Annotated in this window: 50 protein-coding genes (1 of these 50 running past the window's edge); 12 read left to right on the forward strand and 38 right to left on the reverse strand. The window is 27.9% G+C overall.

Translation table 11 applies throughout. The annotated features are described in order from the left end of the window. Positions 1-524: 524 nt before the first annotated feature. From QOZ93_RS10415 to QOZ93_RS10475, 13 genes are all read right to left on the reverse strand, one after another. Positions 525-1,598 carry a uroporphyrinogen decarboxylase family protein gene (locus QOZ93_RS10415; RefSeq protein WP_307356290.1) on the reverse strand — a complete coding sequence of 358 codons (1,074 nt, stop codon included), beginning with the start codon at positions 1,596-1,598 and terminating at the stop codon, positions 525-527. Between the two features lie 324 nt (positions 1,599-1,922). Continuing rightward, entirely contained in the window at positions 1,923-2,867 is a 945-nt protein-coding gene (locus tag QOZ93_RS10420; protein WP_307356292.1) for a magnesium transporter CorA family protein, read from the reverse strand. A gap of 228 nt (positions 2,868-3,095) precedes the next feature. Next, entirely contained in the window at positions 3,096-3,722 is a 627-nt protein-coding gene (locus tag QOZ93_RS10425; protein WP_307356293.1) for a UDP-galactopyranose mutase, read from the reverse strand. A gap of 112 nt (positions 3,723-3,834) precedes the next feature. After that, positions 3,835-3,996: a hypothetical protein gene (locus tag QOZ93_RS10430; RefSeq protein ID WP_307356295.1), complete on the reverse strand. Its 162-nt coding sequence runs from the start codon at positions 3,994-3,996 to the stop codon at positions 3,835-3,837. Between the two features lie 64 nt (positions 3,997-4,060). Then, positions 4,061-5,014, reverse strand: coding sequence for a zinc-binding metallopeptidase family protein (locus tag QOZ93_RS10435; RefSeq protein ID WP_307356297.1), 954 nt, complete (start codon positions 5,012-5,014; stop codon positions 4,061-4,063). A 26-nt stretch (positions 5,015-5,040) separates the two neighbouring features. Continuing rightward, positions 5,041-6,042, reverse strand: a complete 1,002-nt coding sequence (locus QOZ93_RS10440; protein WP_307356298.1) for a M42 family metallopeptidase — start codon at positions 6,040-6,042, stop codon at positions 5,041-5,043. Beyond that, positions 6,033-7,076 (reverse strand): M42 family metallopeptidase, encoded by a 1,044-nt coding sequence (locus QOZ93_RS10445; protein ID WP_307356299.1) that lies wholly within the window; start codon positions 7,074-7,076, stop codon positions 6,033-6,035. The genes QOZ93_RS10440 and QOZ93_RS10445 overlap by 10 nt, the downstream gene beginning before the upstream one ends. A gap of 155 nt (positions 7,077-7,231) precedes the next feature. Next, the gene (locus QOZ93_RS10450) at positions 7,232-7,558 is read right to left on the reverse strand and encodes a hypothetical protein (protein WP_307356301.1); all 327 of its coding nucleotides are present in this window, start codon (positions 7,556-7,558) and stop codon (positions 7,232-7,234) included. A gap of 82 nt (positions 7,559-7,640) precedes the next feature. After that, complete coding sequence (locus QOZ93_RS10455; RefSeq protein WP_340344134.1) at positions 7,641-8,627, reverse strand: ABC transporter ATP-binding protein; 987 nt, start codon at positions 8,625-8,627, stop codon at positions 7,641-7,643. Between the two features lie 8 nt (positions 8,628-8,635). Further along, positions 8,636-9,604 (reverse strand): ABC transporter ATP-binding protein, encoded by a 969-nt coding sequence (locus QOZ93_RS10460; protein ID WP_307356305.1) that lies wholly within the window; start codon positions 9,602-9,604, stop codon positions 8,636-8,638. Between the two features lie 16 nt (positions 9,605-9,620). Further along, complete coding sequence (gene opp4C, locus QOZ93_RS10465) at positions 9,621-10,463, reverse strand: oligopeptide ABC transporter permease (RefSeq protein WP_307356307.1); 843 nt, start codon at positions 10,461-10,463, stop codon at positions 9,621-9,623. A gap of 22 nt (positions 10,464-10,485) precedes the next feature. Next, positions 10,486-11,451 carry an ABC transporter permease gene (locus QOZ93_RS10470; RefSeq protein WP_307356310.1) on the reverse strand — a complete coding sequence of 322 codons (966 nt, stop codon included), beginning with the start codon at positions 11,449-11,451 and terminating at the stop codon, positions 10,486-10,488. 113 nt (positions 11,452-11,564) lie between these two features. Further along, complete coding sequence (locus QOZ93_RS10475) at positions 11,565-13,244, reverse strand: peptide-binding protein (RefSeq protein ID WP_307356311.1); 1,680 nt, start codon at positions 13,242-13,244, stop codon at positions 11,565-11,567. Between the two features lie 270 nt (positions 13,245-13,514). On the opposite strand from QOZ93_RS10475, the gene QOZ93_RS10480 reads away from it, so the two are divergent. From QOZ93_RS10480 to QOZ93_RS10490, 3 genes are all read left to right on the forward strand, one after another. Continuing rightward, complete coding sequence (locus tag QOZ93_RS10480) at positions 13,515-14,558, forward strand: endonuclease/exonuclease/phosphatase family protein (RefSeq protein WP_307356312.1); 1,044 nt, start codon at positions 13,515-13,517, stop codon at positions 14,556-14,558. 88 nt (positions 14,559-14,646) lie between these two features. Continuing rightward, positions 14,647-15,717, forward strand: a complete 1,071-nt coding sequence (locus QOZ93_RS10485) for an exonuclease/endonuclease/phosphatase family protein (RefSeq protein ID WP_307356313.1) — start codon at positions 14,647-14,649, stop codon at positions 15,715-15,717. Positions 15,718-15,882: 165 nt separating this feature from the next. Continuing rightward, positions 15,883-16,617 (forward strand): PP-loop family protein, encoded by a 735-nt coding sequence (locus QOZ93_RS10490; RefSeq protein WP_307356314.1) that lies wholly within the window; start codon positions 15,883-15,885, stop codon positions 16,615-16,617. A gap of 126 nt (positions 16,618-16,743) precedes the next feature. Here QOZ93_RS10490 and QOZ93_RS10495 read toward each other — a convergent pair whose 3' ends face one another. From QOZ93_RS10495 to QOZ93_RS10565, 15 genes are all read right to left on the reverse strand, one after another. Beyond that, entirely contained in the window at positions 16,744-18,330 is a 1,587-nt protein-coding gene (locus tag QOZ93_RS10495; RefSeq protein WP_307356316.1) for a hypothetical protein, read from the reverse strand. A gap of 451 nt (positions 18,331-18,781) precedes the next feature. Next, entirely contained in the window at positions 18,782-20,365 is a 1,584-nt protein-coding gene (locus QOZ93_RS10500) for a hypothetical protein (RefSeq protein WP_307356317.1), read from the reverse strand. A gap of 277 nt (positions 20,366-20,642) precedes the next feature. Then, positions 20,643-22,226 (reverse strand): hypothetical protein, encoded by a 1,584-nt coding sequence (locus tag QOZ93_RS10505; protein WP_307356319.1) that lies wholly within the window; start codon positions 22,224-22,226, stop codon positions 20,643-20,645. Between the two features lie 119 nt (positions 22,227-22,345). Continuing rightward, a complete protein-coding gene (locus QOZ93_RS10510; RefSeq protein ID WP_111940174.1) occupies positions 22,346-22,900 on the reverse strand; it encodes a CD3072 family TudS-related putative desulfidase in 555 nt (184 codons plus the stop codon). A 10-nt stretch (positions 22,901-22,910) separates the two neighbouring features. Beyond that, entirely contained in the window at positions 22,911-24,269 is a 1,359-nt protein-coding gene (locus QOZ93_RS10515) for an ABC transporter substrate-binding protein (RefSeq protein ID WP_307356322.1), read from the reverse strand. A 39-nt stretch (positions 24,270-24,308) separates the two neighbouring features. After that, a complete protein-coding gene (locus tag QOZ93_RS10520) occupies positions 24,309-25,133 on the reverse strand; it encodes a carbohydrate ABC transporter permease (RefSeq protein ID WP_307356325.1) in 825 nt (274 codons plus the stop codon). 13 nt (positions 25,134-25,146) lie between these two features. Beyond that, a complete protein-coding gene (locus tag QOZ93_RS10525) occupies positions 25,147-26,016 on the reverse strand; it encodes a carbohydrate ABC transporter permease (protein ID WP_307356327.1) in 870 nt (289 codons plus the stop codon). A gap of 4 nt (positions 26,017-26,020) precedes the next feature. Next, positions 26,021-27,088, reverse strand: coding sequence for an ABC transporter ATP-binding protein (locus QOZ93_RS10530; protein WP_307356329.1), 1,068 nt, complete (start codon positions 27,086-27,088; stop codon positions 26,021-26,023). A 172-nt stretch (positions 27,089-27,260) separates the two neighbouring features. Continuing rightward, positions 27,261-27,572: a nitrous oxide-stimulated promoter family protein gene (locus QOZ93_RS10535; RefSeq protein WP_111940164.1), complete on the reverse strand. Its 312-nt coding sequence runs from the start codon at positions 27,570-27,572 to the stop codon at positions 27,261-27,263. Positions 27,573-27,658: 86 nt separating this feature from the next. Next, complete coding sequence (locus QOZ93_RS10540; RefSeq protein WP_111940162.1) at positions 27,659-28,294, reverse strand: lactate utilization protein; 636 nt, start codon at positions 28,292-28,294, stop codon at positions 27,659-27,661. 263 nt (positions 28,295-28,557) lie between these two features. After that, positions 28,558-29,874, reverse strand: a complete 1,317-nt coding sequence (locus tag QOZ93_RS10545) for an amidohydrolase (RefSeq protein ID WP_307356333.1) — start codon at positions 29,872-29,874, stop codon at positions 28,558-28,560. Positions 29,875-29,907: 33 nt separating this feature from the next. Then, positions 29,908-31,017 (reverse strand): M20/M25/M40 family metallo-hydrolase, encoded by a 1,110-nt coding sequence (locus QOZ93_RS10550; protein WP_307356335.1) that lies wholly within the window; start codon positions 31,015-31,017, stop codon positions 29,908-29,910. Continuing rightward, positions 31,004-31,717, reverse strand: a complete 714-nt coding sequence (locus QOZ93_RS10555; protein WP_307356336.1) for a hypothetical protein — start codon at positions 31,715-31,717, stop codon at positions 31,004-31,006. Before QOZ93_RS10555 ends, QOZ93_RS10550 begins: the two co-directional genes overlap by 14 nt. Positions 31,718-31,741: 24 nt before the next feature. Beyond that, positions 31,742-32,437 carry a DUF5058 family protein gene (locus QOZ93_RS10560; protein ID WP_307356337.1) on the reverse strand — a complete coding sequence of 232 codons (696 nt, stop codon included), beginning with the start codon at positions 32,435-32,437 and terminating at the stop codon, positions 31,742-31,744. 154 nt (positions 32,438-32,591) lie between these two features. Continuing rightward, on the reverse strand, positions 32,592-33,881 hold the full coding sequence (locus QOZ93_RS10565; protein WP_307356339.1) for a hypothetical protein: 1,290 nt from the start codon (positions 33,879-33,881) through the stop codon (positions 32,592-32,594). A gap of 274 nt (positions 33,882-34,155) precedes the next feature. Here QOZ93_RS10565 and QOZ93_RS10570 point away from each other — a divergent pair, with 274 nt between their 5' ends. Both QOZ93_RS10570 and arcA read left to right on the forward strand, forming a co-directional pair. Further along, positions 34,156-35,082, forward strand: a complete 927-nt coding sequence (locus QOZ93_RS10570; protein ID WP_307356341.1) for a DMT family transporter — start codon at positions 34,156-34,158, stop codon at positions 35,080-35,082. 474 nt (positions 35,083-35,556) lie between these two features. After that, on the forward strand, positions 35,557-36,792 hold the full coding sequence (gene arcA / locus QOZ93_RS10575; protein ID WP_307356342.1) for an arginine deiminase: 1,236 nt from the start codon (positions 35,557-35,559) through the stop codon (positions 36,790-36,792). A 62-nt stretch (positions 36,793-36,854) separates the two neighbouring features. On the opposite strand, the gene QOZ93_RS10580 is transcribed toward arcA, so the two are convergent. Both QOZ93_RS10580 and QOZ93_RS10585 read right to left on the reverse strand, forming a co-directional pair. Beyond that, entirely contained in the window at positions 36,855-38,096 is a 1,242-nt protein-coding gene (locus QOZ93_RS10580) for a sensor histidine kinase (protein WP_307356344.1), read from the reverse strand. Between the two features lie 15 nt (positions 38,097-38,111). Next, complete coding sequence (locus tag QOZ93_RS10585; RefSeq protein WP_307356347.1) at positions 38,112-38,828, reverse strand: response regulator transcription factor; 717 nt, start codon at positions 38,826-38,828, stop codon at positions 38,112-38,114. Positions 38,829-39,088: 260 nt separating this feature from the next. Between QOZ93_RS10585 and QOZ93_RS10590 the strand changes: the two genes are divergently transcribed. After that, on the forward strand, positions 39,089-40,507 hold the full coding sequence (locus QOZ93_RS10590; RefSeq protein ID WP_307356374.1) for a sodium:solute symporter family protein: 1,419 nt from the start codon (positions 39,089-39,091) through the stop codon (positions 40,505-40,507). 116 nt (positions 40,508-40,623) lie between these two features. On the opposite strand, the gene QOZ93_RS10595 is transcribed toward QOZ93_RS10590, so the two are convergent. The 5 genes from QOZ93_RS10595 to QOZ93_RS10615 all read right to left on the reverse strand — a co-directional run bounded on the left by QOZ93_RS10595 (position 40,624) and on the right by QOZ93_RS10615 (position 46,190). Beyond that, entirely contained in the window at positions 40,624-41,007 is a 384-nt protein-coding gene (locus QOZ93_RS10595) for a hypothetical protein (protein ID WP_307356349.1), read from the reverse strand. A 3-nt stretch (positions 41,008-41,010) separates the two neighbouring features. After that, positions 41,011-41,463, reverse strand: a complete 453-nt coding sequence (locus QOZ93_RS10600; RefSeq protein ID WP_307356350.1) for a helix-turn-helix transcriptional regulator — start codon at positions 41,461-41,463, stop codon at positions 41,011-41,013. 151 nt (positions 41,464-41,614) lie between these two features. Next, entirely contained in the window at positions 41,615-44,203 is a 2,589-nt protein-coding gene (locus tag QOZ93_RS10605) for an ABC transporter permease (protein WP_307356352.1), read from the reverse strand. Beyond that, the gene (locus tag QOZ93_RS10610) at positions 44,196-44,882 is read right to left on the reverse strand and encodes an ABC transporter ATP-binding protein (RefSeq protein WP_307356353.1); all 687 of its coding nucleotides are present in this window, start codon (positions 44,880-44,882) and stop codon (positions 44,196-44,198) included. Before QOZ93_RS10610 ends, QOZ93_RS10605 begins: the two co-directional genes overlap by 8 nt. A 246-nt stretch (positions 44,883-45,128) precedes the next feature. Then, positions 45,129-46,190, reverse strand: a complete 1,062-nt coding sequence (locus QOZ93_RS10615; protein ID WP_307356355.1) for a uroporphyrinogen decarboxylase family protein — start codon at positions 46,188-46,190, stop codon at positions 45,129-45,131. 223 nt (positions 46,191-46,413) lie between these two features. Here QOZ93_RS10615 and QOZ93_RS10620 point away from each other — a divergent pair, with 223 nt between their 5' ends. Together QOZ93_RS10620 and QOZ93_RS10625 are read left to right on the forward strand one after the other, a co-directional pair. Beyond that, entirely contained in the window at positions 46,414-46,593 is a 180-nt protein-coding gene (locus tag QOZ93_RS10620) for a YjfB family protein (protein ID WP_307356356.1), read from the forward strand. Between the two features lie 282 nt (positions 46,594-46,875). After that, positions 46,876-47,739, forward strand: a complete 864-nt coding sequence (locus tag QOZ93_RS10625) for a DL-endopeptidase inhibitor IseA family protein (protein WP_307356357.1) — start codon at positions 46,876-46,878, stop codon at positions 47,737-47,739. 206 nt (positions 47,740-47,945) lie between these two features. Here the strand turns inward: QOZ93_RS10625 and QOZ93_RS10630 are convergent, their stop codons facing one another. Both QOZ93_RS10630 and adhE read right to left on the reverse strand, forming a co-directional pair. Next, positions 47,946-49,271 (reverse strand): MFS transporter, encoded by a 1,326-nt coding sequence (locus tag QOZ93_RS10630; protein WP_307356358.1) that lies wholly within the window; start codon positions 49,269-49,271, stop codon positions 47,946-47,948. Positions 49,272-49,678: 407 nt separating this feature from the next. Continuing rightward, positions 49,679-52,237, reverse strand: a complete 2,559-nt coding sequence (gene adhE / locus QOZ93_RS10635) for a bifunctional acetaldehyde-CoA/alcohol dehydrogenase (RefSeq protein ID WP_307356361.1) — start codon at positions 52,235-52,237, stop codon at positions 49,679-49,681. 272 nt (positions 52,238-52,509) lie between these two features. Between adhE and QOZ93_RS10640 the strand changes: the two genes are divergently transcribed. The 4 genes from QOZ93_RS10640 (at position 52,510) to QOZ93_RS10655 (ending at position 57,026) form a co-directional block, all read left to right on the forward strand. Beyond that, the gene (locus QOZ93_RS10640) at positions 52,510-53,163 is read left to right on the forward strand and encodes a DUF2971 domain-containing protein (protein ID WP_111940131.1); all 654 of its coding nucleotides are present in this window, start codon (positions 52,510-52,512) and stop codon (positions 53,161-53,163) included. Between the two features lie 170 nt (positions 53,164-53,333). Then, positions 53,334-54,533: an iron-containing alcohol dehydrogenase gene (locus tag QOZ93_RS10645; RefSeq protein WP_307356364.1), complete on the forward strand. Its 1,200-nt coding sequence runs from the start codon at positions 53,334-53,336 to the stop codon at positions 54,531-54,533. A gap of 261 nt (positions 54,534-54,794) precedes the next feature. Then, positions 54,795-55,652 (forward strand): DegV family protein, encoded by an 858-nt coding sequence (locus QOZ93_RS10650; RefSeq protein WP_111940127.1) that lies wholly within the window; start codon positions 54,795-54,797, stop codon positions 55,650-55,652. Positions 55,653-56,141: 489 nt separating this feature from the next. After that, complete coding sequence (locus tag QOZ93_RS10655; RefSeq protein ID WP_307356366.1) at positions 56,142-57,026, forward strand: diacylglycerol/lipid kinase family protein; 885 nt, start codon at positions 56,142-56,144, stop codon at positions 57,024-57,026. 111 nt (positions 57,027-57,137) lie between these two features. On the opposite strand, the gene QOZ93_RS10660 is transcribed toward QOZ93_RS10655, so the two are convergent. Beyond that, a protein-coding gene (locus QOZ93_RS10660) for a carbon starvation CstA family protein (RefSeq protein WP_111940123.1) crosses the window boundary here: on the reverse strand, positions 57,138-57,671 show its end. The gene runs 888 nt beyond the window's last position; 534 of the gene's 1,422 nt are visible here — the last part of the coding sequence; the start codon falls outside the window, past its right edge; it ends in the stop codon at positions 57,138-57,140.

A 57,671-nucleotide genomic window follows, 5' to 3' on the forward strand; every position in this document is an offset into this window, starting at 1 on the left:
TGTTCTGACTTAAGCATTACTTGCTAAGCATTTAATTTTTATTTCAAAAGAATACGAGTTGTTTATCATACTCTGTTTAATTTTCAAAGATCATTTCCTCGTTTCGAGGACGTTTTTTATTTTATCAAACTTGAAATGTTTTGTCAACATTTTTTTTAATTTTCCAAGTTATTTTTTACAACTTGGAAACTTCGTTTGAATCACTGCACCGCAGCGACAAGGAATATGATATCATATTTTAGATGCCTTGCCTTTAGTTCAAAGTCGAATTATGTAAATTATTCGATTATAAATCCGAATTACTTATTTTTTTAGCTTTTTCCGCTACATGATACGCTAGGTGCAGTATATATCATATTATTACTAAAAAATCTTCTTTATTAGTAAGCTTATAACTTATAAGTTCATTTAAGATACCTATAAGTTATAAATCTTACCTTTTCTAGGCAAACATTAACCTAATAATTTTACTCCAAGTATGACACTTATAACTTAATTCATATCTGAATGTGCTTTATTATACATTAACTATAATCTTTAGAACTATAATCTCTGGCAGCATTCATTAGAGCATAAATATTTTCTATTGGCGCACCCATGGCTATATCACACCCTGTACTTAGTATATACTTATTTCTACTATTTATGCCTTTGCTGATACAAAACATAGCTTCATTGTAAACCTCTTCAGTAGTCCCAAATCTCATGGTATCTACAGGATCTACATTTCCCATTATACATGCCTTATCTCCAACTATTTCAACAGCATCCTCTATTTTTTCACAATTATCTATACTTAAATTTTCAACCCCCATATCTATAATATCTTTCCATATAGCTTTAGTCTTTCCACAAATATGGACATATGAAACTCCACCTGTTTTTTCTGCAATTCTATCTATACATATTTTTAGATACGGTTTTGCAAATTCTCTAAATTGCTTTAAACTTATCATACTTAAAGATGCTACTGGATCACAAATTCCAACACTAAATCCCATATCAGTTACTGTATCAATATATTTCAAGTTATTTTCAGTTACTATTTCTAATAACTTATGAGCATTTTCTTTATTTTTTATGATATCTCTTAAAAAATTTTCTGTTCCTCTAACAAAGGCAGCTATACTAAATGGTCCTGCAATATCAGACCCTATTTCTACTTCCTTCCCTATGTTCCTGTTAGCTATTTGCAATGCTTCTAAAATAATAGGGAGTCTACCATCTTTATGAGGATCAACAATTTTTAATTTATTTAAATCTTTATAATCTTTAAGTAGGGATTCTTTTAAAAAGGGAACTCTATCATGTGAGTAATCAACTTTTGCCCCCATAGCTTCAGCCATCCCCCTAAGTCCTGTACCTATTCCACAACTATCATGACCGAACTCCTTATATGATAATATCTCCATATTCGCCATTACTTCTGCCGATCTATTTTGATCACATGGATTTATACCAAACAAATGTGTGCTAGATTCACCTAAAAACGGCATACATGGTATCCTATCTACTGACTTCCCCTTAAAATATAGCTCAACTCTTTCCCTTGCTGTAAGCTCATCTTCATTTCTTCTATTTTCCCCAATATTATTCATAAAATCAACCCACCTTAAATTTTAATATTTATATTGTCATATTTATTAAAATTTTATCATATAGACTGACCGTAAAATCTTTATATTACTTATTTCTATACGTATATAGTCTACTATTTTTCCAGTCTATAGTTCACTCAATATAAAACATTCATCCCTGTCTCAATGTTCCACACAAATTTTTGTGTGAATTCCTATTTATACAATAATTCATCCTATTATCTTGCATAATATAAATAAAAAAAGTTAGAATTAACCTATGATTTATAGGTTAATTCTAACTCTTTATATACATATACTTATTTTATCTCATTGTATTTATTATTAGAACATATCTGTCTTATTTAAAATGTAAGTAACTAAAAGACATACTAATGCAACTATTGCAACCACTATAGAGAAACCATAAACATTATTAGAAAAAGGTATTCCTCCTACGTTCATTCCGAAGAATCCAGAAAAAATGTTTGGAATTGACATTACTATAGTAATAGATGCCAAAAATTTCATTACTATATTTAAGTTATTTGAAATAACAGAAGCAAAAGCATCCATAGTACCACTTAATATGTTGCTATATATATTAGCCATTTCAATAGCTTGCTTATTTTCTACTATTACATCTTCTAATATATCCTCATCCTCTTCATACTTAATAAAGGATTTTAATTTAAGTAATTTTTCTAATGTTATTTCATTAGATTTTAAAGATGTTGAAAAATATACTAGAGATTTTTCTAATGAAAGTAACTGAATTAACTCTTTATTTTTCATAGATTTATGAAGCCTATTTTCAATCATTACACTCTTTTTATCTATTTGTCTTAGGTAAAGTAGATAATAAGTTGCTATTCTATAAAGTATTTGAAGAACAAACCTTGAACGTTTATATGTAAAGAAAGACTTTATTTTACCAGTTACAAAATCTTCTAAAATTTTACTTTCTTTTAAGCATACAGTTATAATCATTGAATTTGTTCTTACTATCCCTAATGGATATGTATCATAAACTAGTGAGTTATCCTCCATATTTGTAAAAGGTATATCTAATATCACTAATGTATTTTCATTATCATCCTCTTCTATTCTTGATGTCTCTTCTTCGTCTAGTGCTGCCTTTAAAATTTCTAGAGGTACATTAGCTTTTTCAGATATTGAATTAAGTTCTTCATCTGTCGGTGCCACAATATTAACCCAGCAACCTTGCTCTATTTCATTTATAGATACTACTTTGTTCTCATTTTCTACACTTTTATAAATTTTTATCATATTTTATTCTCCCTCCAACTACAAGGAAGTAACCCTAGTGATATAAATGGGGTCTTCCTCTTCTAATTGTTCCTCGTTTAACCTTATGCTATTCAGGCCATGGCCAGAATCCATTTATATCACCTCCTAAATAAAAAAACTTTTTAGTCATTCACTAAAAAGCTTATATTTTTCTTTTAATCGAAATTTAGTTTTTTAATACTTATTTAATACTTTTTAATCATAAGCCTATAAACAATTATTGTCAACAGGAAAAATATCTTTGTAAAACAATTTTAGTGTACAGTCAATAGACCTATCCATAGTAAAATGCTTGTATTCTGTAAGGCCACCTAAAAAGGTTACATCTTTTTCATATTTGGTAAGTTCATAATAATTTTTATATCTCTCAAAAGATGTATAGCTATCATAATCTATAGGTTTAAACTTATAATCAAAATAGTAATCTAATTCTCCCGTATAAATAAGTTTATTATATTTAATATCTTTTATAGCTTCTTTATAGTTTGTATTTAAAAGTATCTTAACTTTTTTATTAAGCATATTTTTAAACATTTTTGTATATCCCCCAATAGGTATACCTATGTATTTATATAAACTTGAATGTTGTTCCATAGTATCCCACTGTGCAAAACAATTAACATAATTCCATACATATTGTAAATCTGTATAGAATACATGTAATCCATACTTACTCTTTAAATTACCTTTTTCATCGTAATAATCAAAACACTTACCACCAATATAATTCTTTTTTTCTATTAGTAAAACATTATTTTTCATTTCTGTTACAATTCTCTCTGCTAAAGTTATACCACAAATACCTGCTCCAACTATAACATAATCAAAATACATAAAAAATCCCCCAAATTAATTACTCTAAATAAAGTATATTGGGGAATTTTTAACCTTATGCATTTTATATTAATTTTATTATATAATATATTTATTAACTAATTTACTTATCTTATATCTTATTATTCACATTAAAATTAACACCTAACCTGGAATCATCACCGATTGAATCACCCTCCATTGAATCAGATATTCTTGCCATTTTATCAAATATAGCTAGAATAAATGCAAAGGTTATTGCCATAAACATCTCAAAAAGTGCTCTAAGTTTCATATTTCATATATTCCTATAAAAATTACTTTCATATTAATATATGATAAATTTTATTAATTGTTAATTAAATTATCTTTTCCAATAAATCCTGTAAATTTTTCGCATCTTTTTCAGATATCATTTCTAACATAGAGTTTTGGTATCTAGTAGGAATAGAGATAACACCTGTCCTTATTCCTCCAAGCTCTTTATGAATTGGACCACCCTCTGTTCCATTCTTACTTACCATATGTTGAATTTTTATGTTAGATTCCTCTGCTGCATTTTCTATGATCTCTTGAAGTTCATGGCTTATAATTAAATTTTTATCTTTAACTACAAGAGCTGGTCCGTTTCCTAAAACTAATTTTTCCTCTCCACCAACATAGTCTGAACTTTCTTCCGTACTTAATACTATGGCATAGTCTGGATTAACTTGACATACGGCAGCTCTTCCACCTCTTCCTCCCAATTTCCCTTGAGAAGAGAATACAAAATAACATTCTTTATTAAATTTATTAGTATGCTTTATAAGGTTTATTAATGAATATACACATGCTATATTACTTAGTCCTGTTCCAACAACATTTTCTCCAAGGTTAAATACTTCCCCTTGAACTTTAGCAACATCACCTTCTTTTACAACCTTTATAACTTCTTCTTTTGACTTTAAGCCAAGGTCTATAAATACATCTTCTACCTCTGGTTTTTCTTTAGATGACCCGATTCTGCCTACAGTTCCATTTTTGAAGATAACTTTTTTATTTAAAATACTTGAAGAATTTACATCTCCAATATTAGCAACTCTAATAAACCCATTATCTTCTATATAAGTTACCATTAGTCCAACTTCGTCCATAGATGTAGAAATCATAAGTTTTTCTTTCCCATCACCCATTTTAAAAATTAAATTTCCTAATTTATCTTCTTTAACTTCCCCATTTATACTTTTTAGTTCTTCTTTTATTATGGCTCTTATGCCTTCTTCATGGCCACTAACCTTAAATGACTCTACAAGTCTTTGTAATAAATTATCCATATTTAACAGAGCTCCTCTCACTTTAATTATTTCAAACTCTTAAGCCAAGCTTTCATTAGTTTAACTGTATTATTGAAGTCATCTTTACTTGCAACAGAAATAGCTGAATGTATGTACCTGCAAGGTACTGACACTGTAACAACTCTAGCTCCAGCCTTTGTAGATACCATAGCTCCAGCATCATTTCCACCAGCTGTTGCCTTTCTTCTTTGGTAAGGAATACTTTCCTCCTCTGCAACTTTTATGATACTATTAGTAAGTTCATAATCAAAAATACTTGTTTTATCCATCATTGAAATAGCTGGACCTTTTCCTATTTCAGTTGCTCTTAAATGTTTTGGTACTGATGGCATATCTGCACAAATAGTTCCCTCTAAAGCTACGCCAATATCTGGCTCAACTTCAAAAGCTGATGATAATGCCCCTCTATCTCCTACTTCTTCTTGAACACTAAAAGAAGCATATAAATCACAATCATAATTTTCTTTTAAAAGCTCTACTAAAATAGCACATCCCATTCTATCGTCGAAAGCTTTTCCTTTCATAAGTCCTTCACCAAAGTCACCATACTCTGTAGAAAATATTGCGTAATCTCCCAATTCAACTAATTTTTTAGTTTCTTCTTTAGAGTTTGACCCTATATCTATACAATAATCTTTATATGTTAATCCTTTTGTTCTTTCAGCCTTATTTTGAAGGTGTATAGGTTTCAATCCTATAACTCCCACAAGTCTATTTTCACCAATATATAAAACTTTACATGGTGCAGCCTTAGCATTTACCCCTCCTAATGGTGAAAATTTTAATGTTCCATCGTCATTATATCCTGTTATAATAAAGCCAACCTCATCCATATGTGCATCTACTAATACCTTTGGTCCTTTTCCCTTTTTATGAACCAATATATTCCCCATGACGTTAACTTTTATTTCATCTACATATGGCTTAATTTCTTTTTTTATAAGATCTCTAACTTCACCCTCATAGCCAACAGGACCATGAGCATTACATAAATCTTCTAAAAACATAATAACTCCTCCAAATCCTCTGACTTAATTTTTTCTATAAATTTAGCTATAATTCTACCAGTATTCTTAATGTCATCCATATTAACCATTTCTACTGTAGTATGCATATATTTTTGAGGTATAGAGATTAATAAGGTAGGTATACCCCCTCTAACTACTTGAATATCCCAAGCATCTGTACCTGTATTGCCTGGTTCTACTTCTATTTGATAAGGAATTCCATATTCCTCTGCAATACTTGTTAATTTCTTTCTAAACTTAGGATGTATGTTAGGTCCAACACAAATAACAGGTCCTTTTCCTAAATAGGTTTCCTTATCTGGTATTCCCATTCTTCCACTATCAAAAGTTACATCAATTGCAATTCCTAAAGTAGGATTCAAATCATAAGAGGCCATTTTAGCTCCTCTATGTCCCACTTCTTCTTGGCAAGAAGATACAAAATAAACATCTAAATCATGATTAATATTTTGAAGTTCCTTAGCACAACTCCACATAGAAACTATACTAGCCCTATCATCTGTCGCCTTACAAACTACATTGTTATTTAAAAGTTCATATAAATCTCTTTTTAAGGTTATAAAATCTCCTACCTTAATAAGTTTTTGTAGATCTTCTTTTCTTCTTCCAGTATCAATCGCAAGATTTTCTACCTTTACAGCAACATTTCTCTCTTCCTCTTTCATTAAATGAGGAGGCTTAATTCCAATGACACCATTAATCTTTTCTTTTCCATGAATAAGAACTTCTTGTGACACTAATGTTTTAACATCAATTCCAAGTGTAGTAAATTTAACAAAACCATTTTCACAAATTTTATCTACTTGCATAAAAACTTCATCTGCGTGTGCCATAAGCATTATACTAGCTTTACCATTTCCCTTTTTAATGGCATATGCATTATTTAAATTCCCTTGTCTAACCTCATCACAAAATGGTTCGAAAGCGTCCTTGATTATAGGATAAATCCAATGCTCTCTTCCACTTGGTCCATGAGATGTACACAACTTTCTTAATAATTCTTTTTCTTGCATATCCTCACCTACTTTACCATATTCTATTAAACAATATTATACTTCAAAATTTTCCAATAGTCATGAAAACTTCCTAAACTCTCAAAAGTTTTATTAAAACTACTTATTTTTAAATTTTTTTACATAATAGAAGTGGGCCATATGGCCCACTTTTACTAATCTATTTTTTTATGTTTTTTAAGTATTTTTCTTTTAGCAATTAATGTATAAACAACTCCACCTAATATTATTATTGATTGAATTCCCATAAATATGTTCATATAGGATTTAACTAAAAATCCTATTAATCCAATAATAAGAACACATATACCCATGATTAAATATGTCTTCTCATATAACTTACTTAATTTGTCATAACCTCTAGAAACATACCATTCGCTCATTCCTTTTTTATTTTGAGTTCTAAACCCCAATCCGATTAAGGTAAAAGCTCCACCGAAAAATAACGTATATATCAATATTTTTGTAGCCTCTTTGAACATACTAACCTCCCACAAATCATGTATATTTTACTATATTAATTATATTCTTTACGGGAAATATATCAATAAACTTTGTTTATTTTTATATTAGATGGCATGCAACAAAGTGATTACTTCCAACTTCTTTATATTTAGGAATTTCATTTTTACAAATATCTTTAGCATACGGACACCTAGTATGAAATCTACATCCTATTGGAATATTACTTGCACCTGGTATACTTCCCTTTAACTGTACTCTTTCTCTTTTATCCAGTGGATGTGTCTTAGGAACGGATGATATAAGCGCCTTTGTATATGGATGTAATGGATTTTTATATAATTCTTCCGCCGCAGCCTTTTCTACTATAACCCCAAGATACATAACACATATATCCTCACAAAAATATCGAACTACACTTAAATTATGAGATATAAAAAGATATGTAAGATTAAATTTATCCTTTAAGTCTAGCATTAGATTTAAAATCTGTGATTGAATAGATACATCTAGTGCAGCTGTAGGTTCATCGCAGACTATAAATTTTGGATTTACTGAAAGTGATCTAGCTATTCCTATTCTCTGTCTTTGTCCTCCACTAAATTCACTAGGATATTTACTTAAGGAGTATTTATCCATACCACACATACCTAAAATTTCTTTGCATTTTTCTTGAAGTTCTTTTCCACTTGCAATTTTGTGTTTTTTCATTCCCTCACAGATTATATTTTCTACATTCATCCTAGGATTTAAGCTAGCATATGGATCTTGAAATATTATTTGCATATCTTTTCTTAACAACGTCATCCTTTTTTTATCTATGTATATTTTATTTTCTATATCAAAAATAACTTCGTTTTCAAATTTCACACTACCAGCTGTCGGTTCTATTAGATTTAACAAGGTCTTTCCTGTAGTAGATTTTCCACACCCAGATTCCCCAACAAGCCCTAGTATCTTTCCTTTATTAATGGTAAAAGAAACTCCATCTACTGATTTTGCATATGACTTTTCTTTAGAAAATATGTGTTTTCTAACTAAAAAGTGTTTTTTTAAGTTATTAACTTCTAATAACACCTCATTATTTATACCCATATTTACACCTCCTGTTCCAACCAACAACTTACTGTATGCCCTTGTCTAATTTTTTTAATTGGCGGTTCCTTTTCTTTGCATATTTTCATTGCTCTATAACATCTTTCACAAAATGCACATCCTTTTATTTCTTCATGCATTGAAGGAACGTTACCTTTTATACAATGGAATCTCCCATTCTTAGTGAAATTGTTTGGCATGGAATTTATTAACCCTTGTGAATATGGATGTTTCGCATTATCAAAGAACTCTACTACATCACATTGTTCAACTATTTTACCTCTATACATTACTATAACTTTTGTAGCCATTTCTGCTATAACCCCTAAATCATGAGTTATAAGCATAACTGAACTATTAATGCTTTCCGTTATATTTTTTAATAAACATAATATTTCATCTTGTGTAGTAACATCTAATGCAGTAGTAGGTTCATCTGCTATTATTATTTTAGGTGTACATACAATTGCCATGGCTATAACTATTCTTTGTCTCATTCCTCCACTTAATTCAAAAGGATACTTTTTCATAACCTCTTGGGGATTAGGTATTTTTAGATCCTTTAAAACTTTTATAACTCTTTCATGTATGTCTTGTTTATTACAATTTTTATGTAGTTTAAGTACCTCTCCAATTTGATTTTCTATAGTAAATACAGGATTTAAAGATGTCATAGGTTCTTGAAATACCATGGATATATTATTTCCTCTTACTTTACACATCTCTTTATCTGATAACTTAAGTAAATCCATTCCTTCAAAGATAATTTGTCCATTTTCTATAATTCCATTAGGTTTTGATATTAAGTTCATTATAGATAAGGAAGTTACACTTTTTCCACTTCCTGATTCCCCTACTATACCAACTACTTCTCCTTCATTTATAGAAAAGCTGACATCATTAACTGCCTTAACCTTTCCATATGGAGTATTAAAAACAGTCTTTAAATTCTTAACCTCTAACAAACTCATATTTACCTTTCCCCCATTACCTTTTATTCTTAGGATCTAATATATCTCTTAATCCATCTCCAACTAGGTTTATAGATATAACTATTAAAATTACTAAGATACCCGCTGGAATCCATAGCCACCATTGACTTTGTAATGTTGTAATATTTTGTGCTGATGATAACATATTTCCCCAGCTTGGTTGTGGTGGTCTAACTCCCATTCCTAAAAAGCTTAATGATGCCTCTGTAAGTATGTCATCTGCAATAGATAACGTAGCTGCCACAACTATTGGAGAAATACTATTAGGTATTAATTGACGTACTATTATTTCTCTTGAATTTAAACCCATAGCTTTTGCCGCCATTATAAAATCTACTTCTTTTAATGACAATATTTCTGCTCTAACAATTCTAGCTATTCCTGGCCAAGACAGTAACCCTATTATAGCTATTAAATTCCATATATTAGGGCCTACTATAGCTGCTATTGTAATAGCTATTACAAAGAAGGGAAAACACATCATTATATCTATAATTCTCATAATAATTTTATCTACTATACCACCATAATATCCGGATATGGTACCTAAAAATACACCCAAAACCAATTGCACTAACATTGCAGATATACCTACTAAAATAGATACCCTTCCCCCATATAATAATCTTGAAAATACATCTCTTCCCACTTCATCAGTACCTAAAATATGGGTGCTACTTGGTGCACTATTCATGTTATATAAATCTGGCAAGTTAGGATCATACTTGGTTATGATTGGTGCAAAAACAGATAATAAAACTAGCATTACAATTATAATAAACCCTAATATAGCTAACTTATTTTTTTTAAATTTATCTTTATTTATTTTATTCAACACCTAATTTTCACTCCCATAAAAACTATTTATTAATCTTTATTCTTGGATCTATTACAGCGTAAAGCATATCTGCTAACAAATTAGAAAACACTATTAAAATTGCAAGCATCATTGTTATCCCCATAATAAGTGGATAGTCTCTATTTACAACTGCTTCATAGTTTAACCTACCTATACCTGGCCATATAAATATAGTTTCTGTAATTAGTGCCCCAGAAAATAAAGATGGTAATTGCATACATAATATAGTCACTATTGAAATAAGTGAATTTCTAAAACCATGTTTCCATATGGTTAGCTTTTTATTAAGCCCCTTTGCTCTAGCAGTTCTTATATACTCTTGACTTAAAACATCTATCATAGAGGATCTCGTGTATCTCATGAGAGATGCAACTTGTGTTATAGAAAGTACTATAACTGGCATAACCATATGTCTTACAACATCTATAATTGCCTTGATTCCTGTATAATCTTCCCCCAAGGTACTCATTCCTGACGTAGGTAATAAATTAACATCAAAAGAAAGCCATTTTACAAGTAATAAACCAAAAAAGAAAGTTGGAATTGATAATCCAATAAAAGAAACTACAGTAGTAATATTGTCAAAAATAGAATTCTGCTTTGATGCTGCTATTACTCCCAATAATATAGCTATTGATGAACTTATTATAAACGAAACAATAGAAAGCAAAAAAGTGTTCCATATTCTTGAATTAATCACAGTTAACACTGGTAATTTGTATTGTATGGAATACCCAAAATCACCATGTAACACCCTTCCTAGCCATTTTATATACTTTATCCAAATGGGATCATAATACCCTATATCTTTTAACATTTTATGTACAGTATCTTGACTAACAGTTGGACTAATCATGGTAGAATAAGGATTCCCTGGCTGCAATTGAACTAAGGTGAATATAATTATAGACACTCCTATTAGCATAACAATTGACGTTATAATTCTTTTAAATATATAGTCCCTCATAACCTAAAAAGCATTTAAATGCTTTATCCTCCTTAAAAAATTTTAATATATGCTTAAAAAAATGCTAAAAAATAATTTGAGAAGGTACTAGACCCTCTCAAATTATTTTTTTATTATTCCCCTATATACCATTTTTCTATGTCTCTAAATTCAGAGAATGTAGAAGGCTTAAAGTTCTTTAATTTTTTATTATATGCTACGTCATTATTTTGAACATATAAAAATGCTTCTGGTACATCTTCATTAATTATTTTTCCAAATTGCTCGTATGTCTTTTTACGTTTATTTCTATCTATAGTAGAAATACCTTCATCTAAAAGTTTGTCTACTTCTTTATTTCTATAACCTACAATATTCCATCCTTCTTCACCTTTTTTATCTGAAGCAGCCTCAGAATACCAGAAAGGTTTTGGATCTGGATCTGAAGATAATGTATTACCCATTAAGTATAAATCAAATTCGTGATTTGCAACTACTTGCTCCATTAATGTAGGAAATTCCATAGAAGTTAATTTAACATCCACTCCTACTTTTTTAAGACTTTCTTTGATTATTAATGCTGTTTGTTCTCTTGCTTTTAATCCTGTTGGATATTTTAATTCTGCTTGGAATTTTTCTCCCTTAGCGTTTTCTAAAACTCCATCTTTATTTTTATCTTCCCATCCAGCTTCTTTTAATAATCCTTTAGCCTTTTCTACATCAAATTTATATTCGTTTAATCCGCTTTCTGGATATGCCCATCCTGAAGGAAGTAATGCTGTATTTATTTCTTCACCTCTTCCCTCTAATAATTTATCAACCATTGATTTTCTATCTAGAGCATACATAAATGCTTGTCTTACTTTTTTATCTTTAAATGTTGATTTTCTTAAATTAAAGCCCATGTATTGGAACATAAAATCTGGGTAAGTTGCAACATCAAAGCCTTGTTTTTTTACATTTTCTACTTCATTATTTTTCATATCTTTTATATTAGCTATATCCACATTACCATTTTTCAACTCAGCTTGTAATGTGTCTGGATTAGTAACTTTTAATATAAATTTTTTAGTTTTAGCTTTTTCACCAAAGTATTTATCATAAGCTTCAAATTCAACATATTGACCCGGCTCAAATTTACTTAATTTATATGCCCCTGACCCTATTGGTTTTCTTAATAAATCAGTAGCTTTTTCCCAATTCTCTACTGGTACCTTAGACCAGACATGTTTTGGTATAATATTAACTCCTGCAATATTAACAATAGCCGGTGCATATGCCTTTTCAAGTTGAATTTCTATTGTATTTTCATCTACAACTTTTATCCCTTCTATAGTTTTAGCTTTTCCTTTGTTATATGCATCCACACCTTTTATATCAGAAATGTTGCCTGCATAACTACCAGTGTATTTAGGATTTGCTAAAGATTCTATAGTAAAAACTACATCCTCAGTTGTAACAGGTTTATCATCATGCCATTTTGCATTTTTATTTATTTTAAATGTTATAGTTTTTTGATCATCTGAAACCTTATAACTTTCTGCTAAAGATGGCACTAAGTTTCCATCATTATCAACATCTAATAATGAAGTATAGATTATGCCATTGACATTTCCATCATATCTTGTGTCTGATAATAATGGATTAAATACCCCTGTTGGTGGAGTGTTAATTGAATACACAATTTTATCCTTGACCTTTCCTTCAGTGTTTGCTTTAGCCGCACTATCGGCTGCTTTACTTTGACAGCCTACAAATGTACCCATAGTTAAAGTAGCTGCTAATATTATAGCCCCTAATCTTTTACATTTCATTGTATTTCCCCCTTTTATATGAAATTTCTCGTTATTTTCTAATAAAATTTTATTATTACTTACTAATAATCAATTGACGACCTAAATATACTACATTTTTCTTATATTCATCAATGTTTATAGATTTTTATTATAGTTGACTTGATTACTATTGAAAAAATGAATGTAAAAATAAAATCTTTGTGAATTTAAATTTATTAATAATTATTTTCATAGTATGTTATTATAAATTTGCACAATTAATTTTTGAATCGTTATGGGGGTGAAAAAGTGATTTTAGAATTTTGTTTATACGTATTTTTTACAATTTTAATAACATATATATTATTTTTAACCTTTACAGAATATAATCCAAAACTAATTTCTGATGAAAATATTGAAAATAACCAAGATGAAGTAGGGCAAGTAAATAAAGAAATGACTATAATAACATCTAACATAGGTTTTGGAGCACATGATAAAGACTTTAGTTTTTTTATGGATGGTGGAAAGCTTTCACGTGCTATCAGTAAAGATCGTGTTATAAATAATGTAACTTCTCTCGGAAATTTGCTTCTTAAAGAGAATCCGACTTTTGCACTGTTTCAAGAAATAGATTTAAATTCAACCAGAAGTTATAGAGTAAATCAGTACAAAATTTATAAGAATATATTTAAAAATTATGCTACTTCTTTTGGTATAAACTTTAATGTTAAATGGATAGCATACCCTTTTAGAAAGCCTCAAGGCAAAATTTTAGCAGGACAAGGTACATTTTCACATTTAAAAATTAAACTTAGTGAAAGAGTATCTCTTCCTATTAATAAGACCTGGCCTTACAGACTATTTTCCCTAAAGCGTTGTGCTCTTGTAACACGAATTCCTATAGAAAATAAAAAAGAATTAGTCATAATAAACTCTCATTTATCTGCCTTTGATAGAGGTGGCATAATAAGAAAAAAACAATTAAAATTTGTTCAAGGATATTTAGAAAGTGAATATTCAAAAGGTAATTACATAATCATAGGAAGTGACTGGAATCATCAAATGCCTAATACTAATCCATTTATATTTAAAAGTAAAGAAAAATGGCCAAAATGGCTTCAAAAAATGCCAAATAATTTTAACCCAAAGGGTTTTAAATGGTTTTTTGATAAAGATACTCCTTCCTGTAGAACTGTAGCAAAACCTTATAGGGTTGGAGAAAACTTCAAATGCATAGTAGATGGATTTTTAGTATCAGATAATATAGAGGTAACCTCTATTCACGGAATTAATTTAGATTTCGTTCACTCAGATCATAATCCTGTAAAATTGAAATTCAAACTTAAATAATATATAAAACTTAATATTATAGCATAATTACAAAACTATAAAATATTTTAATTACGTAGAATAATTAATAAGGAGTTTATAAAAACATATGACTAGGAAAATTTTTTTAGTTGTTTTTAGTGTTATTTTAGCATTATTAACACTCTTAATAGCCTATATACTATATTTACAAGTTACTGATTATAAACCTGATACAATAACAAAACTAACTGTGGAAGGCTCTAACGGTAATAATGATAAATTAGTAAAACCAAATACTGAAATGACTGCTGTAACATCTAATGTAGGATTCGGCGCATATGATCATGCCTTTCAATTTTTTATGGATGGCGGAACAGAATCTAGAGCAGCTAGTAAAGAAAATGTTATAAAAAATATAACGGGCATTGGAAATGCAATAAAAAAACAAAATCCTAATTTTATTTTACTGCAAGAGGTAGATATTGATTCCACTAGAAGCTATCACGTAAATCAATATGATGTTTTTAAAAATATATTTAAGGGATATAATAGTTCTTTTGGTGTAAATTTTAATGTTAAATGGATTGCATACCCGTTTTTAAAACCTCATGGAAGGGTTCTTGCTGGTCAACCAACTTTTTCAGACTTTAAAGTAGCTTCTTCTGAAAGACTTGACTTACCAGTAGATGAATCTTGGCCTAAAAAATTGTTCTTTTTAGATAGATGTGTTACCGTTTCAAAGTTACCTGTAGAAAATGGTAAAGAATTAGTTATATTGAACTCGCATCTTTCTGCCTATGATAAAGGTGGGAAAATTAGAAAAAAACAATTAGCAGTTCTAAAAAATTTTTTAGAAGAAGAATATAATAAGGGTAACTATGTTGTTATAGGTGGTGATTGGAATCATGAAATTCCTGGCATTAACCTAGATGGGTTTACATCTAAAGATCCTTGGCCTAATTGGCTTAAAGAGGTTCCAAAAGAATTTAACCCTAAAGGTTTTAAATGGTATGCAGATAGTAAAGTTCCCACTTGTAGAGACGCAGGAAAACCTTATGTAAAAGGTGATAATTTTGTATGTATTATAGATGGTTTTATGGTATCAGATAATATCGATGTAACCGATGTTAGGGGTTTGAATTTAGACTTTAAATATTCTGATCATAATCCTGTAATGATGAAGTTTAAACTTAAATAATAATTACTAGATTAAAACAACAATATTTTAGTATGTAAATTATATTACTAGAATATTGTTGTTTTATCTTCTGTACAATATATTTCTATATTCTTTTCGTAATCAAAATCTGCTATTATATTATTTATATCACATTATCATTATTCTTATAGGATGGTTAACATTATGAAATTTCAAAAATTACTTGGCAAAACTAGAAAAGCAATTAACGATTTTAACTTAATAGAAGATGGAGATAAAATAGCTGTTGGCTTGTCTGGTGGAAAAGATAGTTTAACTCTTCTACATTTATTGAAAAATTATCAAAAATTTTCTCCCGAAAAATTTGAACTAGTAGCTATAACAGTAAATCCTGGCACTGGCATAGACTTTTCTTCTTTAAATAAGCTATGTAAAGATATAAATATTCCCTTTTATGAAGTTAAAACTCGTATAAAGGAAATAGTTTTTGATGTAAAAAAGGAAAAGAATCCTTGCTCCTTATGTGCAAACCTTCGAAGAGGTGCTTTAAATGACATGGCCGAAAAACTAGGATGTACAAAAGTGGCTCTAGGTCACCATAAAGATGATGCACTTGAAACTTTAATGCTATCATTATGCTATGAAGGAAGAATAAACTGTTTTTCTCCAAAAAGTTATATGAAGCAAAATAAATTAAAATTAATAAGGCCAATGGTATACATAGAAGAACATGAAATTAAAAATCTTGTTAAAAATTACAATTTCCCTATTATAAAAAATCCTTGCCCAGCCGATGGATATACAAAAAGAGAAGATATGAAAAATCTTATTTATAAACTAAATCAAGATATTCCTGGATTTAAAAAAAGTTTATTTAGTTCACTCAACAATGCTGAACAATTGTTTATCTGGGATATTGAAAGAATTAAACAAGAATAGTTAGTATAACCTTACATTAGAATAGTAAAAATATAATTTTTATTAAGTAAATATACCTTATCTTTACTCTTATAAAAATTATATTTTTACTTTTTTTCTTATATCAATTTTTGTCTTTTCATTAAATTATATAATATACTGAACATATAATGTGCAAGTTAGAATCATATCAATAACAACAAATGGAGCCATTGCTCCAATGAACAATTTTTCTGTATCTTTTTTATAGGCTTCATATGCAAATGAATAAATTATGATACTACTAAAAATAGCTACTATAAATCCTATTAATGGATTGTTTATAGGTTTAGGAACATATATCCATGCCTTTGAATATATTGATGAATAATTGTTAATTAATTTAAATACAATACTCGTTAAAAGTAATCCTAAAAATACCTTCTTACGATATCCTTCTTTTATTTTTTCTTGAAACATAGTAAAAAGACAAACTACTACTAATAGAGGAAGTAACCATTTTACTTCAGCTCCCAGTAGAGAACAAATACCATAAATATCAGATTCTATAACCCTATTAATAGCATCTTGCCTTTCACTTTCTTTTAGTCCATTGTTATTTTTCTTAAAGTGATTATTACTAGAAGTAAAATTTAGATCATAATTATCTTTATCAGTATTAAAAATCCCATAAGTAGCTATATCATCTATACCATAATGAAATAACTTTTCATATTTTGTCTTTGTTAAGATACTACTAAAAACGGGTTTACTATCTTTTATATAAAATTCTATTATATCATTACAAAATCCCTCTAATAACATGATCTGATGTGAATTAGCTAAAAAATAAATCTTATCATCTTCTACTTTATAAAATTCTATATCGTTAAGATCCTCTACCTCATTTAATTCTAATTTCTTAGTTATTTCAGTTTTATTTGAATGTAAATCTACCTTCATAAGGTAATTTTTATATTCACCTTTTCTCTTAGTTTGAATAATAAAATAACTTTCTTTTAAATTAGATACTAATCTAATATCCTTAGTAATTTGTCCTGTCATTTCAAATATTTTACACAACTTACTATCATCAATTATTTCTCCATCTTTATATTTTAATTTGATCATATTAAAGTCATTAGCTCTATAGGTAATAAAATACTCATTATTTTTTGATCTTATTCCTGAAATAAATCTAGGTTTCTTTGCTATAATTGAACAATTTTTATTTTTATTTAAGTCTCTAATTTCCACTTTATCTTTAAATGCTAAAACTATAATTCCTTCATCTACCTTAAATGACTCTTCAACTTTTTCTTCGTGTCTTTTAGAAATCTCGTTAAAATTTTCATCTAAGAATACACTTCTTACTATAGCTCCATCTAGTGTTATGATATTCCATTGCAAATAATATTTTTTATTATTTATTTTACTAATAAATAAATCATTTAAAACATCCGTTTCAACTTTTATACTTTTCTTTTTTAGTACTTCTCCCATTTTATCTATTTTATAAATTCTTATATTTTCCTTATCATTAATTGTTACTATATAATCTTTATCATCTGAAATTATTTTTGAATTAACCGATGGATTAACAACCGTATCTATATATTTTCCTTTTGCCCATTTATCTGAAGGTGGTTTATTATAGTATTTAAGATTTGTTTTATAGTTATATATATTGATACATAAGTACATAATTATAACTACAGATAAAAATTTACATAAAAAAATCAACTTTTCTTTCACAATGTAATCTCCTTATTAAATACTAATAAAGGGGTTGTTTTTCTTATATTATTTACCTGATGATATCATAGAAAACTTTTTAAAAAATCATTTTCTTTTTTTCATCTTTATTATCTTCAAATTATTTTGTCTTAATAATCATTGCAACCCCTTTATAAAACAACTTTAACATAATATTCAGAAAATTTCAAATATTTAACTTAACATTGTAAAATTTAATTATATATTCTTTGGATAAGAACTTTTAAAAGTTTATATTTATTATTAACATTTGTAGTATTATTAAATAGTTTTTAACTTCAAAAATATACGTTCTATAAAACGTATACAAATTATAAGGGTAAGCCTTATCAGCCTACCCTTATAATTTTATTTATTAAATATTTTATCAAAATCATATTTATCTATATCACCTTCACAAATTCCTAAGAAAGAAATTTGTAAACCATTTTCATATAATATACTGAACATACAAAGTAGAAGTTATAATCATATCAGCCATAGCAAATGGAGCCATTGCCCCAATGAACAACTTTTCTGTATCCTTTTTATACTCTATATATGCAAATGAGTAAATTATGATACTACTAAAAATAGCTACTATGGACCCTATCAATGGATTGTTTATAGGTTTAGGAATATATATCCACGTTCTTGAATAGATAACTGAATAATTATTAATTAACTTAAAAATAATACTTATTAAAATTAGTATTAAAAATGCTTTTTTACGATACTTTTCCTTTATTTTTTCTTGAAATGCAGTAAAAAAACAGATTACTACAAATACTGGAATTAACCATTTAAAGGCAGATACTAATAAACAACAAGAACCATAAAAATCAGCTTCTATAACTTTAGTAATGGCATATTGTATTTCACTATCTCTAATGCCATTATTCTTTACTTTGAAACTAATATCGCTAGAAGTAAAGTTTAATTCATATTTTTCATTATCAGTATTAAGAGTTGCATAAGTAACTATATCATCTAACCCATAATGAAATATTTTTGTATTCTTTGTTTTACTTAAAATACTATCAAAAACAGGTTTACCATCTCTTATATAAAATTCTATTATGTCATTACAAACTCCATCTAATAATGTCATTCTATTTGAATTGGCTAAAAAATAAATCTTATCATTTTCTACCTTATAAAATTCTATATCATTGAGTTCCATTACTTCATTTAATCGTAATCCTTTAGAATCCCCCATTTTATTGGAGTCTAAATCTACTTTTATAAAAATATTATTAGGCTCACCCTTTGCCATTGTTTGAACAATAAAATAATTTTCTTTTAAGTTAGATACTAATTTAATATCTAATGTGCTTTCCATCCCTACTTCAATTATATGACCTAATTTTTCATTTTGTATGAACTTTCCATCCTTAAATTTTAATTTAATCATTTCAAAATTCTTATTTCTATAAGTAATAAAATAATCCTTATTTTTTGATTTTATACCAGATATAAACCTAGGCTTATCCCCCTTGATTGAATAGGATTTATTCTTATTTAAATCTTTAACCTCTAATCTATCTTTAAATCCAAAGACTACAAGTCCCTCATCTAATTTAAATGATTCTTGAACGTTTTCTTCTTGTCTTTTAGAAATCTCATTGAAATTTTCATCTAAAAATACATTTTTTATTGTAGCACCATCCAATGTTGTACAGCTCCATTGCAGATAATATTTTCTATCATTTATTTTACTAATAAATAAATCATTTAAAATATCTGTTTCACACTTTATACTTTTCTTTTTTAGTACTTCTCCCATTTTATTTGTTTTATAAATTTTTATATTTTCCTTATCATTAATCGTTACTATATAATTTTTACCATCTGAAATTATTTTTGAATTAATCGATGGATTAACTGTATCTATATATTTTCCTTTTGCCCATTTATCTGAAGGTGGTTTGCTATAATACTTAAGATTTGTTTTATAGTTATATGCATTCACACATAAATACATAGCTATAACAACAGCCAGAAACTTCAACCAAAAAGTTAACTTTTTTTTCATATCCTTTAATCTCCTTCTAATTATTTATATATAATCAAAAGTTTTCCTCCCTCTAAATTATTTTATCGGAATTTTCAAAAAATTTCAACTTTTTGATTGTTTCTTTGTTATTTATCTTTGTTAATAATCTTATATCTCTTTTATTAAAATTTTATAATAAAAGGTTTATTACTATAATATATCGAATATATTCATTATTATTAGTATTTAGTACGTCTTTCTTTTACATATTCTTAAATATTATTTGATAAATTATATTATTGGATTTTTATCATAATTATAATATATACTGAACATATAAGGTAAATGTTAAAATCATATCAACAACTAAATATGGTGAAATAGAACTTATAAAGGACCTCTCCTTATATCTTTTATATGATACATATGAAAATCCATAAATTATGAAACTTATAAAAATGCACATTAATATCCCAATGACTATGTTATTTAATGGCCAAGGCATTTTTAACCAATTCTTACTATAAACAACACTGTGGATATTTATAATCTTAAATATAATAATAGATCCTATTAACCCTAAGAAAATTTTTATAAGGTTTTCTTCTTTAAACTTATGTTGAATAATGCTAAAACAACTTACAACTACTAATGATGATAATAACCATTTAGCTCCTAATATCAAAATCATACATGTACCATAAGCATCGGCCTCAAGTGTAGCCAAAAATGCATCTTTTCTTTCTCTTGCTTTAATCTGATTATTTTTGTTCTTGAATTCTTTATCACAAGATGTAAATTTTAAATCATATTCATCTTTCTCAGCATTATATTCACCATACACAACTATATCATTTAATCCATTTTGGAAATTTTCTATACTTTTAAATTTTGATACAGCATTGGTAAAAACAGCTTTGTTTCCATCTATATAAAACTCAACTATATCATCGTAGGCTCCGTTAAAATCTGTAATTCTATTACCATTACCTAAAAACCAAATCTTATTATCCTCTTGTTTATAAGATACTATATTGCTAAGTTGGATAATACCATCTAATTTAATTTCTTTAAATTCATTACTTTTATTAGTATATAGATTAAAGCTTCCAAAACTATTTATAGGCTCTTTATATTGACTTTCTTGTAGTATAAGATACGCCATTTCATCATTTACAACAATATCCATAGCTTCTGTTGTTCTCTTAGTTCTTTCTATAAGTTTAAATACATTCACTGGTTCCGAGATCTTTCCTTTAGTATATTTTACTTTAACTATGTTAAAATCTTTATCTCTATAAATGATAAAGTAATCATTTCCCTTACCTTTTTTTCCATTTAAGAATTGAGGCTGATTTGCCTTTATAAAATATTTTTTATTATCATTTAAATCTCTAACTTCTATCTTATCTTTATATCCAAAAATCATAATACCTTCATCCATTTTGCAAGAACATTGAAGCTTTTCTTCTGTTCTTTTAGAAATCTCATTAAAATTTTTATCTAGAAAGACACTTTTAACTATAGCTCCATCTAGTGTCAAACTATTCCATTGAAGATAAAATTTATTGTTTTTTAATTTCATAATAGTTAAATCATTTAAAATATCAGTTTCTATTTTTATTGTTTTCTTTAAAAGTACATCTCCTAAATTATTAATTTTAAAAATTTTTATAGTTTCTTTATCATTAATTGCCAATATATAATTTTTATCTTCTGAAATTATTCGACAACTAATGTTGGGCTTTAAAGTATCTATATATTTTCCTTTTCCCCATTTATCTGAAGGTGGCTTGGAATATATGTTTAAATTTATCTTATAATTATATAAGTTAATACCAGAATATAGTACTAAAATTACTAATAAAAATGTTTTTATAAACCCTCTCTTTTTTTTCATTATAATTGTATTCTCCTTTATAAATATAATAATATTGTTATATTATCACAATATTCTCAATTTTTAAACTATATTGTAAAAATTATAAGGGTAAGCTTTACCAGCCTACCCTTATAATTTTATCTATTAAATATTTTATCAAAATCATATTTATCGATATCACTCTCACAAATTCCTAAGAAAGATATCTGTAATCCATTTTCATATAATAATTTACGCAATTCATCCATATACACACCATATTCTCTTTCATAAGTTACAGAATCAATTAGCTCTTGCAAGTCATCAATTTTTGATAATTCTCCTATATACTTATCAGATTTACAAGTCCCATCAATACCACAACTTGGACTACCATTTACTCCTATAATATAATCTACTTTATATCCATTTTGTATATATTCCATAATTTGATCAACTATAGGCATTAATAAATTTCTACATTGTTTTCTATAAAAAGGATTATCAAATTGTTCTTTTACATGTCCCCATCTTTTCATGCCATAATGCATAAGTTCTGGGCAAGGCAATTGTATAATTCCATAATCTCTATCTATTAATTCATAAATTAATTTTTTTAAAACAGAACTATATTTATGACAAGATGATTCAACCTTAGAATTAGCATTTAAAAAACAATGTGCTACAACGCATAACTTTCTGCTTTTATCCATAAATATTCTCCTAATTACTTCTAGCCTCTTTCATTGCTTTTTCTCCATTTTGTTGGGCATCTTTTAATGCTTGATCCACATTCTTTTTCCCAGCAAAAACTTGTTCAAGTTCTTTTCCTAATGCATCTAACGCTGGAATACATCCTATACTTCTAGCACCTGTCCATCCCTTATCTAAAGTTTTCAATGGTACTTCCTTTGCTGGATTTTCTTTTAAAAATTCCTTATATTTATCACTTTCTATAGCAGATTTTCTAACTGGAATATAACCTGTTTGCATTGAAAAATAAGTTGTATTTTCAGTATTTATAAGATATTTCATATATAGCCATGCTGCTAATTTTTGCTCTGGTGTTCCTTGATTAAACATTGCTATATTAGTTCCATAATATAATTGAGCATCCTCTTTATCTACTGGTAATGGAGCCAAGAACCATTTTCCCTCAAAGCCTTTCTTTATATAAGGTAATGCTGAAGTTGATGCAACACACATAGCTGCCTTTTTCTTAATAAATGTATTATTGGAATGTTTATCTTCACCAGCTAATATAGCTGTTTTATTACTTATCATTCCATTTATAAAATCTACTGTTGCTTTTGTTTCTGGAGTATCAAAATTAATTTTATCTTTTTCCTCGTCTATAACTAATCCGCCAGATTGTTTTACCCATATACCAATATCAGTAGAGATATTGTTTTCAAATGCTATACCATATACTTCTGGCTTTCCATCCTTATCTTTGTCTACAGTTAACTTTTTACTAGCTTCTTTGAGTTCAGCCCAAGTTTTAGGAACCTCTACTCCTTTTTCTTTTAGCATATCCTCATTATAGTACATAACCATTTGACTCTTGTTTAAAGGTAGAGTATATTGTTTATCTTCAAAAGTACCATCTTTATAAAAAATTTCTGGAATATCTTGAATTTCATCTTCTTTCATTCCAAACTTTTCATTTTTCTCATAAGGTTTTAAGTTCTCCACAAGATCTTTATCCATATACCAAGTTAATCTGTTGTTATATATTTGAGTTATAGTTGGCAATGTCTTACTTTTTGCAGCTCCCATAAGCTTTTGAAATAAATCTCTATAACCACCTTGATTAACTAACTTAACCTTGATCTTAGGATTCTTTGCTTCAAAATCCTTTGTTATTTTTTCGATAGCCTTTTGATTAACCCCTTTCATTGAATGCCAAAATTCAATTTCTACATTATCTTTGATTTCAGATGGAATATCTCCTTTAGCTTCCACTGTCTTAGTTTCAGTTTCTTTAGCCTCTTCTTTCTTATTTGTTGATGCACTAGAACATCCAACTAAAGATAATGTCATCACCCCAGCCACCAACATGGAAATAAATCTTTTTTTCATTTTAAATTTCCCCCCATTTAAAATATGTATTTTATTAATTTATCCTTTAATACCTGAATTACTAACCCCATTCATTATTTGTTTTGATAATACTATAAACAATATAACCATAGGAATTATTATAATTAGAGATGCCGCCATTAAAATATGATAATCCATACCAACTTCACTAGAAAATTTAGAGAGAACTATTGGTAGTGTTCTCATTTCCTCAGAGTTGGTCATTATTAGTGGCCACATGAAAGAGTTCCAACTATTAATTATTTTTAGTATAGCCATAGTCATTATAGCTGGTTTCGCCATAGGAATCATAATATATATTAAATATTTAAAATCGCTACAATTATCTACCTTAGCTGCGTAATATAACTGTTTTGGTATTCCTATAAAATATTGTCTTAAGAAAAATATAGTTGATATACTTGTGCACCACGGAATTATTAAAGCCTTATATGTATTAATCCATCCTAGCTTACTTAATGTAACAAAGTTAGGTATTAATAGTACCTCTCCTGGAACCATCATTGTTCCAATAAGTAATGTAAAAAGTAAATTTTTACCTCTGAATTCAAAGTGTGAAAAGGCAAAGGCCGCCAATATAGTAGTTACAAGTTCACCTATAGTTATTCCTACAGTTACAATGACACTGTTAAGTACATATCTAGTAAACCCTTCTAGTCTACACACTTCTTTAAAATTTTCCCATCTAAACTTTTTGGGCATTATTACTGGTGGATTACTAAAAACCTCTTTAGGACTTTTTAATGCTGTAAGTAAAATCCATATAAAAGGGGTAAGTATAAATATGGCTATTATTATAAGAATCAAGTATTTTAAAATTTTTTCTATAGTTCCTTTATTCATATACTTTCCTCCTCTAATATCTAAACCTATTTTTAGTAATTTTAAATTGTATCAACGTAAATATTAGTATTATGACAAATAATATAAATGATGCAGCAGCCGCTACCGCAAATTGCCAGTTCATATAAAACTTATCAAATATATAATAAACTATAGTCATGGCACTATTTAAGGGACCTGGACTCTTATCATAGAGAACAAATATTGAGTCAAATAATTTAAATCCCCTAATTATAGAAGTTATAGATAAAAATAATATTATAGGAGACAGCAATGGTAATGTTATTTGTTCAAATGTTTTCCACCTACTTGCGCCATCTACTCTTGCGGCATAGTAATATCTTTCATCTATACATTGCATTCCAGCGAGAATTATTAATACATTGTATCCCAAACCCTTCCATACATTTAATAAAACCAAAAGTGGCATAGTATAAGAACTGTCCTTTAAAAATTCCTTTGAACTGATTCCCATATAATTAAGAATTATATTTATAAGTCCTTGATCACTATGAAATATCCATCTCCAGCCTACACTAATGGCAATTGTACTTGTGACAAAAGGTAAGAAATAAACACTCTTAAAAAAATGCTTAAACCTTACATTACTGTTTAATAAAGTAGCTATAAATAAAGCCAGGCAAATGGTAAGTGGCACTGAAATTAAAACATATGTAAAAGTGTTCTTTAAAGCTAAATAAAAATTTCTATCTGTTAAAACATAATTATAGTTATCTAACCCTCTCCTATAAACTATGTCTCTAATATAATCAAATTTAATATAAAAACTCATAAAAAAAACTTTTATAACAGGATAAATTTGAAAAACAAGAATTATTAATAAACTAGGAATTAAATACAAATATGCTTTTTTATTCTTCATAACACTATTCCTTAAACATATAAATTCTATTAAAATTTATATATACTTCTTGTTTATCTTCAAAATTACAATATCCTGTCATTACTGCTTTAAGTTCTCTACCTTCAATGTTTATATTAATATATGTATCTTTTCCTAAAAGAACTAATTTTTTGACAATTCCCCTTATAGCTTTAATATTAACGTTATATTCATTAATACTATCTTTCCTAGAGCATCCTATTACCGTACAATTTTTATTTACTATTTTATTACTTATACTAACATCTTCTGGTCTTATTCCAATTGCTATATAATCTTTAAAATTTCTTATATCACTAAGGTCCAAATATTTGATTTCATTCTTTGATATAATATTTATTTTAGGTCTACCTATAAAGCTTGCTGCATATATTGAATTGGGATATTCATATAACTCTCTAGCCGTTGAATACTGTACTACTTGTCCCTTGTCCATCAAAATTATTCTATCTGATATAGAAAGAGCCTCTTCTTGATCATGAGTAACAAATAAGGTAGTTATTTTGAACTCCTTCTGTATGTGCTTGAGTTCCTCCCTCATTTCAACCCTAAGTGCTGTGTCTAAATTAGAAAAAGGTTCATCCATCAAAAGTAAACTTGGATTTTTTATAATAGCCCTACCTATTGATACTCTTTGTTGCTGTCCACCTGAAAGTTCTCTAGGCTTTCTATTAAGTAAATTGTCTATTTTAAGTATTTTACTTATTTTATTTACTCTTTCCTCAGATTCTTTTTTGCTAATCTTATTCATTTTTAGTGGAAATCTCAAATTTTCTTTAACTGTTAGATGAGGATATAAAGAATAATCCTGGAAAACTAGTCCAATATTTCTTTTTTCAATACTTACATCATTTATTTTTTTATCATCAAAGAAAATTTCTCCACCACTAGGTTCTGTAATTCCTGTAAGCATATATAATAAGGTACTTTTACCACATCCACTTGGTCCTAATATAGATATAAATTCTCCATCATTTATATTTATATTTAGGCTATCTACAGCCTTAACCTTATCATATTGTTTTGTAAGCTTTTTTATATTAACTTTCATATATATCACCCTAACATATACTTCTTTCAAATTATCATGTTATCACCTATTCGCTATATTTCCCAATATATATTAATTATTAATAAACTTTATCTATTGAATATTTCAATACATATTAACATAATAACAGCCCCTAAATTTTTTAATTAAAAATCTAGAGGCTTATAAAAGCTTATTTATTATTTCTTATTCCTAAAATAATATGTTCTATGGCCTTTTTAGGACTATATATAATTAATCTTGGTCCAGAAAATTTCATAACTTCCCTAATTTTAATCTTCATATCAGGTTTATAACAATGTATTTTACAATTCTTACATGTACCCTTGTTTTCACCAAACTTACAATAATCCAACCTTTTAAATGCGTAATCTCTTAATTCTCTGCACTCATCACAAAGTTCTTCTTTTCTTCCATGGTGCTTACTACAATATATTTTTATCATTAAATTTATGGTTTGTTTTTCAGCTTCAATTTTAGACATATATTCCTCTTTTCCATATTTATAACACAAAAAATTTTGAATTAATTTCTTAAACATATCTGCATATTACATTTAACTTGAAAGTTCTAATATCCTATTTCTTCATTTAAAAATATAACATGAATTCTATTTTCATCGATTTGACCTTTTATTAACGTATACTCTTTGCATATTCTTTTAGGACTATTACACTCCACACAATATCCTAATTTTGAACATGGTGTATCTATATTTAATCTTTTAGAATTAGTAGGTGCGGCTATATATCTATTTCTATTTACTGCTTCTTCCACATTTTTAACTATCTTATTTACACCGGCAACAATAATAACCTTGTCTGGACCAAAAAGCATAGCTGAAACTCTATTTCCATTGCCATCTACATTATATAATTCTCCATTTTCTGTAATTGCATTACTACTACTAAAAAATGCATCTGCTGAAAAAGTGGCTCTATAAACCTTTTTTACTTCATCTCCACTGAGTCCAGTTCTATCTAAAAATTCATATCTTCCACTTTTTAAGTGTTCCATAACCCCTATTTCTTGAAGAGTCATAGATCCACCACAAGCAACTACTGATCCCTCTTCAACTAATTCCTCTATTTTAGCTATTAGTTCTTCTTTATCTTTTACTAAATATCCATTCATATTATTTTTCTTTAGTGAATCAATAGTCCTTAAAATTTTTTGTTCATTCAGCCATTGAAGATTTTTATCCATTTATATTCCTCCATAAATTTATTTATTATCTAATTTTTATTTTAATAAGATATGTATTACTAAAATTATAAAAAGCGTACCTCCTTAAATATTACTATATCATATTAACTATTATTTCCTTTGCTGAAAATTTCAAATATATATAAAAGAAAGATAGCACCAAAATTTAGTGTTATCTTTCTTTTATTGATCTTTTAGGGGTTGATCAATTTAGGTTTATATAAACTATTTATTTAAGGAACTATCATACTTAATAACGCTTGTTAAAATTTGTATATTTCTTCCTTTTTTATATTTCTCATATAAGTTAAATATTCTTCTTTCTTCATAGGTGGTTTACTAATATCTAAAATGTATTTAACTTTTTCACTATCATTATATAAAAGATCTATAGCCGTCATAGCCATTGCCTTTGCAGATGATATATAGGCTAGATCTTCATCAACTATTTCATAATCTTTACTATGAAGACTTCCTTTTATTCCACCCATCATAGGATGTAGTGTAGGCATAATTTGTGATAAATCACCGAAGTCAAATGACCCTGTAAAATCACACTTTTCTACTATTTTGCCTATAAATCCAAGTTCCTCTAAATTATTTTTAAATATTTTATCTAATTCTTTATAATTTAATATAGGAAAATAGCCTGGTATATCTATTATTTCAACTGAAGCGCCCATAGCCATAGCACCTGCCTTTATAGCTCTATCTACCTTTTTATTGGCATTAATCATAGCCTCCACATTTCTTGCTCTAACATAGAACTCCATAACAACTTCAGCTGGTATTACATTTACTACATCCCCACCTTTAGTCATAATGTAATGAACTCTTATTTTATCCTCTTCCTTAAAGGTTTCCCTTTGAGCTTGTATATTATTAAGTGCAAGCATAGCCGCATTTAAAGCATTTATACCATTTTCAGGTGCTGATCCTGCATGTGAAGCCTTTCCAATAAACTTTATCTTCTTACCAATAAATCCATTGCTAACAGTTCCAATTTGACCTTTATTTTCACCTAAATCAAAGGAATGAAACATCATTGCCATATCAACATCATCAAAATATCCTCTTTTTATAAGTTCTTGTTTTCCTCCGAAAAATTCTATTGTTCCATTTTCCCTTAACTTTTCTCTATATTCAATTTCTATGAATTCTTCTGACGGGGAAGCTATAAAATCTACATTGGCATCTAATTCTTTTAATGCACCTGATGATATTAATCCCATAGCACATCCAATTAGACCAGCAATTTGAATATTATGACCACATCCGTGCATTTTTCCACCATCTTTAGCATCCTTATGGTCATAACAACGAATACAATCTAATTCACCCATAATAGCAATTCTAGGTTTATTACTTTCTCCAATTCTAGCTCTACATCCTGTAACCGCTATATTTTCTTCTACATCGCAACCCAAGTTTTTTAATACTTCAGATACCTTTTTAGTAGTATTTATTTCTTGATACCCTAATTCTGGATTGGCATAAATTTCTCTACCTATCTCTATTATTTTTTTCTTATTGTCATCTATAGCATTTATTACACGTTGTTTTAATTCTTTAATGTCCATTTATAACACTTCCCCTTAAATTGAATAATATAATTATTCTTGTATCATCCTTTTTAAAACTTCAGCGGTTTTATATACATCATCTAAATTTAATGTTTCATCTACTGTATGAACTTTATCCATTCCACAACTAATAATTGCACAGTCAAATCCTTTTCCTGCTAGTATATTAGCATCACTACCACCACCGATTATAACTGCATTAGGCTCAATTCCCTCTTTCTTATAAGAATCAATACAATGTCTAAATATAAATGATTCCTTATTTAGACTCAATGTCGGGTAATCTCTGTTAACTTCTATTTCTACTCTTCCACTAAATTCCTTGGCTGAATTGTGACATGCTTCTTTTATAGAGTTAACCAATGCATCTAATTTTTCTAAACTATGAGATCTAACCTCTAGTGTAACTATAACTTCATCTGTTACTACATTAGTAGGTCCTCCCCCCTCTATACGCCCTATGTTAGCTGTTGTAATTTCATCTATTCTTCCTAATGTCATATTGTTAATTGCTTTTGATGCTATATACACTGCATTAATACCTTTTTCTGGTTCTATTCCAGCATGAGCCTTTTTTCCTATAAATTTAATCTTTAAATCATCTTTTGCTGGGGCTGCATAAGCAATTATTCCTGCTGGTCCTGCCGCATCTACAATAACAACATTTTTAGTTTCCAATTTACTTACATCAAAACGCTTGGCACCTAACATTCCAATTTCTTCACATACAGTAAATAATACATATATATCTCTATGAGGAATTTTATTTTCCTTTATACACTCAATAGCTTCTAAGATTGCCGCTATTCCACCTTTATCATCACCGGCTAAAATGGTATCCCCCGCACTTTTCATTATATTTTTTTCTATAACTGGTTCAATATTTTTTCCCGGCACAACAGTATCTAAATGTGCTGCAAAACAAATAGCTTCTCCCTTAACTTTACCTTTGATATGGACTAGAATATTGCTTCCATTTCCACCAAATTGTTTCCCACAGTTATCCTTATATATTTCTACTCCTCTTTTTTTAAAATAATCCTCAACCCATTGAACCATTGTTTTTTCATTTAAAGATTCACTATCAATTTTTATAATTTCTAATAAATTTCTTAAAAGTCTCTCTTTATTTACATTCATTTGCTACTTCCCCCATATTTAATTCCTTAGCATATATTTTTTTACCTGCAAATATTGTACCGAATACTGAAACTATGATAACAGCATAAGCCGGAGTTCCTGGTAAAAATCCTAAATATCCACACTTTAACAATGCTGTCATTATTGCGGAAATCACTATTGCTACAACTCCTAATTTAGGTCTCTGAATAGCAAATTGGCCAAAAACCGCCCCAAATAAAGCTGGTAAAATTAAGTTAAGTGCATTTATAACTGCTTTTGGTAACATCGAAAGAACACTAGATCCAAGAAAAACTGCAATACTTAAAAATAATACGTTTATAACTATTGAAACCGCAATACCTATTGTAGATATTATTGATCCTTCCTTGGTACCTTCTTTAACATCAGCTGCTTCTTGAGCAACTACTGCACAAGGAATTCTCATATTAACTAAATTTCCAGACAAAAACGCCATATATGTTCCAGGTATTCCTAGTATAGGGAAATAAGATATTGGTTCAACTATGTAAAAAGCTCCACTAACACTTATTTGTGCTAATGCTCCTGTAATTATTGCTGACATAGGAGGCTTATATCCAAAAACAAAAGTTAAAACTAATGCTGGTAATATAGCTGATATAAGTCCTAAAATTAATGTAATTCTTCCCCATTTTATTATGTCAGGTATAAAAATATCATCATAATATTTAGTATTCATTGTGACACATCTCCTTAATTTTTTCTAGAAAACTACCCCTATAAACATTCCACCAAACATGGCTATTGATAAACTCCATTGTTTAAGCCAGTTTATATTTTTCTTTTTAGCTAAATAAGTTAAACTCATCATAATGGCCATTCCAGCTATGCAAGCTACTGAACCATTATCAAACTTTAATATCTTGTCACAATTAAAATAGGCAAAGGCTCCTAACATAGCACCGGCTGAAATAATTGGTACTAATGCCTTTCTACCATTAGATAAAACATGATTTAATTTATCCATTTTATGCGTAAATAATAATGTGAATATGATCCATCCTAAAGATCCCAATGTCATTGCCCATACTGCATTAGTAAATACGACATTATTCATAGCTGCACTACCTAATTTAACTCCCATTGCTTCTGCACCAAATCCTGCTGCCATAAGTTCATATGTTACCGAGCCAATAAGAGACAATCTCATCCATGAAAGTGGTCCACCCATTGTAACTATTAAAGATACCATACCTGCAAGTATTACCATTGAAGGCCCTATTGATGATATTGCACTACTTTTAATGGCAGATTTTATTTGCTCATCAGTTATACCAATTTCTTTACCCGTTTTATAAGATTTTGTAAAAAACACAATGGCTTGAAATATAACCACTGCAACCGCTATTCCTGCAAGTATCCATAATATTGGGCTATTTGCTAATTTCAAATACTCCATATAATCCCCTCCATGTTTAATAAAAGTTATTTCCTTAATATGTCCTTAATTATAAATTAACACTTTATAATCTTTTTTTCAAGACTTTTTGTCGTTTTTTTTTAAATTTTGATAATTTTCGATTAATTTTGAACATGAAAGCTTAATATTTAATTTAAATATTAAGCTTAAATACATTCATTGGTCTTCCCACTGTGTTTGTTTGTGTAGATGTAACTAATTGTCCATATCCTGTATCAACTAGTTTTTTTAGTATTCTTCGGGCACTTCTATCTGTTATACCTAAAAGTTCACCTAACATTTTAGAATCTACATATTCAACATTGTTGTTTTTTAACAAACATGAAATTTTAGATACATAACTAGTACTTATTCCTGTTTTCTTTGATATATTATTTATTTCTTTATCCATAACTAAAGCTTTGTAAGATATATCCTCTTTTTTGCCTAAAGGCCCTCTTATATTTTTTTCATCATCTACAATAAAATAAACATTTTCTCCTATATTATCCGCCTTTGTTAATGCAATCCTTGAATTAAAATCGGCATCATAGGCAGAATTGCCAAATCCAACACCACTATATACCCTAATTTTTTCTTTTCTAAAATCATTCAAAATATTAATAAATACTTTTTGTGCACTTTCGTTTTCCATAGCTCCTCTTGTACTTATAATTCTAAAATTATCTACATTCATTGGAGAAATTATACCTTGAATTGTTGCAATGTATTCTATTAATTTACTTTGTACTATGGAGCTTTTCTTTAAAAACTCATACTGATATTTGTCATTAGTAATTTCTTTTGAATCAATCTTTACAATTTGAGTGGCTATTTGTGATTTCTTTATAGTTCTATTATTTATCTTATAAATTATCCTTTCTATAGATTCCTTTATCAGATTATTAGTTAAACATAGTCTTACTACTGGAATACCTTCCTTTTTTAATTCATTGTATATCCATCCGTAACTAGTTATTACTAAATCTATTTTTCCATTGTCCCATAAATATTTATGTTCTTTTAAATATATTCTTTCCTTTTTATCCATTTCAAATGGATAAACATAGATTTTATCAAAACTCATTCCGAAATCTTTACAAATATCCTTAACTAAATTTTCGTTTACCACATCTATACTTATCTTTTTAGGCCTTAATCCTTCTTCATTCATAGTCCAAAAAGATTTCATAATACTAGTTCCATCTCTAAAAATATATACATAAGGTATATTGGGTTTTTCTAGATTAGCTACAATTTTAACAAATCCTAATCCAGTGAAAATTATTCCGTCCACCTTTGTTCCATAATCCGCTACTATTTCTTTACTTTCATCTGTATTATTAATGACAACAGGTACAAATTCTATATCTTTATAGACTTCATTAGCAACTTCATAAATAGCATTAACCGAATCCTTCCATCCTATTATCGCTACCCTCATTTTATCCCCTCTTTTCTCTAGATTATCATTATGATCCTATTATATAAATACTTTTATAATATCATAAACTTTTTGTATAAATAAACATAGAAAACTATAAATAATCTTTTAAATTACAACTTGTATTAATTTTAAACTATAATAATAAAAACATATAACTTTTTAATTTATTATCTGCTTTTATTATTCATCATTTAGTGTATAATTATATGAACCATATAATAATTTTTACATATAAAATTCTCAATATTTTTTGTTAGTAGGTGATTTTTACTTGAATAAAAAACAAAATTTTTTAACTAAACCTTATACAATTATATCATTTGCCTTAATAGCCTGTTTTCTTTGGGGTAGTGCTTTTCCTTCCATAAAAATTGGATATATATTATTTGAAATTGAAAAAAACGATACCTATAGTAAACTACTTTTTGCTGGATATCGTTTCTTTATATCATCTATAATGATTTTTTTATTTTGCAAATTAAAAGGAATCTCCTTAAAACTTACTAAGGATAAATTATTACAGGTAAGCATTCTAGGAATGCTTCAAACTTTTATTCAATATATGTTATTTTATATAGGTCTTTCAAATGTAACAGGTGTAAAGGGCTCTATAATTTCATCCTCCAGTACATTCTTTACTGTAATCTTAGCTCACTTTTTCTATAAAGAAGATAAAATAAATTCACAAAAATTTCTTGGAGTAATTCTTGGATTTACCGGTGTAATTATTGTTAACATGCAGAAGGGAAATTTAACAGGTGGTTTTACTTTTACTGGTGAAGGTTTTCTTGTTCTTTCAAGTATATTTGGAGCCTTTGCCGGTATCTATACAAAAAAACTAACTAAAACTATTAATCCCTTTGTTGTATCAGGATATCAGCTATTTACTGGTTCTATAGGTTTAATACTAATCTCTCTCATAGGTGGTGCTAAGACTTTAAACTTTACCACTGGAGGGAGTATACTTTTAATATATATGGGCTTTATATCTGCTATGGCATTTTCCTTATGGTCTTTATTGTTAAAGTATAATGGTGTAGGGAAAATATCCATATACAAATTCTCGATTCCTTTATTTGGAGTACTTTTATCATATACATTTTTAAAAGAAAGTTTTCAAGGGGTTAGAGTATTAATCGCTATTATCTTAGTATCTATTGGTATTATTTTAATAAATAAAGAAAAAAAACATATTTAAGTGTTTTTTTCTTTATTTTTTTACTTTATTTTTAAGATATATTTTACAAATTTATATTATTTTTCTATAAATTTTATTCTATTTGTATATATTTTAACGTTATTTGTGAACAAATTATTAACATTTTGTTTCTAAAATATTGCATAATATATCATTATGTTGAATTAATATGCTTTTTTATTTAATCAATAATTTAACTTTTATAGTACATTTATGCCAATACACTGCTTTCATACAATCTTATAATTATTCATTTATTTAATGAAGATTTGTGAAGTTCGCCTTATTTTTTAAATAATTTGAAAATTTTGCTTTTTGAAATAGATTCTCTATAGTTCGCATGATATAATTTAATTGTTAAATAAAATAAATTAAAGTTATAGGTTATTAATTAATTTTAACTTATTAATAATTTAACAATTAGACTTGGATTTTTATTCAAGACTATATCATGGGTAAAAGGAGTGATTTTTAATGAGTAAGAATAACGTTTTAAACGTAACTTCCGAAATAGGAAAACTAAAAACTGTATTACTTCATAGACCAGGCGAAGAAATTGAAAATTTAACACCTGATCTTCTAGAAAGATTATTATTTGATGACATTCCTTTCTTAAAAATAGCTAGAGAAGAACATGATGCGTTTGCTAAGATTTTACAAGATCAAGGTGTTGAAGTATTATATCTTGAAAAATTAGCTGCTGAAGCACTAGCTGACAAAAACATAAAAGATAAATTTATTAGCCAATTCATAGATGAAGCTAATGTTCAAGGTGAAAACCTAAAACAATACTTAACAGAATATTTCTTAAGCTTTGATAATCAAGCTATGATAGATAAAATGATGGCTGGAGTTAGAAAAATAGAATTAAAAGATTATAAGAGTAATTCTTTAACTGATCAAGCTGACTCTTATCCATTTATTTGTGATCCAATGCCAAACTTATATTTCACAAGAGATCCATTTGCAACAATTGGACATGGTATCACATTAAACCATATGAGAACTGAAACAAGAAATAGAGAAACTATTTTCGCTAAATATATTTTTGAAAATCATCCAAGATTTAAAGATGAAAATGTTCCTTTCTGGTTCAATAGAGATGAAAACTCTTCCTTAGAAGGTGGAGATGAACTTATTTTAAGTGATAAAATACTTGCAATAGGTATTTCTCAAAGAACAGATGCTGCATCAGTTGAAAAATTGGCTAAGAGACTATTACTTAGCGAAGATACAACATTTGAAACTATATTAGCATTCCAAATTCCTGTAAGTAGAGCATTCATGCACTTAGATACAGTATTTACTCAAGTTGATTATGATAAATTTACTGTACATCCAGGAATCGAAGGTCCTTTAAATGTTTATGCAATAACTAAGGACAAAAATGATAGTTCAAAAATTGCAGTAACTAAAGAAGTTGACGTTCTTGAAAACATCCTAAGCAAATATCTTGATAGAAAAATTACATTAATTAGATGTGGTGGCGGAGATGAAATAATCTCAGCAAGAGAACAATGGAACGATGGTTCAAACACACTTGCAATAGCTCCAGGTGAAGTTGTTGTTTACTCTAGAAACTATGTAACCAATAAAATTCTTGAAGAATATGGTATAAAAATCCATGTTATGCCTTCATCTGAATTATCAAGAGGTAGAGGAGGCCCAAGATGTATGTCTATGCCTCTAATTAGAGAAAACTTAAAATAGCCTAATCATTTTTCAATAAAAAGGTTGTCTTATTACAGGACAACCTTTTTATTTTCTACAACTTATATAATAGTTTTTAAAAATATAATACTAAATTCTGTTCCTTTGCCTTCTTCACTTTTAACAGAAATACTTCCATTTTGAGATTCTATTATGGTTTTACTTAGCGCTAATCCTATACCTATACTACAAGGGTTAGTAGAATTTTCCCCTTTATAAAATCTCTGAAATATCCTTCCTATCCTTTCTTTTGGAATTCCCTCTCCATTATCTTTTATTTTTATACTAGTAGATATAGGGGTTTCCTCATAACTAATTAAAATTTGACCATTTACATTCGTATGTTCTATGCAATTTTTAATTATGTTTGATAATGCTTCAGCAGTCCATTCTGCATCATGCTTAAAATAGATATCTTTATTTCCCTTAATAATTATTTTCTGTTGTTTTTCTTTTGATTTTTCTATTAGCCCTATTAAAGACTTATTTATTGTAATATATAGTGGATTATTTATTATTCTAAACTGAACTACTCCCGCTTCTAATCTCCCCACTTTTAATAAATTTACAATAAGCCATTCCATTCTTCTTAACTGTTCATCGCTTAACTTTAAGAAATTATCTCTATCCTCCTTGGGTATATTTTGATTTTTCATTATCTCATTAAACATTATTAGTGAGGATAAAGGTGTTTTCAATTGATGTGATATATCGGAAATTATATTTTTAAGAAATATTTTTTCCTTTTTTAACCTTAATAAAACATCTCTCTGACTATTTGCCATTAAGTTAAAATGATATGTTAAGATAGCCAAATCCCCTTCTTTATTTACATTTTTAAAGTTTTGAAACTTTCCTTCTATAATATCTTCAGAAGCCTTACTAAATTTTTCAGCCTTTTTATAAAATCCTTTAAATCCACCAAATACCGTTAAATATACTATTATTAAAAATATACTAATTTCTAAAATGAATTTACATAATACTTTATATAAAAAATCATACATTACGGGATTTTTATATATATCTAAATCTTTTTCATATGAATATTTATCAAGAATTTTTTCACCCAACTTAAAATTATCCATATTCTTTAAAGTTAATGCACTAACTATTTCTTTTTCCATCTCTGGATGCTCAGATAAGATATTTCCTGCTATTATAGTATTTTGAATTATATAATTCTTATTTAAACTACTTATTTCTTTTTGAATTGTAACTACACATAAACTCATAAATATTATACCTAAAATAATAAACTTAAAAGTTATACTCTTAATCTCTGGATTTTTAAAATAATGCACTTTCTGTATCCCCCTTTATATATCCGCCCACTTATATCCGATCCCTCTTACTGTTTCAATATACTTAGATTCTTTAGGATTGACTTCTATCTTCTCCCGTAATCTTTTAATATAAACATTTAAGGTGTTACCATCTACAAAATTTCCATCTACATCCCAAAGTCTTTCTATTAAAACATTTCTCGAAAGTACATTCCCTTTATTTTCTAATAAGATTAACAATAACTTATATTCACCAGCAGTTAAAATTATCTCCTCCATCCCTTTATATACCTTAGCCTTTAAAGGCTCAACTATTATATCTCCTGAATTTATTTTATTCTCATTATGACTATCACTATTATTTGATTTTGTATTTTCAGTTAGCATACTTTTTCTTCTCAAAACTGCATTTATGCGAGAAATTAATTCTCTTATTCTAATAGGCTTAGTAATATAATCATCTCCACCTAAGTCTAATCCTAAAACTACATTAGCTTCCTCGTCACAAGCCGTTATAAAAATAATAGGAAGCAAACTTTCTTTCCTAACTTGTTCACAAAAATCATATCCACTTCCATCTGGAAGTGTTAAATCCAAAAGAATCAAATTTAAATTTTTCTCTTCTTTAAACTTTTGTCGTGCCTCTTTTAAATTACTTGCTCTATATACAGTAAAATTTTCTTGTTTTAAAGTATATTCCATTCCAATGGCCAGTGCCATATCATCTTCCACCAATAAAATATTTTTCACTAAAAATTCCCCCCACCCTTTATATTAAAAACCATTTTTTCTATGCAAATATTTTTAATCTTCTTTATTATTATATCAAAATACAGCCTTTAAGCCATTTACTAATAATACATATTGCAACTTTACATGTTTAAAAATATATTGAAGCTTTTTGTAATATTTCATAGTTTAAGGTACATTTTTGGTGTGTTATACTATATTCTAGAAATAAATATTAAGATTAGAACTCTGTATTGAAATAGAAAGGATATCTAAAAATGATAAATTCTTATTTAATATTTATATTATTATATTCATTGATTTTAATAGTAGCCGGTTTTATTACAACAAAATATGTAAAAAATTCTTCTGATTTTTTTGTAGCTGGACGAAAATTAAATTCAAAATTACTTTTTTCAACGCTTATAGCCGCTAACATAGGTGCAGGTTCTACAGTTGGTATAACAGGAATTGCTTATTCATCTGGTGTATCATCTTATTGGTGGATTTTTATGTCCGCTATTGGAACATTAGTACTTGCATTTTGGGTTGGTCCTAAAATTTGGGACATATCTAAAAAATACAATTTATATACTTTGGGTGATTATTTAGATTTAAGATATTCAAAATATTTTAAGTCTGCTTTATCTATAATGATGCTTATTGGAACCATAGCATTATTTGCTGGTCAACTTATGGGAATTTCCTGGATTTTAAATATAACTTCTGGTATAAGTAAAAACATAGGAATTTTAATAGGTGCTATAGTTGTTGTATGCTATTTTTCTGCTGGTGGTCTTTTATCTTCTTCTATAGTAAATATGTTAGAACTAGTAATAATAATTTTAGGTTTTATAATAGCAGTACCTTATGCATTAAAAGATGTAAATGGTTTTAATGGTTTATACTCAACAATAAGTTCAAGTTTAAATACAGCCGAAGCTAATAAATATTTTAGTATTTCTGGTATTGGTATAACTCAAATAATTGGATGGTTTTTAATGCTTACTCCTTCTTTCTTTATATCTCCAGGATTAATAGGAAAAATATATGGCGCAAAAGATACAAAAACCTTAAAAAAAGCTACTTTTTGGTGTGCTATGATTCAAATATTATTTGCATTTTTACCAACCATACTTGGCATGTGTGCATTTGCGAAATTTCCTAACCTTCAACAACCAGAGTTAGCACTACCTATGGTTATGAAAAATATGCTTCCTTTTTCAGTTTCTGCATTGGCTCTAGCAGCTATTTTTGCAGCTGAAGTAAGTACCGCAGACGCTGTTCTGTATATGCTTACTACAACTTTTACTGAAGATATATACAAAACTTTTATAAACCCTAAGATAGAGGATATAAAACTATTAAAATTAAGTAGAGTAGTTACAATAGTAGGTGGTTTATTAGGTATAACAATGGCCCTTTTATTGCCTAATATAATTACTGCACTATCTATATTCTATACATTAATGTCCGTTTCCCTAACTGCCCCGCTTATGTTTGGTCTGTTTTCTAAAAAACCTAAGACAACAATAGCCTTTATATCTGCATTAATTGGTATAGGCATTACTTTATTTTGTGAATTTTGTAATGGTGGTAAAGGAATTTGGATACTAAATGGACAGTCTACAGGAATAATTTTTTCATTAATTATAATGACTACATATATTGGTGTTAAGTCTTATAAAACAAAAAATTAAATATAGTCATTATAAAATTTATTTTTATCCTATCTACAACATTAATAATTAAATATTTCTTGAAATAAAAAGGTGAATAATATCAAAAATTATTATTCACCTTTTGTTATTTAAATTTAATTTTGTTCTAACCTAAAGTTTTGAAACATATCTATTATAATTTTAACAAGGGATATAACACAACATATTGTCCCTATACCTATAGTAATATCATTTAATGACCCATCTATTACTACTGGAAGTATTGTTCCTATTATTATGTACACTGGCAACATTAAGTTATTCTTCTTCATATTAAATCCTTTTATCTTTAATAACATGAATCCCCCTAATATTACTAATAAAAGTGGTAAAGATATTATTATTAATGCTAGAAATTGTATTCCCGAATTCTCATACCAAGAAACCGAAGGATTATGTGACATGTATATCCATAAAGAAAACATAACAGTAAAAAACATGATTATATTTAACATAACATAACTAGCTTTTTTAATCACTTCTTACACCTCGCTTAGTTCTTTTAATCTATTTTCCATGTATCCCTTATCAAATGAGGATACAATTCTCATATTATCTTTATTCAATATTCTATAATGACCTGATACAACATTTTGTTGAAGCTTATATTCATTGGATATTACTATATCTCTCCACCACACTTTTCCCCCCATTGTTTTATTACCTTTAATTTCACATTTACCAAAAGCTAATGACTTTATAATATCATCTATATCTTCGCCTAAGATCATTTGTATAATTTCACTATCTTTAAATAAAGAACAAACTACTACTGCTCCACTCCATCCTAAAGATGCTCTTCCTTTTTCTATCTGAACTAAAGTCTTCTTTGAGATTCCTAATATCTCTGACATTTTGTCCTGTGAAAACTCTTTTTCATTTCTTATAAGTTTTAATTTTGAATCAATTTTTTCTATAAACTCATTTCTATTCATATTCACTAATTCCTTTGTATATTTTTGTAGTATAGTGTAATTTTACACTATACTACCCATAAAGTAAATATAAAATTTCCTATACATAAAAAATTTTTAAAAAATAAGAAGAATCTTTAAAAAGATTCCCCTTATTAATCCAATCTGTTTTTTATTCTCTAGCCCTTATATTTTCTACAATACTCATCTTTTTAAGTTTCTTTAGTGGTATTAAAGAAGCTATAAGTGTTATTAATACACATCCTAAAGCCCCTATTACAAATACACCTATTGGTGTATTTGTAGAAACCTCTATATATTGACTTTGTGCCTTCATCATAATCTTAAATAATCCGTAAGATATAGCTGTTCCAATTATACTTACTATAATTCCATGAAGAATTCCTTCTAACATAACCATCTTAGCTAATTGCTTCTTAGTCATACCTATAGACATTAAAGTAGCGAACTCACTCTTTCTTAATAGAAGTCCTATCGTTATTGTGTTTATTATATTGACTATACCTATAAATGTTATAATAGTAATAAATCCAAATATAAATACAGCTACCTGCGTTTGCACACTTTCCACTTGTTTTGATATAAGATATACATCCATACAATTTAATTCTTGCTCTTCACATCTTTTAGTTAAATATTCTTGTATTTTTTCTCTTGAATTTTCATCTTTATATCTAAGTGCTACTGTTTTATTTTGCTCTTGTCCAAAATTATCCTTAAAGTTCTTATCCCCAAATACCATACTTACTTGTGGTCTTGTTGAAATTCCATTAAACATATCTTTACTTAAAATTCCTACAACTTTTACCTTAATAAAATCATTTTCCTTAATAGCCTTTTTAGCTCTTTTATCCATTTCTGTGGTTCCAATGGATAATGATATATTTTTGTTACTATCATCACCGCGAAACATATTTTTCATTTTAGGTATTTTAATTTCATCGCCAACCTTACAGTTTAATGTTCTAATTACAACTTTATTATTTTCCTTACTTTGAAGTTTATTTGTATCTATAATTAAAACCCCACCATTATTTAACTTCTCTTCATCTACACTACCTTCAATAAGATATTTTTTAGCCTCTTCTAATGAACTTTTATCATAGGAACAGTAATTAATTTGAGAAATGTTAACATATTTATTGTTATTTATATTAACTTCATCTGCTTTATCTAATTTAACTTTGGTAAATAAGTCTTGATTTATAAATTTGCTTTCTATGGCTAAAGATTCTTGATAATTAATCGGAGTAAAAACATCCTTGATTTCTTTCCTTCCCTTTAATTCTTCAATAAACTTAGGATCTATACTTTTCCTATGATTCATACAAGTAATTCCAGCATCAAAATCCATTGTTTGTAATGTTTGTTCGTATGCCATTCTAATTTGCTTAGAACTAGCTGTGAATACATCAAACATTACAAGTGAAATTATTAAAGAAAATAAAGTAATTATAAATCTTTTATTATTTCTTCTAATATTTTTATATGCTACATCTCCCTCAACTCTAAAAATAGCTTTTATTAAAAATGTCCTTCTCTTTTTATACTTTTCCTTTTTTATATTTCCAGAGTTTCTAATAGCATCTATGGGTGAAATTTTAGATGCTGTTCTTGCAGGTCCTATTACTGATAATAGAATAGTAATTATTCCAAGAGCACTACTTATTAATATAACTTCTGGGTATAGTCCTACATTTATAAGATTATCAAAAATAGAAAATTTGGATTTGCTTAATATATAAATAGTTATATAAATTCCTAAATATCCAGCTATTATTCCTAATGGAATAGATATTAGTCCCATAAAGCATGCTTCTTGTAAAACTAATTTTCTTATTTTTCTTGGTGTTGCACCTATACTTCTTAAAATCCCAAACTGATTAATTCTCTCAGCCACCGATATATTAAAGGAATTATATATAACTGCAACTGTGCAAACTACAATAATACACACTATAATAATCAACATTTTAGTTAGACTAGTATTTAATAATTGATTAACACCCTGTCCTTCTAGGCTAAGTAACCAATTATTTGAAATCATACAAGGAATTTTTTTTACCTCTTGTTGAGATGGATTTACCTTAACATTTAATTTCTTAGCTATTTTTTCTGCTATATCCACTTTATCTTTTTTAGCCTTCAAATTTACGACAACATCATACTTTTCACCTTCCTCTAATTTAGAAAAATCACAGTATGACCTTACTTTTATAGAATTTCCTGCAACTAGTTCTTTATCAAATCCAACTATTTTATATAATTCAAATTGTCCATCTTTGCCTAATTCAATGTTATCTCCAATTTCTTTTTTTAGTACCCTCTTAACATTTTTACTTATAATGATTTCTTTAGGTTTATTAGGAATCCTCCCCTCTAATGACTTAACCTTAAAAAATTCATTAAAAGATGTTTTATCATCATTACTAAAATCAATTTCCACATTTTCATTATTCTTAACTGTAATATTTTTCTCCTCTTTGCTTATTGAATAATTTTTTATTTCAAAGTTATTAGCTAATTTACTTACTTGCTCATTGTTTAAATTATTAAAACTAAATTCCCAATTTCCTGCATCCTGTTTTCTCTTTTCTATTAAGCTATCCTGGACACTAAACATAAAAGTTCCTATACCAGAAAATAAAGATATAGCTAGAATTATTCCTACTATAGTTAATATTGTTCTTTTCTTATTTTGTTTGAGGTACCTAAAAGTTAATTCTCCATAATTATTCACTTCTCATCACCTCATCACCTTCAATTTTTCCATCTGATATAGTTATTACCCTATTAGCCATTTTTGCAATTTCTAAATCATGCGTTATAAGAATTAGTGTTTGATTATACTTTTTAACAGAGTACTTTAAAAGCTCTATAATTTCTTTAGAGTTTTTAGAATCAAGATTTCCTGTAGGTTCATCTGCAAGTATTATGGATGGTTTATTTGCAAGTGCTCTTCCTATTGATACTCTTTGCTGTTGCCCTCCTGATAATTGTGATGGAAGATGTTTTCTTCTTTCTTGTAACCCTAAAATTCCTAATACCTCATTCATATACTCTTTATCTATTTTTTTGCCATCTAAAAGTACAGGCATTTCTATATTCTCCTCAGCAGTTAAAACTGGTATCAAATTATAGAATTGAAATATAAATCCTATTTCTCTTCTTCTTAAAATTGCAAGCTGATTTTCTTTTAATGAATATATACTTGTACCATCTACTATTACCTTTCCTGATGTTGGTCTATCTACTCCTCCTAAGAGATGAAGCAATGTACTCTTTCCAGATCCTGATGCTCCAACTATAGCTACAAATTCACCTTTATTTATGCCTAAATTAATATTCTTTAAAGCATCTACCTTTGTTTCCCCTTTACCATAGCTCTTACAAAGATTCTCTATTCTCAACAATTCCATTTATAATTCCCCTCTCTATATATAATAATTTATTACCTCCAAACCACAATTTATATAATATTCTCCCTTTATTACAATCTCATAAATATCATTATTACAATTTTGTAATAATGAAAACAAAAAGTTATTTCAGTTAAAAAACATACTTATAAACCGAAATAACTTTTTATACTTAACTCCATAATAATTCAATTATTAACTTATTATATTAATTATAATATATAGTAACCTAAACCTAGTTTAACTTTAATCATAACTTCCAAAATCTCTAGCTGCTTTAATCATTGCATAAAGGTTAGCCGCAGGTGTTGTGGTCATTAGTGTACAATCGGGAGTTAAAACAAATCCTCCTTTATTAAATTTCATTTTTTCTATAATTTGTCTTGATTCCTCATATACTTCATCTGGAGTTCCCATCTGTAATGTAGTATTTTTCACATTTCCACCTATTATATAATCCTCTCCAAAATAATCTGCTAGGTCTTTTAAATCCATTTCATATCCTGTTGTTATTAAAGTTCTCTTTTCTAGCTTAATTTCATTTTTCCAGTACTTTAAATTTCTCTTATGATTTCCACATAGATGAATAGATCCTATTTTAATTCCTAACTCCTTATATACATTAAGAATTTTCTTAATGCATGGAACACTAAATTTTTCAAAAGTCTTAGGTGACATTATTGCATTACACTCCATGGGAAATGACATACCTGCAGATACATTGCCTTTTCCAAATTCATTTATATAATATTTACCCGTATATATTATATATTCTGTAGCTATCTTAAGTAATTCATGTACTGCATTAGGCTCTTTAATAAACCATCTTAATAATGTATCTGTTCCAATTATACATTGTACTATATTCATTGGTGAACCCGCACTTATTCCTACCCCCAGCCCATTTTCATAACAAATTTTATTAAATTTTAAAATTCTTGATGCTCCTTCTGCAAATTCTATATTAGGTATCTTAATGTTTTTTATTTCTTGTACTGATAAAATAGGACGTTTTGATACTTTAGGTAAACTAAACTTAGGTGTTGTAGGAAATTCAACCTCTCCTCCAAAATCCATGGTAAAAGCTTCTGGAAGTCCATATCCTATTCCTCCATCATGATTATGTAAATTCTTTGCCCATATTTGTGCCTTAAAAGCTTTTTCAGGATTTAAATAGTATTCTCTAGCACTTAAATTACAAATTTGAGCTGCATATGCTTCCATATGTGGTATAACAGGAATCCTATCTATTTTTTCTCCTAATATTAATTTCTTCATTCTCTCTTCTGCTGTTAACTTATCTATCATATCTATATCCTCCAAAAACTCTGCTACATAAATAATCTCATTTAGTAATATTATATACTATTAGGTTTGTTTATATATAATTAACTACCATTCTAAGCAATCAAAAACATTTCAAAGAATAAAAATATACGTATTTTAAACTATATATAATCATAAACGATATATAGTTTAATGGGTTTATTATCTAATATACTACCTAAAAATTTAAATAGGAGATGATACAATGGATATAGGTGCAGTTTCAATGTCTATGAGCCAACAAAAAACTCAGGATGCTGTTTCATTAAGCTTAATGAGAATGGTAATGGACACCAACAAACAAGGCGGGGCAGATATGATTCAAATGATGGAAACTATGGCAGTTGACCCCAATCTAGGTCACCACTTAGATACAATCGTATAAAAACAAAAATAGATAGATAAATATGGTTAATTTATCTATCTATTTTTATTTTTTAATATATGTATAAATTTATGAAATAAGTTAATAATTTCAATAATTGTTTTTAATGTATTATCTCATATATACAACTATAATCCTTATATAAATTTTGAAATGTTACATCATGGTTACAATTAATTACAATGTAGTTACAACCACTTTCATTTATGTGTACAAGGCATATAATACAAGTGTAGGAATCATACTACATTATTATTATTTATTATTAGGAGATGGTATTTTATGAAAAAGAATAAAGTAATAATTCTTTTAACTGTATTAATTATATGTTCTTCTACAGTTCCAATCTTAGCTAAAGAAGGTTTTAAGAAAACTAAGATTGAAAAACAACCTTCTAAGGTTGAATTGTCCTTAAAAAAAGATCAAGAAAAAAATATAATTGCTGAAAATGTAAAAAAAGATGATAGCTCTAATAAAAAAATTATTAAAGATCAATCTAATAATGTAACATCCTCAAAAACTAATGTTTCAAATAGCATTAATAAAACTCAACCTGATGTAAAACATTCTGTAAATAAAAAAGTAATGAAATCTAATAAAATTCAAAAGAAAAATATATTAAACACTACAAAACAAAAAAAAGTTATGGCAACACAATCTAATACAAAAAAAATAGTAAAAAATAATTATGATAAATATAATTTTTTAATCTCTATGTGTAATGATGCTAATAAACTTTTACTTGATATAAATAAAAAAAGTATAGATTCCAATTGTAAAATTGTTCCTGTTAAAAATGAGGAAGGTGAATCATGGGACTATGGAAGAATTAAATCTCCTTATGCTACTATAAAAGACTTTGAATCTAAACTTAATGAATATTTTACTAAAAATTATATAAATAATCTTGAAAATTCTAGGTTCTATAAGAATATAGATGATGAACCATATTTTTTAATAGGTCAAGCAGGGCTAAAATCATATTACAATTACACTAGTATTATAAATATAAGTTGTACTAAAGATACCATTGTAGCAAAATGTAACGCCGAAATACCTTCTTGGAATAAATATAAAGGGGATGTAACTTTAAAATTAGAAGATGGTAAGTGGAAAATCGATTCTTTTGATAGTGTCTTAAATTAATACTATGTACTATCTTTTAGATAATAAGATTTTATATCAACTTATTAAATAATTTATTTAGGTTTTTTACAATAAAAATCTCTAATAAAAGACTATTGGATAAAACCCAATAGTCTTTTATTAGATTTATATAATTTGTATTTTTACAAATTATATATCTTTTGTTAATAAACTTATCATTATTTATGTTATTCATACTGCAAATTTTATTTTACTACGTTACTATTTTCCTGCCTACTTTCATTTGGTCTATTATACTTCTTAGTATATACTACCATTAACATTACTGATGCTATTATATATATAACAGCTGTAACATAATATGCCTTTCCATATCCATTAGGTAATTTGAATATAAACTCCTTACCCACAAATCCAGCGATAAATTGAGCTGCCGCTTGCGCTATATATATTACCGCATTATAAGCTGGTCTTGCTTCTTTACTAACAAATTCCATTGGCAATGCTTGTTGAACTGGTTGGGATGCATTCATAAAACCTGATCTTAGGAACAGACTTATACCAACGGCAAATATCATATATGAACCAAACGCTTGACCATTTGCAATAATTAGCATAAATGGTATAGAGAATAAAGCCAAACCACCTAATGTTGTAACTCTTCCTATCTTTTTAACAATCCATGGTGAAACAATTATAAAACCAACCATAGCAAGATATTGATAAGAAATAAGTGATGATATTGTTGCTCTATCTATCCCCAGTCTACTTAAAAATATTGAAAAATAAGGAGTAATTAAGGCTGCTCCAAGTCTTATCAAAAATGAGAAGACTATAAATATTATTATATATTTATTAAAAAAGGCATTCCAATTTAAAGCTTCTTTCTTTTCTTTTTTAACTTCTTTATAATCGCTTGGTAATTGTTTAATAAAGATTATTGGAATTAAACTAATAGCTGCTACGATAGTGTATATTAGTAATGCATCTCTATGAGCCCCTACGTATGCTTGTATTTTAACAGGATCAAACTGTTCTACTTTTTCTGTTAACTCCTTAGCTAGTGTATATTTTATTCCTAGTCTAGAAGCAAATCTATATGCTATTAATTTACCACCAGACCAAGTTCCAATAATCATACCTACTATGTTTGTCCACAATGTTGTAGAAAATACTTTTTCTCTATTTTTTTCCTCTGTATAACAACTTAAATACGGAGATAAAATTGCATCAAACATGCAAACACCTATCATAACTACTGATGCTGCAATAGCAACTATAATTACAGATTTACTTCTAGTTAATGCTAGTATTCCTACAATAAAAGCTATTGGTGACATCATTAAAATCTTTTTATATCCCAATTTAGGAACCAATAATAATAATGCTGCACCACCACAAAAACCAACACCCATAATAATTGACATACTTGCAGCTATTCCTTTGGTAACTTGTGATGCATCTAAAAACGTTACCATTGTATCTAAAGTAACCCCACTTAAGATACCCAAAAATGCATAAGCTATAATAAACATCCAGCTATTGAACTTACTTCTTTTTTCATCATTCATACTTTTTCCTCCACACTTAATTTCCTATTTTATTAAGTTTAAAGATATAACTCTTATCGCTCTAATAAACTCGTCAGAAACAATATTATCTACAAGAAAAAATATCTTTTAACTTTTAAAAGTAAAATAACTATTTTTTTATGTTTCTTAATAAAACTTAACCTTTTAATTACTATTAAATAATGGATTCATTAAAAAATTAATTAGACGTCTAAATTAATCCTAATTAAAAATATAAAATAATTATTAACTTAACAGTAAAAATTATTTTATCCCCTGTAAGATATTATGAAAAAATAATGTAAATATTCCTTAATTTTTATACCAAAATGATATTTTATTGAAAACAAAAGAGAATGGATAAAATTTCTCTTAATCCACTCTCTTTATCTAAAAGTTACTTTAATTTAAAATGCTTTCCTTAGTATTTCCTTTATTTCTTCTATAGAAGGCTGTCTTGGATTTACTATTGTGCATTGATCCTCAAAAGCCTCATCTGCAATTTTATCTAGTTTATCTTCAAATTCTTCTTTAGTAACTCCACACGCTGATAAACTATTTAATTGATTTATTTCTTTCATAAGATTTCTTACTGCATTAGCAAGACTCTTAACACCTTCTTCTGGTGTTGCACATGGCAATTCTAAAAGTTTAGCTATTCTTTGATACTTCTCTGGTGCTTTATAGTAATCATATTTAGGGAATATAGTAAACTTAGAAGGATGTTGAACTCCATTATATTCGATAACATAAGGTAATAAAATGGCATTTGCTCTTCCATGAGGTATATGGAATGCTGATCCAAGCTTATGAGCTATACTATGATTTACTCCTAAAAAGGCATTTGTAAACGCCATACCTGCCATACATGAAGCATTATGCATTTTTTCTCTTGCCTCTTCATCTAAGCCATTTTTATAAGCCCTTGGTAAATATTTAAATACCATTTCTATTGCTCCCAATGCTAATGCATCAGTATAATCCGTTGCCATTACAGATACATACGCTTCTATAGCATGTGTTAATACGTCTAATCCTGTATCTGCTGTTACTGACTTTGGAACAGTCATAACTAATTCTGGGTCAAGAATCGCTACATTTGGAGTTAACTCATAATCCGCTAATGGATACTTAATGTTGTTCTTTTTATCTGTAATTACTGCAAAAGATGTTACCTCAGATCCTGTTCCTGAAGTTGTTGGTATCGCTACCATCTTAGCCTTTCTACCCATTTTAGGAAATTTAACAGCTCTCTTTCTAATATCCATAAATCTTAGCCTTAATTTTTTAAAATCTACATCTGGGTATTCATAGAAAAGCCACATTCCCTTAGCAGCATCCATTGCTGAACCTCCACCTAGTGCTATAATAACATCTGGTTCAAAGGCTCTAATTTCTTCTGTACCTTTCATAACTGTCTCTATAGATGGATCTGGTTCTACATCTAAGAATATATTCACATGAGCTCCTGCTTTATTTAGATGGTACATTATTTTATTAACATATCCGAATTTATCCATAGCTCTATCTGTTACTATAAATACCTTTTTAGGACCTATCTCTTCTAGATATCTAAGTGATCCAACCTCAAAATAAATTCTTTCAGGAACTCTAAACCATTGCATATTAACTCTCCTCTTTGTAACTTTTTTAGTGTTTATAAGATTTAATACCCCAACATTTTGAGTTGTTGAATTTTTACCCATTGTTCCACAACCTAAAGTTAAAGATGGATTAGTATAGTTATAAATATTACCTATAGCACCTTGTGATGAAGGTGAATTTACAATAATTCTTCCAGCCTTTAGTCTAACTGCAAATTTTTCTACAACATTATTATCATTTGAGTGAATTACGGCCGAATGTCCAAGTCCTCCAAATTCAATCATTTTTTCACAGATATTAATACTATCCTCTGTATTTTTTCCTATAAATAATGATAATATAGGACTTAATTTTTCCCTTGATAATGGGTAATTAGGACCGATTCCATCTAATTTGGCTACTAATATTTTAGCATCCTTAGGTACCTTTATTCCGGACATTTCTGCAATCTTAAATGCACTTTGGCCAACTATAGCTGGATTCATTGAATTTCTTTCTTTATCTATAGCAAAGGCTTCTACTTTCATCATTTCTTCATCATTTAAGAAATAACAATGATTGTCTTTCATTAATTGTATGGCTTCATCAGCTATTTCTTTATCTAAAATTACGCCTTGTTCTGATGCACAAATAGTTCCGTTATCAAAAGTCTTACTCATAATTAGATCATGTACAGCAGTTTTAACTTTTGCTGTTTTTTCTATATAACAAGGTACATTTCCTGAACCTACTCCTAGTGCTGGCTTACCTGTTGAATATGCACTTTTAACCATTCCTGGTCCGCCTGTTGCAAGAACAATATCAACACCTTCATGAAACATTAACTCCTTTGATGCTTCTATAGAAGGATGCTCTATCCATTGTATACAATCCTCTGGTGCTCCTGAACTAATAGCAGCGTCCCTAACAATACGAGCTGCTTCTATACTACACTTTTGTGCTCTTGGGTGAAAACTAAAAATTATAGGATTTCTTGTTTTCATCGCAATTAAACATTTAAATATAGTAGTTGAAGTTGGGTTAGTTGTTGGTGTTACACCTGCTATAACACCTATTGGTTCGGCGACTTCTATATAACCTTCTTCATTATTTTCTGAAATTATCCCAACAGTTTTTAGATTTCTAATATCATTATATACGTACTCTGAAGCAAATATATTTTTAGTTATTTTGTCTTCATACACACCCATTCCGGTTTCTTCCACAGCCATTTTAGCTAACTTTCTATGAGCATCTAAAGCTTCTTCAGTCATATTTTTAACTATGTCATCTACAGTTTCTTGATCTAGTTTTAAAAATTTTTCATAAGCAACTCTAGCTTTTTTTACTAAGGTATTAATATTTTCTTTAACAGTACTCATTAAATTTCACCCTCTATTTCGTTAAATAATTAACTATCTTTTCTTATAATATCATATTCATTTTTTTTTGCAATAGTTCCTTGTTATTTTTTTATCATTGTGTGAAGTTTTTATATTTCTTCTGTATTATTATTATTTTTATTGTATTTTTTATACCTAATCTTAAAACATCCTATTATGTAATATATTAAATATATTTTTCACTAATTTAGGATACATTATAAACATAGATTTAATTTTAACTAAAGTTATATTTAGAAGCGGGTGAACATATGAATTATAGTAATGAAACATTTATTATATCTAAAAATTTAGGTTCTAATACTAAACTTTACAGATATCTATCTTTAAGTTGTTTTTTAGAATTTGTAGAAACCAAAACAACATATCTCTCAAACCTGAATGCTTGGGAAGATATATGGGAATTACCAGCAAAACATAAAATGCCTATAGAATTTAGTAATAACTTATATGGTCAATGCTGGAGCCTTGAAGGTATATCTGATGCACTTTGGAAAATTTACGCTAAGGGAAAGGAAGGTATTTTAATTCAAAGTTCAGTTAATAAATTTCTTTCAATAAAACAAATTGATGCGGCTATGTTATCTCCTGTAATATACTATGATAACTTAGAAAGAGCATTACAAAAACTAGATACTTTAAAAGGCCCTGAAAAAACTTTTTATCATGGTTTACTAAAGAGAAAAGCCTTTCAACATGAGAAGGAGGTTCGTCTGATTACTTATGTAAAACCAGATAAAATTGACTCTATACCTAAAAGTATATCTATAACACTTAATCCTTTCGACTTTATAGAAAATATATTTATAGATCCTCGAGCTAGCAAATGGTACGTCAAAACTATTCAATCTTATTGCTCTCATGTTGGATTTAGCATTACCCCTCAACAATCAGATTTATTATAATATTGTTTTTTAATTAACATTTTATATACAAATAATTTTATAAAGTTTCATTTAATTTGTTGCTTTTTTAACAAATCGGTGTTAAACTATTAACAAATGAAAATTAACTTCTTTATAAATTAACTAAAAATTACAACATATTGTGAAATAATTTTGGGGAGGTATTTAATATGTGGGAAAAAACTATTTCAATAAATGAAATTGCTGAAATTAGAGGAAAGTCAACTATTTACTTAGGTGTTGGTGCTATCAAAAAGATATTTGACATTACTAAAGAATTAAGTAAAAAAGGTATTTCTAAAATTTTAGTAATAACAGGAACATCTTCTTTTAAAAGAACAGGCGCATGGGATTATGTAGAAAAGGCTTTAAATGAATCTAATATAAAGTATGAATTATACAGTAAAATAACTGCCAATCCAACAACAACACATGTTGATGAAGCAACTAAACTTGCATGTGATTTAGGTGCTCAAGCTATTATAGCTATTGGTGGAGGAAGTGTTATTGATGCCTCCAAAGGAGTTGCTATAATGACTCAGTATGGTAATAAAACCTGTGCTGAGTTAGTCCAATATGAATTTACTCCTGATAAGGCACTTCCTGTAATAGCTATAAACACAACTCATGGTACAGGAACTGAAGGAGATAGATTTGCAGTTATTAGTTTACTTGAAAAGAAATATAAGCCTTGTCTTGCTTATGATCTATCTTATCCACTTTATTCAATCGATGATCCTGGATTAATGACTGGGCTATCAAAATACCAAACAATGTATACTTCAATAGATGCCATGAATCATGTTATTGAAGCCGCTACTTCTACAGTTGCAAATCCTTATTCTATATTACTTGCGGAAGAAACTGTAAGATTAATTGCAAAATATCTTCCAATTGCCATAGAGGATGGTTCAAATTTAGAGGCTAGATATTATTTAACTTATGCATCATTAATAGCTGGTATAGCTTTTGATAATACATTATTACATTTAACTCATGCACTTGAACATCCATTAAGTGCTGTTAAATCTGATTTAACTCATGGATTAGGACTAGCAGTTTTAGTTCCTTCAGTTGTTAAATACACTTATAAAGAAAGACCTGAAGTATTAGCATCAGTATTATCTCCTATAGTTAAAGATCTAAAAGGTGAAAAATCTGAAGCTCAAAAAGCTTGTGATGGATTAAAAGCTTGGTTACACGAAGTTGGTGTAACAGATACACTAACAACTTTAGGATTTAACGAAGGTCAAGTTAATGAATTAACAGATCTTGCTTTTAATACTCCTAGCTTAGATTTACTACTTAGTTGTTCACCTGCAAAGGCAACTAAAGAACTTGTAAGTACTATTTACAGAGAATCTCTTTAATTTCTAAGTTAATATAAACTATATATAAAAATAAAAGTTATCCTTTAAAAATAGGATAACTTTTATTTTTATAGTAAGTAAATTTCATTATGTTCATTGCTTAATTAAACTTAATATATATGGAAATTTATGTTTATAATGTATACAATTTTAAAATTTATTTACATAAAGTTCTTTATCTCACTCCTGTTTTTTCAGAATTTAATTTATATTATATGTTATAATACATATATAAATAATAAAAAATGGAGAAATTGCGATATGGCAGTAAAAATTTTAACAGATAGTACAAGTTACTTACAAGAAAATATAAAAAAAGAATTAGATATAGAAGTAATTTGCTTAAATGTTGCCTTTGACGATGAAAATTTTAAAGAAACTGATATAGATAATGGATCTTTCTATAATAAGATGGATAAAAAAGGCATACCTATTTCCTCTCAACCTTCTGTTGGTGAGATTTATGATAAAATGAAAAAAATAATAGATAATGGTGACAGTATTGTTTGTGTACTTATATCATCTGAAATGAGTGGTACATATGCAACCGCACATATGGTTAAAAATATGATTTTAGATGAAAATCCAAATGCTAAAATTGAAATAATAGATTCTAGATCTAATTCTATGCAATTAGGTTTTGCTGCATTAGTTGGTGCTCGAGCAGCAAAAGAAGGTAAATCTATACAAGAGATAACAGAAATTATAGAAAGTAACATTAAAAAGAGTAGATTCTTATTTATCCCAGATAACCTTGAATATTTAAAAAAAGGTGGAAGAATCGGTGGGGCAAGTGCCTTAATTGGAAACTTCCTAAAAATAATTCCTATATTAACAGTAGAAAATGGTAAAACTAGTGTGTTAACAAAAGTTAGAACTAAGGGTAAAGCTATTAAAACTATGGTTGATAAAATGTTAAGTGATATAGAGAATTATGGATTAGGAGAAATACTGGTTCATCATATAAATTGTTATAATGAGGCAGAAGAACTAGTAAAACTTATAAAAGAACATATTGATATAAATATTTCTATATGTGATATTGGACCTGTTATAGGATTACATGTAGGACCTGGGGCTATAGGTATAGTTTATTATACTCAAGACAATCTAAGATAGTTAACTTTGTAAACATCTTGTAACCCCATTTCAAAAAAAATTATATTATAATATCATTAGCTAAAACCTTGTAAGGTAATTGCAGTTACCAATATGCCCATATCGCTGCAATTACCTTTTTTATTTTATTCTTTATTCCATAATAAAAAAAGCTATCTTAAAAAAGATAGTTTTTTTTATTATAAACGGTTTTTACACATATATTAACATGTTTATCACAATTTTTCTAAAGTTATCAACATATTTATTAACAATTTTTGTGGATAACTTTATTTTAAATAAAATACTCTCTTTAACTATTTTTGAAATAACAAAAATAATTATACATATTATCACATCTTCTAATCATATATATCAACAAAGTTATGAATGTATATTAATATTATGAATTACACCTTTTATATATAATTATATTTACAATTTATTTTTACAATTTTTTAGTAAAGGTATATAATTTAATCAATTATCATTTCTAGTGGTGGTGAAATTATGAAACATTTATTTGTTGTTAATCCCGTAGCAGGTAAAGGTAAGTCATTATCATATATAAGTAAAATACATGAATTATTCAAATTTAATGATGATAATTACATAATAGAAATAACAGAGAAAAAGGGACATGCTATTGATTTAGTACGAAAATATGTACAAAAGAATGATTATAGAGTATATGCCATTGGCGGTGATGGAACTGTTAATGAAGTTCTTAATGGCCTAGTAGATAGTAATAGCTCTCTGGCTGTAATTCCTTGCGGCACTGGTAACGATTTTGCACGTACCCTAATCCCAGATTACAAATTACATACAGATATTTTACAACACACGATAATGGGTTATGAAAAATATATAGACCTTGCAAAAGCTAACGGAAGATACTTCATAAATATCTCTTCTGTAGGATTCGATTCAGAAGTTATATATAATGCTCGACATTTTAAAAAATCAAAATTTATTCCTAGTGGACTTGCCTATATTTTAAGTCTATTCTATACCCCATTTATCTTCAAAGCACTTAATATGGATATAAACATAGATGGTCAAGAATTTATACAAGAAAACCTACTATTGGCTGCATCTAATGGCAAATGCTATGGAGGGGGTATACCTATTGTTCCTCATGCAAATATTGAGGATGGTTTTTTAGACGTATGTATGGTAAGTAACGCAAGCCTATCCAGGCTACTTCATGTTTTACCTAAAGCCCTAAAGGGTAACCATATTTCTGCAGAGGAAGTAAAATTTTTTAAAGGTAAAAAAATTACTGTTGAAAGCGAAGACGATTTCATACTTAATGCTGATGGTGAACTTGAAAGAATAAATAAAGTAGAGTTTGAAATAATTCCACACAAAGTAAAAGTTGTTGTTCCTATTTAAAGTAAAAAATAGTCCATTTATACACAAATTATAAATGGACTATTTTTTATTTATTGTATTTTATTATTTATACTATTATCAGTATAAATTTTTATAAAACCTACATCATTATTAAGCTTCTACTTTACATTTTTTATTTTTACTTATTACCAACATAAAAATTACAAAACTTATTATCGCGAATACTATCCCAATTGGATAACCTATTTGTGAATTAAGCTTAAATCCTTCTTTAGCTACTAATATATATGTTGTTGTTACCGCTGTCATAAACGTAGCTGGGATTGTAGCAATCCAATGTATCTTTTTATTTTTCGCTAAAAACATTGCTGTTGTCCATAAAACAACTGTAGCTAGTGTCTGATTAGACCAAGCAAAATATCTCCATATTATATTAAAATCAACTTTTGTTAATACGAATGCTACTACAAATAATGGAACACTTATAAATAATCTATTTATTATTTTATCTTGTTTATAATGTAAAAAATCTGATATTGTTAATCTGGCACTTCTAAAAGCTGTATCTCCTGAAGTTACAGGACATGCTACAACTCCAAGTATGGCAAGTACTCCCCCTACTTTTCCAAGTAGCGAAGTAGATATCTCATTAACTACCCATGCTTGTCCACCATGTGCAGACAT

It is taken from the genome of Hathewaya limosa (genome assembly GCF_030815255.1).
Taxonomy (GTDB): domain Bacteria; phylum Bacillota; class Clostridia; order Clostridiales; family Clostridiaceae; genus Hathewaya; species Hathewaya limosa.

Bases quoted from the DNA above. Each gene is read 5' to 3' on its own strand.
- QOZ93_RS10430 (WP_307356295.1), bottom strand. From the start codon at position 3,996: ATGAAACTTAGAGCACTTTTTGAGATGTTTATGGCAATAACCTTTGCA.
- QOZ93_RS10640 (WP_111940131.1), top strand. From the start codon at position 52,510: ATGAATTATAGTAATGAAACATTTATTATATCTAAAAATTTAGGTTCT.
- QOZ93_RS10445 (WP_307356299.1), bottom strand. From the start codon at position 7,076: ATGCAAGAAAAAGAATTATTAAGAAAGTTGTGTACATCTCATGGACCA.
- QOZ93_RS10535 (WP_111940164.1), bottom strand. From the start codon at position 27,572: ATGTCTAAAATTGAAGCTGAAAAACAAACCATAAATTTAATGATAAAA.
- QOZ93_RS10440 (WP_307356298.1), bottom strand. From the start codon at position 6,042: ATGTTTTTAGAAGATTTATGTAATGCTCATGGTCCTGTTGGCTATGAG.
- arcA (WP_307356342.1), top strand. From the start codon at position 35,557: ATGAGTAAGAATAACGTTTTAAACGTAACTTCCGAAATAGGAAAACTA.
- QOZ93_RS10490 (WP_307356314.1), top strand. From the start codon at position 15,883: ATGAAATTTCAAAAATTACTTGGCAAAACTAGAAAAGCAATTAACGAT.
- QOZ93_RS10425 (WP_307356293.1), bottom strand. From the start codon at position 3,722: ATGTATTTTGATTATGTTATAGTTGGAGCAGGTATTTGTGGTATAACT.
- QOZ93_RS10565 (WP_307356339.1), bottom strand. From the start codon at position 33,881: ATGAGGGTAGCGATAATAGGATGGAAGGATTCGGTTAATGCTATTTAT.
- QOZ93_RS10450 (WP_307356301.1), bottom strand. From the start codon at position 7,558: ATGTTCAAAGAGGCTACAAAAATATTGATATATACGTTATTTTTCGGT.
- QOZ93_RS10530 (WP_307356329.1), bottom strand. From the start codon at position 27,088: ATGAAAGTTAATATAAAAAAGCTTACAAAACAATATGATAAGGTTAAG.
- QOZ93_RS10655 (WP_307356366.1), top strand. From the start codon at position 56,142: ATGAAACATTTATTTGTTGTTAATCCCGTAGCAGGTAAAGGTAAGTCA.
- QOZ93_RS10435 (WP_307356297.1), bottom strand. From the start codon at position 5,014: ATGGATAATTTATTACAAAGACTTGTAGAGTCATTTAAGGTTAGTGGC.
- QOZ93_RS10415 (WP_307356290.1), bottom strand. From the start codon at position 1,598: ATGAATAATATTGGGGAAAATAGAAGAAATGAAGATGAGCTTACAGCA.
- QOZ93_RS10550 (WP_307356335.1), bottom strand. From the start codon at position 31,017: ATGAATGTAAATAAAGAGAGACTTTTAAGAAATTTATTAGAAATTATA.
- QOZ93_RS10475 (WP_307356311.1), bottom strand. From the start codon at position 13,244: ATGAAATGTAAAAGATTAGGGGCTATAATATTAGCAGCTACTTTAACT.
- QOZ93_RS10500 (WP_307356317.1), bottom strand. From the start codon at position 20,365: ATGAAAAAAAAGTTAACTTTTTGGTTGAAGTTTCTGGCTGTTGTTATA.
- QOZ93_RS10485 (WP_307356313.1), top strand. From the start codon at position 14,647: ATGACTAGGAAAATTTTTTTAGTTGTTTTTAGTGTTATTTTAGCATTA.
- QOZ93_RS10540 (WP_111940162.1), bottom strand. From the start codon at position 28,294: ATGGATAAAAATCTTCAATGGCTGAATGAACAAAAAATTTTAAGGACT.
- QOZ93_RS10610 (WP_307356353.1), bottom strand. From the start codon at position 44,882: ATGGAATTGTTGAGAATAGAGAATCTTTGTAAGAGCTATGGTAAAGGG.
- QOZ93_RS10620 (WP_307356356.1), top strand. From the start codon at position 46,414: ATGGATATAGGTGCAGTTTCAATGTCTATGAGCCAACAAAAAACTCAG.
- QOZ93_RS10525 (WP_307356327.1), bottom strand. From the start codon at position 26,016: ATGAAGAATAAAAAAGCATATTTGTATTTAATTCCTAGTTTATTAATA.
- QOZ93_RS10645 (WP_307356364.1), top strand. From the start codon at position 53,334: ATGTGGGAAAAAACTATTTCAATAAATGAAATTGCTGAAATTAGAGGA.
- QOZ93_RS10555 (WP_307356336.1), bottom strand. From the start codon at position 31,717: ATGAATACTAAATATTATGATGATATTTTTATACCTGACATAATAAAA.
- QOZ93_RS10470 (WP_307356310.1), bottom strand. From the start codon at position 11,451: ATGAGGGACTATATATTTAAAAGAATTATAACGTCAATTGTTATGCTA.
- QOZ93_RS10460 (WP_307356305.1), bottom strand. From the start codon at position 9,604: ATGAGTTTGTTAGAGGTTAAGAATTTAAAGACTGTTTTTAATACTCCA.
- QOZ93_RS10625 (WP_307356357.1), top strand. From the start codon at position 46,876: ATGAAAAAGAATAAAGTAATAATTCTTTTAACTGTATTAATTATATGT.
- adhE (WP_307356361.1), bottom strand. From the start codon at position 52,237: ATGAGTACTGTTAAAGAAAATATTAATACCTTAGTAAAAAAAGCTAGA.
- QOZ93_RS10505 (WP_307356319.1), bottom strand. From the start codon at position 22,226: ATGAAAAAAAAGAGAGGGTTTATAAAAACATTTTTATTAGTAATTTTA.
- QOZ93_RS10615 (WP_307356355.1), bottom strand. From the start codon at position 46,190: ATGATAGATAAGTTAACAGCAGAAGAGAGAATGAAGAAATTAATATTA.
- QOZ93_RS10510 (WP_111940174.1), bottom strand. From the start codon at position 22,900: ATGGATAAAAGCAGAAAGTTATGCGTTGTAGCACATTGTTTTTTAAAT.
- QOZ93_RS10520 (WP_307356325.1), bottom strand. From the start codon at position 25,133: ATGAATAAAGGAACTATAGAAAAAATTTTAAAATACTTGATTCTTATA.
- QOZ93_RS10515 (WP_307356322.1), bottom strand. From the start codon at position 24,269: ATGAAAAAAAGATTTATTTCCATGTTGGTGGCTGGGGTGATGACATTA.
- QOZ93_RS10560 (WP_307356337.1), bottom strand. From the start codon at position 32,437: ATGGAGTATTTGAAATTAGCAAATAGCCCAATATTATGGATACTTGCA.
- QOZ93_RS10600 (WP_307356350.1), bottom strand. From the start codon at position 41,463: ATGAATAGAAATGAGTTTATAGAAAAAATTGATTCAAAATTAAAACTT.
- QOZ93_RS10545 (WP_307356333.1), bottom strand. From the start codon at position 29,874: ATGGACATTAAAGAATTAAAACAACGTGTAATAAATGCTATAGATGAC.
- QOZ93_RS10420 (WP_307356292.1), bottom strand. From the start codon at position 2,867: ATGATAAAAATTTATAAAAGTGTAGAAAATGAGAACAAAGTAGTATCT.
- QOZ93_RS10650 (WP_111940127.1), top strand. From the start codon at position 54,795: ATGGCAGTAAAAATTTTAACAGATAGTACAAGTTACTTACAAGAAAAT.
- QOZ93_RS10630 (WP_307356358.1), bottom strand. From the start codon at position 49,271: ATGAATGATGAAAAAAGAAGTAAGTTCAATAGCTGGATGTTTATTATA.